The 45,237-nt window shown below is 64.7% G+C and carries 48 protein-coding genes and 1 tRNA gene (1 of these 49 cut by a window edge); 29 read left to right on the top strand and 20 right to left on the bottom strand.

The window, feature by feature from the left end; translation table 11 throughout:
• Positions 1-127: 127 nt before the first annotated feature.
• The 11 genes from JL811_RS17250 to JL811_RS17200 all read left to right on the top strand — a co-directional run bounded on the left by JL811_RS17250 (position 128) and on the right by JL811_RS17200 (position 7,496).
• Entirely contained in the window at positions 128-301 is a 174-nt protein-coding gene (locus JL811_RS17250; RefSeq protein WP_237685028.1) for a hypothetical protein, read from the top strand.
• Between the two features lie 24 nt (positions 302-325).
• Positions 326-661, top strand: coding sequence for a head-tail connector protein (locus tag JL811_RS17245; RefSeq protein WP_202689952.1), 336 nt, complete (start codon positions 326-328; stop codon positions 659-661).
• Positions 661-1,071, top strand: coding sequence for an HK97-gp10 family putative phage morphogenesis protein (locus JL811_RS17240; RefSeq protein ID WP_202689951.1), 411 nt, complete (start codon positions 661-663; stop codon positions 1,069-1,071). The genes JL811_RS17245 and JL811_RS17240 overlap by 1 nt, the downstream gene beginning before the upstream one ends.
• Positions 1,068-1,484: a DUF3168 domain-containing protein gene (locus tag JL811_RS17235; RefSeq protein ID WP_202689950.1), complete on the top strand. Its 417-nt coding sequence runs from the start codon at positions 1,068-1,070 to the stop codon at positions 1,482-1,484. The genes JL811_RS17240 and JL811_RS17235 overlap by 4 nt, the downstream gene beginning before the upstream one ends.
• The gene (locus JL811_RS17230; protein WP_202689949.1) at positions 1,481-1,804 is read left to right on the top strand and encodes a phage head closure protein; all 324 of its coding nucleotides are present in this window, start codon (positions 1,481-1,483) and stop codon (positions 1,802-1,804) included. The genes JL811_RS17235 and JL811_RS17230 overlap by 4 nt, the downstream gene beginning before the upstream one ends.
• A gap of 10 nt (positions 1,805-1,814) precedes the next feature.
• Positions 1,815-2,240, top strand: coding sequence for a phage terminase small subunit P27 family (locus tag JL811_RS17225; protein WP_337924764.1), 426 nt, complete (start codon positions 1,815-1,817; stop codon positions 2,238-2,240).
• Positions 2,240-3,844: a terminase large subunit gene (locus tag JL811_RS17220; RefSeq protein WP_202689947.1), complete on the top strand. Its 1,605-nt coding sequence runs from the start codon at positions 2,240-2,242 to the stop codon at positions 3,842-3,844. Before JL811_RS17225 ends, JL811_RS17220 begins: the two co-directional genes overlap by 1 nt.
• Positions 3,845-3,854: 10 nt before the next feature.
• Positions 3,855-6,023, top strand: coding sequence for a phage tail tape measure protein (locus tag JL811_RS17215; RefSeq protein WP_202689946.1), 2,169 nt, complete (start codon positions 3,855-3,857; stop codon positions 6,021-6,023).
• On the top strand, positions 6,023-6,652 hold the full coding sequence (locus JL811_RS17210) for a hypothetical protein (protein ID WP_202689945.1): 630 nt from the start codon (positions 6,023-6,025) through the stop codon (positions 6,650-6,652). Before JL811_RS17215 ends, JL811_RS17210 begins: the two co-directional genes overlap by 1 nt.
• 2 nt (positions 6,653-6,654) lie before the next feature.
• Positions 6,655-7,008 carry a phage tail assembly chaperone gene (locus JL811_RS17205; RefSeq protein ID WP_202689944.1) on the top strand — a complete coding sequence of 118 codons (354 nt, stop codon included), beginning with the start codon at positions 6,655-6,657 and terminating at the stop codon, positions 7,006-7,008.
• A 113-nt stretch (positions 7,009-7,121) separates the two neighbouring features.
• Positions 7,122-7,496, top strand: coding sequence for a hypothetical protein (locus JL811_RS17200; protein WP_202689943.1), 375 nt, complete (start codon positions 7,122-7,124; stop codon positions 7,494-7,496).
• 521 nt (positions 7,497-8,017) lie between these two features.
• Here the strand turns inward: JL811_RS17200 and JL811_RS17195 are convergent.
• Positions 8,018-8,093, bottom strand: a tRNA-Lys gene (locus JL811_RS17195).
• 103 nt (positions 8,094-8,196) lie between these two features.
• Between JL811_RS17195 and dapF the strand changes: the two genes are divergently transcribed.
• The 3 genes from dapF (at position 8,197) to JL811_RS17180 (ending at position 11,490) form a co-directional block, all read left to right on the top strand.
• Complete coding sequence (gene dapF / locus JL811_RS17190; protein WP_420496789.1) at positions 8,197-9,036, top strand: diaminopimelate epimerase; 840 nt, start codon at positions 8,197-8,199, stop codon at positions 9,034-9,036.
• A complete protein-coding gene (gene mtaB / locus JL811_RS17185) occupies positions 9,033-10,295 on the top strand; it encodes a tRNA (N(6)-L-threonylcarbamoyladenosine(37)-C(2))-methylthiotransferase MtaB (protein WP_202689941.1) in 1,263 nt (420 codons plus the stop codon). Before dapF ends, mtaB begins: the two co-directional genes overlap by 4 nt.
• A gap of 154 nt (positions 10,296-10,449) precedes the next feature.
• Complete coding sequence (locus JL811_RS17180) at positions 10,450-11,490, top strand: tartrate dehydrogenase (protein WP_202689940.1); 1,041 nt, start codon at positions 10,450-10,452, stop codon at positions 11,488-11,490.
• 123 nt (positions 11,491-11,613) lie between these two features.
• Here JL811_RS17180 and JL811_RS17175 read toward each other — a convergent pair whose 3' ends face one another.
• The 4 genes from JL811_RS17175 to JL811_RS17160 form a co-directional block, all read right to left on the bottom strand.
• Positions 11,614-11,919, bottom strand: coding sequence for a GNAT family N-acetyltransferase (locus JL811_RS17175; RefSeq protein ID WP_202689939.1), 306 nt, complete (start codon positions 11,917-11,919; stop codon positions 11,614-11,616).
• Positions 11,912-12,556: a 3-oxoacid CoA-transferase subunit B gene (locus tag JL811_RS17170; protein WP_202689938.1), complete on the bottom strand. Its 645-nt coding sequence runs from the start codon at positions 12,554-12,556 to the stop codon at positions 11,912-11,914. Before JL811_RS17170 ends, JL811_RS17175 begins: the two co-directional genes overlap by 8 nt.
• Positions 12,556-13,260 carry a CoA transferase subunit A gene (locus tag JL811_RS17165; protein WP_202689937.1) on the bottom strand — a complete coding sequence of 235 codons (705 nt, stop codon included), beginning with the start codon at positions 13,258-13,260 and terminating at the stop codon, positions 12,556-12,558. The genes JL811_RS17170 and JL811_RS17165 overlap by 1 nt, the downstream gene beginning before the upstream one ends.
• Before the next feature lie 109 nt (positions 13,261-13,369).
• Positions 13,370-14,584, bottom strand: a complete 1,215-nt coding sequence (locus JL811_RS17160; RefSeq protein ID WP_202689936.1) for an META domain-containing protein — start codon at positions 14,582-14,584, stop codon at positions 13,370-13,372.
• A 642-nt stretch (positions 14,585-15,226) separates the two neighbouring features.
• Between JL811_RS17160 and JL811_RS17155 the strand changes: the two genes are divergently transcribed.
• From JL811_RS17155 to proB, 6 genes are all read left to right on the top strand, one after another.
• Positions 15,227-16,111, top strand: coding sequence for a DUF2059 domain-containing protein (locus JL811_RS17155; protein WP_202689935.1), 885 nt, complete (start codon positions 15,227-15,229; stop codon positions 16,109-16,111).
• Between the two features lie 221 nt (positions 16,112-16,332).
• Positions 16,333-16,788 carry a 50S ribosomal protein L21 gene (gene rplU / locus JL811_RS17150; protein WP_202689934.1) on the top strand — a complete coding sequence of 152 codons (456 nt, stop codon included), beginning with the start codon at positions 16,333-16,335 and terminating at the stop codon, positions 16,786-16,788.
• Positions 16,789-16,794: 6 nt separating this feature from the next.
• The gene (gene rpmA / locus JL811_RS17145) at positions 16,795-17,064 is read left to right on the top strand and encodes a 50S ribosomal protein L27 (protein WP_202689933.1); all 270 of its coding nucleotides are present in this window, start codon (positions 16,795-16,797) and stop codon (positions 17,062-17,064) included.
• A gap of 293 nt (positions 17,065-17,357) precedes the next feature.
• Positions 17,358-17,903 carry a GNAT family N-acetyltransferase gene (locus tag JL811_RS17140; protein ID WP_202689932.1) on the top strand — a complete coding sequence of 182 codons (546 nt, stop codon included), beginning with the start codon at positions 17,358-17,360 and terminating at the stop codon, positions 17,901-17,903.
• A 235-nt stretch (positions 17,904-18,138) separates the two neighbouring features.
• Positions 18,139-19,170, top strand: coding sequence for a GTPase ObgE (gene obgE / locus JL811_RS17135; RefSeq protein ID WP_202689931.1), 1,032 nt, complete (start codon positions 18,139-18,141; stop codon positions 19,168-19,170).
• On the top strand, positions 19,158-20,285 hold the full coding sequence (gene proB, locus JL811_RS17130) for a glutamate 5-kinase (RefSeq protein WP_202689930.1): 1,128 nt from the start codon (positions 19,158-19,160) through the stop codon (positions 20,283-20,285). Before obgE ends, proB begins: the two co-directional genes overlap by 13 nt.
• Here proB and JL811_RS17125 read toward each other — a convergent pair whose 3' ends face one another.
• The 13 genes from JL811_RS17125 to gloB form a co-directional block, all read right to left on the bottom strand.
• Positions 20,286-21,581, bottom strand: coding sequence for a sigma-54-dependent transcriptional regulator (locus JL811_RS17125; RefSeq protein WP_202689929.1), 1,296 nt, complete (start codon positions 21,579-21,581; stop codon positions 20,286-20,288).
• Positions 21,578-23,380 (bottom strand): sensor histidine kinase, encoded by a 1,803-nt coding sequence (locus tag JL811_RS17120; RefSeq protein ID WP_202689928.1) that lies wholly within the window; start codon positions 23,378-23,380, stop codon positions 21,578-21,580. The genes JL811_RS17125 and JL811_RS17120 overlap by 4 nt, the downstream gene beginning before the upstream one ends.
• Positions 23,377-24,579, bottom strand: coding sequence for an L-2-hydroxyglutarate oxidase (gene lhgO, locus JL811_RS17115; RefSeq protein ID WP_202689927.1), 1,203 nt, complete (start codon positions 24,577-24,579; stop codon positions 23,377-23,379). The genes JL811_RS17120 and lhgO overlap by 4 nt, the downstream gene beginning before the upstream one ends.
• Positions 24,580-24,939, bottom strand: a complete 360-nt coding sequence (locus JL811_RS17110; protein WP_202689926.1) for a DUF1850 domain-containing protein — start codon at positions 24,937-24,939, stop codon at positions 24,580-24,582.
• Complete coding sequence (locus JL811_RS17105) at positions 24,936-27,059, bottom strand: TRAP transporter permease (RefSeq protein ID WP_202689925.1); 2,124 nt, start codon at positions 27,057-27,059, stop codon at positions 24,936-24,938. Before JL811_RS17105 ends, JL811_RS17110 begins: the two co-directional genes overlap by 4 nt.
• A gap of 109 nt (positions 27,060-27,168) precedes the next feature.
• Entirely contained in the window at positions 27,169-28,125 is a 957-nt protein-coding gene (locus tag JL811_RS17100; protein ID WP_202689924.1) for a TAXI family TRAP transporter solute-binding subunit, read from the bottom strand.
• Positions 28,126-28,341: 216 nt separating this feature from the next.
• A complete protein-coding gene (locus JL811_RS17095; RefSeq protein ID WP_202689923.1) occupies positions 28,342-28,797 on the bottom strand; it encodes a universal stress protein in 456 nt (151 codons plus the stop codon).
• Positions 28,798-28,872: 75 nt separating this feature from the next.
• Positions 28,873-29,922, bottom strand: coding sequence for a hypothetical protein (locus tag JL811_RS17090; RefSeq protein ID WP_202689922.1), 1,050 nt, complete (start codon positions 29,920-29,922; stop codon positions 28,873-28,875).
• Positions 29,923-30,786, bottom strand: a complete 864-nt coding sequence (locus tag JL811_RS17085; RefSeq protein ID WP_202689921.1) for a branched-chain amino acid aminotransferase — start codon at positions 30,784-30,786, stop codon at positions 29,923-29,925. It abuts the gene before it with no gap.
• A gap of 83 nt (positions 30,787-30,869) precedes the next feature.
• Positions 30,870-31,352 (bottom strand): VOC family protein, encoded by a 483-nt coding sequence (locus JL811_RS17080; protein WP_202689920.1) that lies wholly within the window; start codon positions 31,350-31,352, stop codon positions 30,870-30,872.
• Between the two features lie 279 nt (positions 31,353-31,631).
• The gene (locus tag JL811_RS17075; RefSeq protein ID WP_202689919.1) at positions 31,632-32,609 is read right to left on the bottom strand and encodes a M23 family metallopeptidase; all 978 of its coding nucleotides are present in this window, start codon (positions 32,607-32,609) and stop codon (positions 31,632-31,634) included.
• Positions 32,606-34,924 (bottom strand): ATP-dependent Clp protease ATP-binding subunit ClpA, encoded by a 2,319-nt coding sequence (gene clpA / locus JL811_RS17070; RefSeq protein WP_202689918.1) that lies wholly within the window; start codon positions 34,922-34,924, stop codon positions 32,606-32,608. The genes JL811_RS17075 and clpA overlap by 4 nt, the downstream gene beginning before the upstream one ends.
• 169 nt (positions 34,925-35,093) lie before the next feature.
• Complete coding sequence (gene gloB / locus JL811_RS17065; RefSeq protein WP_202689917.1) at positions 35,094-35,879, bottom strand: hydroxyacylglutathione hydrolase; 786 nt, start codon at positions 35,877-35,879, stop codon at positions 35,094-35,096.
• 62 nt (positions 35,880-35,941) lie between these two features.
• Here gloB and JL811_RS17060 point away from each other — a divergent pair, with 62 nt between their 5' ends.
• From JL811_RS17060 to JL811_RS17030, 7 genes are all read left to right on the top strand, one after another.
• Entirely contained in the window at positions 35,942-36,796 is an 855-nt protein-coding gene (locus JL811_RS17060) for a class I SAM-dependent methyltransferase (protein ID WP_202689916.1), read from the top strand.
• 275 nt (positions 36,797-37,071) lie between these two features.
• Complete coding sequence (locus JL811_RS17055) at positions 37,072-37,632, top strand: F0F1 ATP synthase subunit delta (RefSeq protein ID WP_202689915.1); 561 nt, start codon at positions 37,072-37,074, stop codon at positions 37,630-37,632.
• Positions 37,632-39,170, top strand: coding sequence for a F0F1 ATP synthase subunit alpha (gene atpA / locus JL811_RS17050; RefSeq protein ID WP_202689914.1), 1,539 nt, complete (start codon positions 37,632-37,634; stop codon positions 39,168-39,170). Before JL811_RS17055 ends, atpA begins: the two co-directional genes overlap by 1 nt.
• A 22-nt stretch (positions 39,171-39,192) precedes the next feature.
• Entirely contained in the window at positions 39,193-40,065 is an 873-nt protein-coding gene (locus JL811_RS17045; RefSeq protein WP_202689913.1) for a F0F1 ATP synthase subunit gamma, read from the top strand.
• Positions 40,066-40,084: 19 nt separating this feature from the next.
• Positions 40,085-41,515, top strand: a complete 1,431-nt coding sequence (atpD, locus tag JL811_RS17040; RefSeq protein WP_202689912.1) for a F0F1 ATP synthase subunit beta — start codon at positions 40,085-40,087, stop codon at positions 41,513-41,515.
• 9 nt (positions 41,516-41,524) lie between these two features.
• Positions 41,525-41,923 carry a F0F1 ATP synthase subunit epsilon gene (locus tag JL811_RS17035; protein WP_202689911.1) on the top strand — a complete coding sequence of 133 codons (399 nt, stop codon included), beginning with the start codon at positions 41,525-41,527 and terminating at the stop codon, positions 41,921-41,923.
• 149 nt (positions 41,924-42,072) lie between these two features.
• The gene (locus JL811_RS17030) at positions 42,073-42,423 is read left to right on the top strand and encodes an H-type lectin domain-containing protein (RefSeq protein ID WP_202689910.1); all 351 of its coding nucleotides are present in this window, start codon (positions 42,073-42,075) and stop codon (positions 42,421-42,423) included.
• A gap of 73 nt (positions 42,424-42,496) precedes the next feature.
• Here the strand turns inward: JL811_RS17030 and JL811_RS17025 are convergent, their stop codons facing one another.
• Positions 42,497-43,516, bottom strand: a complete 1,020-nt coding sequence (locus tag JL811_RS17025) for a ribose-phosphate pyrophosphokinase (protein WP_202689909.1) — start codon at positions 43,514-43,516, stop codon at positions 42,497-42,499.
• A 101-nt stretch (positions 43,517-43,617) separates the two neighbouring features.
• On the opposite strand from JL811_RS17025, the gene JL811_RS17020 reads away from it, so the two are divergent.
• Together JL811_RS17020 and JL811_RS17015 are read left to right on the top strand one after the other, a co-directional pair.
• The gene (locus JL811_RS17020; protein ID WP_202689908.1) at positions 43,618-44,226 is read left to right on the top strand and encodes a 2-hydroxychromene-2-carboxylate isomerase; all 609 of its coding nucleotides are present in this window, start codon (positions 43,618-43,620) and stop codon (positions 44,224-44,226) included.
• Entirely contained in the window at positions 44,223-45,023 is an 801-nt protein-coding gene (locus JL811_RS17015; RefSeq protein ID WP_202689907.1) for an alpha/beta fold hydrolase, read from the top strand. Before JL811_RS17020 ends, JL811_RS17015 begins: the two co-directional genes overlap by 4 nt.
• 46 nt (positions 45,024-45,069) lie before the next feature.
• Here the strand turns inward: JL811_RS17015 and JL811_RS17010 are convergent, their stop codons facing one another.
• Positions 45,070-45,237, bottom strand: partial view of a threonine aldolase family protein gene (locus JL811_RS17010; RefSeq protein WP_202689906.1) — the 3' end only. It continues 864 nt past the right edge of the window; the window shows 168 of its 1,032 coding nt (coding positions 865-1,032); its start codon lies off the right edge, out of view; the stop codon is at positions 45,070-45,072.

Raw genomic sequence — 45,237 nt, 5'->3', positions numbered from 1 at the left:
CGCATCCGCAGCAAAGAAAAAGAAGGAGACAACACAGATCTTGACCCCTGCCTGACCCGAAATCCATACTCAAAGCCGGGTCAATTCTCGATGAAAAACCCGGGTCAGTTCTGGGTGAAAATCAACAATGGTGCTGAATGATGCTCCTCCCGGTGGAACGCCCTCGGAGCGCTATTTCGTTGCTGTCGTCGGTTCTGCCTCCGAAGCGTATGATACGGCGAACAACGTGATCAAGCTGAATGCCTCTCTCTGGGTCAACAGCAACGTGGTCCGTGTGAACGCTGCCGAGGATCCGGGTTGATCCAGCGCAGCGAGGACCCCTGACATGGCCTATGTCACCTCCGAACAGGCCTTCGCGCATCTGTCCCTGACCGAGGACATGGCCGCGCTTGATGCCGCGATGATCGGGCGCAAGCTTGCGGCGGCGCAGAACCATGTCGAACGACTGCTCGGCTACAGGCTGGCCGCGCGGTTCCTCGATCCTGATGAGGAACCGGGGGATGAGGACACGCGCGAGGAATTCCCGGCCTCGCTGGCCGAGGGGATCCTTCAGCTGATGGCCTGGTGGTTCGAGAACCGCGAAGCGGCTGGCCCGGCAGCGCGGGAAGTGCCGTTCGGGGTGCGCGAGATCCTGAACGAATATCGGGATTGGAGCTTCTGATGGCGGATGATGGCGGTCTGTCCAGTTTTCAGCGCCGCATGAAGGCTGTGCCGCTGGCGGCACGGCAATCGATTCAGCCCGTTCTCATGCGGCAGGCCGAGGCCATGGCGGCAACCATGCGCCAGCTTGCCCCGAAGGATGACGGTGATCTGGCCGAAAGCATCGCGGTCACCGGCCCCGGCCAGTCCACCCCGCCTTATTCCCAGCCCGGCGGGGCGAAGGTGGTGCCGGAAAACGCCGTCGCGATCACGGCGGGCAATTCCGATGTTCGATATCCGCACCTTCAGGAGCACGGGACCACGTTCCACGATCCGCAGCCCTTCTTCTGGCCCGCCTTCCGATTGCACCGGAAACGGGCGCTGGCCGCGATCAAGCGCGGCATCGGCAAGGCGATCAAGGAGGCGAAATGAGCGCGGAACTGTCGGTTCAGGAGGCGCTGCGTGCGCGGCTGGTGGCCAGTCCCGGAGTGACGGGACTTGTTTCGGCCAGCGCGATCCTTGACGCAAACCAGCGCCCGGCACCTTCCCCCTCGATCATGCTGGGCGAAAGTCAGGCGGTGGACGAGGGCGACAGCCTGCGCCGCGACCGGCAGCGGGTCTGGCACACGCTGCATGTCTGGGAACGCGCGCCCTCGCTCGAGGGTGTCAAGCGGATCTGCGGTGCGATCCGGGCGGCGGTGCAATCCGGTCGGCTCGACCTCGGGCCGGGCTTTCATTGCGCCGACTGGCGGGTTTCCAGCATGCGGCAGATGCGCGACCGCGATGGCGAAACCTCGCATGGCGTGGTGACGGTCGAGGTCCTGGTGCAGGAGGTCGCGCCATGACGGCCGGTCGCCGCAAATATCCGATCACGGTGCAGGAGGCCACGGAAAGCCTGAGCGCGGCGGGCAGTCCGGTGTTCACCTGGACCGACAAGGCGCAGCTGCGCGCCGAGATTGTCCAGCAAGGCACCACTGAATTCCTGCGCGATTTCGGGGCCAGCGATGAGACGGTGATCGTCTTCCGCACGATCTGGGCGGGGGAGATCACCACGGCAGACCGGGTGCGCCATGCCGGGCGCAGCTTCAACATTCGCGAGGTTGTGCCGCTCGGCCGCCGCTTCGGTATCGAGCTGCGCTGCATCGCCTTGAGCGGGGTTAACTGACATGCGCGGGATGAAGCCACAGGTCCAGGTCGAACGGGATCCTATCGAGGATATGCCGCCGCCCGAATGGCTGTCGGACGATGCCAAGACAGAGTGGCGGCGGATCGTGCCCATCCTCGGGAAGCGCAAGATTCTGACCAGCGCGGATCTCGGCAGCGTCGAGAATTACTGCATGGCGATCGGTATGGCGCGGGAAATGGAGCGTGAGATCCAGCGCCTCGGGGCAGTGCAGAAGGTCTATGCCATCGACAAGGATGGTGTGTCTCGACTTGTGCGCATGGCGAAGAACCCCGCGGTATCGATCCAGTCGGACGCGATGACCCGGGCACGGCTTCTGGCGGCCGAACTCGGCTGCACCCCGGTTTCCCGGTCGCGCCCGACCATCGAGGACGAAGACGATGACGATGGCCTCTGGGGCTGGCCGGGGGCGCGCTGATGTTGCGGCCTTCCTGGATCGACAATGAGGACGAGATACCCGACCCGATGGGGCGCGGGGAAATGGCCGTGACCTGGTTGCGGCAGCTGCGTCACCCGAAAAGCCGTCTGCCGGGCCGGGCCTTCCAGCTTGACCCATGGGCGGAACGCACGATCCGGCGCATCTATGGGCCGCGCCATCCGGACGGCACAAGGATCGTGCGCCGCGTGGTGCTGCTGTTGCCGAGGGGCAATAGAAAAACCAGCTTGTGCGCCGCGATCACGCTTCTGCACCTGATGGGGCCGGAAATGGAAACCGGCGGGCTGACGATCTCGGCCGCCTCGGCCCATGAACAGGCGATGGAACTCTTCAATGAGGCGGCGCTGATCATCCGAAATGACCGGCGGCTGGAAAAGCACCTGAACATCCGTGAATATGTCTCGCGCATCTCCTGCCAGAGGGCGCAGACCCGTTATGTCGCGATTGCCTCCGATGGCAAGGTGCAGCACGGCAAGACCCCGAATGTCGTCATTGCCGACGAGCTTCATGCTTGGGAGGGACGGCCCGGCCTGAAGCAATGGGAAGCGCTCGATTCTGCGCTGGTGAAGGTGCCGGGGACGCTGATGGTCGTGGCTTCGACCTCGGGACGGGGGCAGGAGAACCTTGCCTGGAAGACCGTAGAATATGCCATCAAGGTCCAGAAGGGTGAGATCGAGGATCCGGCAACCCTGCCGGTGATCTTCATGGCTGAACCCGAAGATGACTGGCAGGATGAAGCCCTGTGGTTTGCGGTGAACCCCGGCCTTGCGCATGGCTATCCGGATCTGGACGCCTATCGCGACAAGGCGGCAAAGGCCGTTCACTCACCCTTTGACCGCGACAGCTTCCTTCAGTTCAACCTCAACCGCTGGCTGGACCAGTCCACATCGCCCTTTGTGGAAATGCATGTCTATGACCGGGGGCGCGGCGCGGTCGATCTCGAGGCGATGGAATCGGCGCAAGCGCCCTGCTGGCTTGGCGTCGATCTGTCGAAGAACGAGGATCTGACCGTTGTCGTCGCGGCCTGGCGCGATGGTGACGGCTTTGCAGTTCATCCGTGGTTCTTCTGCCCCGAGGACAATCTGCGCGCCCGGGGTGAACGGCACGGGGTCGATTACATCAGCTGGGCCGAGGATGGTCACATCATCCCGACCCCGGGCAACACGGTCGATCTGCGCGCGGTGGAGGATCATATCCGCGAGCTTTGCGCCCGCTTCAATGTCCAGGAGGCGGCATTCGATCCGACTTTCGGGCGGACGATGATGGCGGCCCTGAATGAGGACGGAATACCGGCGGTGGAGTTCCGGCAAGGCTGGGTCAGCATGGCGCCTGCGGTGAAGGAACTGGAACGCGCGATCCTGTCCGGATCGCTGCGCCATGGCGGGCACCCGGTGCTGCGCTGGAACTTCGAGAACATTCAGGTGGAAACCGACAAGGCCGGGAACCGCATGTTCCACAAGGGCAAGAGCGGCAACAAGATCGACGGTGCGGTTGCAACGGCAATGGCCGTGGCGCGCGCCGCCGCAAGCGAAGGGCAGTTCACCACCTCGGCGGACTGGTTCACCGAAGATCTCTGGATGGCATGAGGGGGCGCAGATGAACGCGGCGGTTGGGGCGGATGAACGCCTGGTGGTGATGCTCGAGGCGCGGGTCTCGGAATTCGAGAAGCGCATGGCGCGGGCAGAGGGTCGCGGCACAAGGTCTTATCAGAACCTGCGGCGGGGTTCGCGCGGCGCGACCCAACAGATGGAACGGGATATGCTCCGCTCGACCAGCCGGATCAATCAGGCTCTGGCCACGACCAGCACGAAAATCGGAACCTTCTCCAAGACGTTCGCCAGCGGCTTTATCCGGGGCGGGATCCTCGGGGCCGTGGGCACGGTGACGGTCGGCGGACTGGCCCAGATGGTGCGGGGCATTGCGCAAGTCGGGGATGAAGCCAAGCGCGCCGGCGTCAGCCTTGAAGCCTTCCAGGAATGGAAGTTCGTGGCCGAACAGAACAGGATCGGCGTCGATCAGATGGTTGATGGTTTGAAGGAACTCAACCTGCGTGCCGACGAATTCGTGACCACCGGGAAAGGCTCAGCCGCCGAGGCCTTCCAGCGTCTGGGCTTTTCCTCGACCGAACTGGCCGAGGCGCTGAAAGACCCCTCAGAGCTTCTGTTGCAGATCATCGGTCGTTTGCAGGGCCTCGACCGCGCGGCCCAGATCCGGGTTGCCGATGAGATCTTCGGCGGCTCGGCTGGGGAACGGTTCGTGGAACTGATCGGCCAGGGCGAGGCCGGGCTGCGCCGCACCATCGACCGCGCGCATGAGGTTGGCGCCGTGATGGATTCCGAGATGGTTCAGCGGGCGGCGGAACTGGACCAGAAGTGGAATGAAGTCACGGCCCGCGTGGGTGGGTTCTTCAAAGCCCTTGTCGTCGGCGCTGCGGAAGCCACTGGCATCGTCTCAGATTTGAAGCGCCAGCTTGACGCCCTGCCGCTGAATTTCTCGGGCGCGGCCAATGATACGGTGAACAGCTTGCAGGCGATTGCGCAGGAACTTGACCGCCTTCGGGCCGGTGAAGTGGCGGCTGAGGTTCTCGACCTCGCCCGATCCATCCAACAGGCCCGCGACGATCTGGACTATGGCACGATCAGCCTGGAAGAGTTCGACGCCCGGCTTGAGGATGCCAAGGACGAAAGCGAGCGCCTGCGCGGCGAACTGGAATCTACCGGCCAAGCGGAGTTCTCGGGCGTGATTGCCCGCCTTGGGGCGCTTTGGGGCGCGGTGAACGCTGTTGCCGACGAGGCCGCCCGGCTTCGCAGCGAACTGCCGGTGGATTGGGAAATGGCTGGTAGCGACGGCTCGCAGATCGGCTGGAACGATGATCCGAACGCACCGCGCACCCGGCCCCAGAGGCCGGATGTGGACTCGCGTGGCGACTGGGAGAATGCGGGTCAGTCGGCATCGGGCGGGGGTGGCGGGCGCAAGACCGATGACTATGCCGCTGCCGTGGCCTCGATCCGCGAAGAGACGCGGGCGCTTGAGGCTCAATCGCTTGCCTTGATTGCGGTGGCCCAAGGCGGCCGCGACTATGGCGATGCTGTCGAATACGCCCGACGCCGTGCCGAGTTGATGCATGCGGCCATGAAACAGGGCAAGCAGATCACCCCCGAACTGACGGCCGAGATCGAGGCGCTGGCCATGGGCTATGACTCGGCGGCGATGGCCGCGCAGAATGCCGCCGAACAGATGCAGAAGGTTCAGGACAATGCCGAGCGCGGGGCGCAGGCCCTGAGCGACATCTTCATGTCCGTTCTCAATGGCAGCAAGAGCGCGGGACAGGCTTTGGCGGATCTGTTGATGCAGATGGCAAAGGTCCAGATGCAGAAGGGCATGATGGCGCTGGCCGATTCCGGGGGGGCAATCGGTGGCTTCTTCAAGACCATAGGCGGGCTGCTGGGTTTTGATGGAGGTGGCTATACCGGAAACGCACCAAGGAGCGGCGGCCTCGACGGCAAGGGCGGGTTTCTTGCGATGATGCATCCGCGTGAAACCGTCATTGACCATACGAAAAGGCAGAATGTTACCGGAGGCGCGTCGCAGCCGCTCGATGTTCAGGTGCATGTCACCGCTGCGTTCGATGAGAGCGGCAATCTCTACGTCAAGAATGTGGCCCGGCAGGAGGCTCAACAGGCATCGTCGCGCATGGGTGCCGAGATCGACAAGGCCTTGCCTGTGCGGGTCCAGCAGATCAACGGCAACCCGAGGATGCGCTGATGGCATTGACCTTTCCCTACCCACTTTCATTTCTCAGTCGCTGGCTAGAACCCTCGCAGGTTACTTTCGCACTCACCCGTAATGATGAAATGTCAGGCGGTGGCGATGGCCGTTACTGGGCTGCGCAGCTTGCCTCGCCCATATGGCGGGTCAACATGGTGCTAAGGGCACGTTATCCCGAAGAGGGATGGGCAATAGATGCCAAGATAGATGCGCTCAACGGATCGGCGCGGGCATTTCTGTTCTCGGACCCGTGCTATGCGCCGCCCGTTGATCCCGGCGGCTCGGTCGTGGTCGAAGCCATAGGTGAAGACAGGACAGCGCTGGCTTTTGCGGGGCTGCCTGCAGGATTTATGCTCCGGGTCGGTATGCGCCTCAGTATCGCCTGGGGCGCTGACCGCCAATACCTCGCCACGATCAGTGAGGAAGTGACCGCGAATAGCGAAGGGGTGACCGGGCTATGTTCGGTAATGCCCTATCTGCCTTTTGGTATCGGCGTCGGGGCGACCGTGGAAATGGTTGAACCCGTGCTGAAGGTGATCATCCCACCGGGTGGGCACAATCCGTTCACCTTCTACGCGGGAAATTACATGGCTGGGGGCACATTGTCTCTGATCCAGAAGGTTTGACCATGCAGCGCCTCACTCGCCAGCTTTGCGCCGCAGTCCGAGCTTCCATTGCAGGGAACCGGGTTCGCCCTCCGGAAGCCGGGCGACCGCTGTGGAACGCCTTCCAGAGGCTCAACGCAACGCGCACATATCACAGGGCTGGCCCGAACCCGATCCAGCCTTCCGAGGTTGAGGCCCTGTGCCGGATGATGTGCGTGCCGTTCGGCCCGCATCACATCGCAATCCTGCTGGCCATGGATCAGGTATGGCTCGATCAGGTTTATGCCCAGAAGGGCGCGCCGGAGGGCGTGAAAACCCTGCCGCCGATCTCGAAACAGCCGCTTACAGCGGCGCTGTTCGATTTGGTGGTTGGGTGACCCCGGAAGCCCGCAGGCGAAAGCAGGAACGCCTGGAGCGGGACGCCTCGAGGGGCAAGCTCGGACAGGGACGATATAAGGCGTTGGTCATAGAGCTGGCGGAGGTGATCCGGATGGCATTCGACGCCGGAGCCACCGCCAGCCTGTGGGGTTTGGAGGGGCCGCTGGTTCATGCGATCCGTTCGGATCTGTGCTTGCAGGGCTGGGGATGGGTGGGGGCCGATGCCATGGCGCGGGATGTGCTGGCGGATGTGTTTCGGAAGGTGAACGCGGTGCGGCCGACATGGAGGGAAGGGCAACCAGATTGGACAATTCCGACAAATATTCTGATCGAGCGGACCCGCTGCGCGCGCTGTCACGGGCCATTGCCAGAGGGAAGGCCGAAATTCTGCAGCGATCTGTGCAAGGCTTCGCACAGCAGCAGTCAGCACAGCGCGCGGGAGACCAAAGAGCGCGTTGCGACGGCGATGGCAGTCCAGTTGATCTGACAGCGCGATGCGAACATTGCGGGCAGCCATTGCCTGCGAGGACGGATACAGGCCGAAGGGTCCGCGCTGACCGAAAGTATTGTGGAAGCAAATGCCGGGATGCCAGTAGCAACGTCCTCGTGGCCGAGGATCGCTGTTCGGCGCGCCAACAGCGAAGGTGTGAAAGGTGTGGCAAGGATTTGTCCGGGCGGCACAGGGTGAGTGCGCGTTTCTGCACAGTGAGCTGCGGCAGGCGTCACCGATACGCGACGAATGCGGATTTCGGGCACAAGGAATGCAAGAATTGTGGCGCTAAGTTCCGTGCGAAGAAGGCAGATGCCAAGTTTTGTTCTTTGAAATGCTCTGGCCGGGCGCTGTTCGACGCCGGTGCGATCCGCCCTCCTGTGCGGAGACGGCGCCTAACTGCAGCACGATTCGATGCGTTTTGGCGGTGATCTAAGCCCGTTACCCCAAATGTTACCCCGGCAAATTCTGCAAATGAAAAGGGCTCGGGCAATTATGCCTAAGCCCTTGTTCTTAAATGGTGAGCCGGACAGGATTCGAACCTGTGACCCGCTGATTAAAAGTCAGCTGCTCTACCAACTGAGCTACCGGCCCCACTGGGGCGCTTCCTAGGAACTTCCCCGGCGGGGGTCAAGCGGGATTCGTCGCAAAAATGCATCCTCTGGCAAAAACCCCGCCGCAGGCGTAAAAGCGGCGCATGAATCGCATGGACGCCCCGGACGGCCTGCCCTTTTGCAAGATGCATGGGCTTGGCAATGACTTTGTCATCATCGACTCGCGCGGGCGCGGGGCGGTGGTCACGCCTGCGCTGGCGCGCGCGCTGGGGGATCGCAACCGGGGCGTCGGATTCGATCAGCTGGCGGAAATCCGTGATGCGCAGGATGCGGATTTCGCTCTGGATTTCTGGAACTCGGATGGCAGCCGCGCCGGGGCCTGCGGCAATGCCTCGCGCTGTGTTTCGGATCTGGTGATGCGGCAATCCGGGATGGAGGCGCTGCGCTTCGTGACGGCGCGGGGGGACCTTCAGGCGGTGCGCCGGGCGGATGGGCTGGTTTCGGTCAATATGGGCCCGCCGCAGCGCAACTGGCAGGAAATCCCGCTGGCCCGCGCTGTGGACCCGCTGCATCTGCCGCTGGCGGGGGATCCGGTGGCCGTTGGCATGGGCAATCCGCATTGCGTGTTTTTCGTGCCCGATGCCGGGGCAGTCGATGTCGCGGGGTTGGGCGCTGCGGTGGAAACCGACACGCTGTTTCCGGAACGCACCAATGTCGAATTTGCCAGCCTGACCGGCCCTGACCACCTGCGCATGCGGGTCTGGGAACGCGGCACCGGCATCACGCTGGCCTGCGGGTCGGGCGCCTGCGCCACCGCCGTGGCGGCGCATCTGCGGGGCCTGACGGGGCGGCGCGTGGTGATGGATGTCGATGGCGGGCGGCTGGAAATCGACTGGCGCGAGGATGGCGTCTGGATGACCGGCCCCGTGGCCCATGTGTTCGAAGGGCGGCTGTCGCCTGAATTCCTGCAGGCGCTGGCATGAAGCCCCCGGTCTTCTCGACGCTGGGGTGCAGGCTCAATGCCTATGAGACCGAGGCGATGAAAGAGCTCGCCGCCGCCGCAGGTGTCGGGGGGGCGGTCGTCGTCAATACCTGCGCCGTCACCGCCGAGGCGGTGCGCAAGGCCAAGCAGGAAATCCGCCGTCTTGCCCGCGAAAATCCCGGCGCGCCGGTGATCGTGACGGGATGCGCCGCGCAGACCGAGCCCGAGACCTTCGCCGCCATGCCCGAAGTGACCCGCGTCATCGGCAACCACGAAAAGATGCAGGCCAGCACATGGGAAGGGTTGCGGACCGCCGATTTCATCGGGCAGACGGAAAAGGTGCAGGTCGATGACATCATGTCGGTGCGCGAAACCGCCGGGCATCTGATCGACGGATTCGGCCGCCACCGCGCCTATGTGCAGGTGCAGAATGGCTGCGACCATCGCTGCACCTTCTGCATCATCCCTTTTGGCCGGGGCAATTCACGCTCGGTTCCCGCCGGGGTCGTGGTCGAACAGATCCGGCGGCTGGTGGATCGCGGCTTTGCCGAGGTGGTGCTGACCGGGGTGGACCTGACAAGCTGGGGGGCCGATCTGCCCGCAACCCCGCGTCTGGGCGATCTGGTCCGCCGCATCCTGCGGCTGGTGCCCGACCTTCCGCGCCTCAGGATCAGTTCCATCGACAGTATCGAGGCCGATCCCGCGCTGATGGAGGCGATTGCCACCGAACCGCGCCTGATGCCGCATCTGCATCTGAGCCTTCAGGCCGGCGATGACATGATCTTGAAGCGGATGAAGCGCCGCCATCTGCGCGATGATGCGATCCGTTTCTGCGAGGAGGCGCGCCGCTTGCGGCCCGATATGGTGTTCGGGGCCGATATCATCGCAGGCTTTCCGACCGAGACCGAGGCGATGTTCGAAAACTCGCTGGCACTGGTGCGGGATTGCGATCTGACCTTCCTGCATGTCTTTCCCTTTAGCCCCCGCAAGGGCACGCCTGCCGCCCGGATGCCGCAACTGCGCGGCCCCGAGATCCGCGACCGGGCCGCAAGGCTGCGCGCGGCGGGCGATGCGGCACTTGGCCGGCATCTGCAGGGTCAACTGGGCCTCACCCATCGCGTGCTGACCGAAGGCGCACGGACCGGGAGGACCGAACAATTCACCGAGGTTGCCTTTGACAGCGATCAGCCCGAGGGCCGGATTGTCGAGGCGCAGGTTTCGGGGCAGGCGGGCGGGCGGCTTCTGGCCAGCGCCTGCTGACCGGTCTGCCGCAACGGGCAGCCCCCCGGCATTCCCTCCGGTATCGAAATCACCATCCCCCGCGCCGTGGTCGCTTGACATCCGGCGCCTCGCCCCGCAGCAACCGGTATGACAGCTTGACCGGATTGCCGGGCGTTTCAGGAGGGGAACACGCATGACAACTTATCGCATCGCCTTGATTCCGGGGGATGGCATTGGCGGCCCGGTGACCGACGCCGCCTTTGCCGTTGCGCAAAAGGCACTGGGGAACGTGAGCCTTGAGGGCGTGACCTTCCCCTGGTCCTGCGAATATTATCTGGAGCATGGCCGCATGATGCCCGATGACGGGATCGAAACGCTGCGCGGCTTTGACGCGATCTTTCTGGGCGCGGTGGGCTGGCCTGCGAAAGTGCCGGATTCGGTGTCGCTGCACGGTCTGTTGCTGCCGATCCGCAAGGCCTTCGTGCAATATGCCAATATCCGCCCGCATCGGCTGTTGCCCGGGGTCGAAGGGCCGCTGAAAACCCGCGATTTCGACATCCTGTGTATCCGCGAGAATACCGAGGGCGAATATTCCGGGGCGGGCGGGCGCGTCCATGTCGGCACGCCGGATGAGGTGGCGGTGGAAACCTCGGTCTTCACCCGCACCGGGGTTGAACGGATCCTGCGCTTCGGTTTTGAACAGGCGATGAAGCGGCGCAAGAAACTCGCCTCGGTCACCAAATCCAATGCGCAGAAATATTCGATGGTCTTCTGGGATGAGGTCACCGACCAGCTGGCGCGGGACTATCCCGAGGTAGAGGTGACGCATTATCATATCGACGCGATGTGCGCGCGGATGGTGATGGCACCCGAAAGCCTTGATGTCGTGGTCGCCTCGAACCTGTTCGGCGATATCCTGACCGATCTGGGCGCGGCCATTCAGGGCGGGCTGGGCTTTGCCGCTTCGGCCAATATCAATCCCGACCGCTCGGCCCCTTCGATGTTTGAACCGGTGCATGGATCTGCCCCCGATATCGCGCATCTGGGCATTGCCAATCCGATGGCGGCGATCTGGTCTGCGTCGCAGATGCTGGAGCATCTGGGAGAGGCAGGGGCCGCCACGCGCATCATGGAGGCCATGGCCGCCGTGACCGCGCAGGGCATCGGCACAGTTCCGGGCAAGGACCGGACGGAGACAATCACCAAGGCGGTTCTGGCCGCGCTGGAAGGCTGAGACAACGCGAACGCGCGTCCTGCCGGTAGGGCAGGGCGCGCGTTTTGCAGCAGGATGCGCGCGTGCGGCGTTCTGCGCGGTCCGGGAAATGCGGAACGGATAACGGCCAGCCCTTCACACGGATCAGACCGCGAAAGCGTCGGCCCATTCAGGATGGCGCTTTCGCATCGCGTTGACGAAGGGGCAAAGCGGCATGATCCGGAAGCCTGAGGCCCGCGCATCGGTAACCATATATTCGACCAGCCGCAGGCCCGCCCCGCTGCCGCGCAGTGCCTCGGGCACGCCGGTATGGTCGGCGATGATCAGCGTGGCAGAGGTGACCGAGAAGGTGATCTCGGCCTCCGCCCCGTTCTCGGTCAGCACATAGCGGCCCTTGGCACCGGACAGTTCCTTGCGGATCGCGGAATCGGCGTTTGCGGGATCAGTCAAGGATTGTCGCCTCGGTCGCGGCGCGCAATTCGGCCTCGGTCACGCCATCGGCACATTCCACGATGCGCAACCCGCCCTCGACCACATCCAGAACGCCCAGATTGGTGATGATGCGGTCGACGACGCCCTTGCCTGTCAGCGGCAGGGTGCAGTCGCGCAGAACCTTCGATTCGCCCGCCTTGTTGGTGTGGTCCATCACCACCACGACCCGGCCCACGCCCGCGACCAGATCCATCGCGCCGCCCATGCCCTTAACCAGCTTGCCGGGGATCATCCAGTTCGCCAGATCACCGTTTTCCGCCACTTCCATCGCGCCAAGGATCGCCATGGCGATCTTGCCGCCCCGGATCATCGCGAAACTTTGCGCACTGTCGAAAAAGGCGGTCTGCGGCAATTCGGTGATCGTCTGCTTGCCAGCATTGATCAGGTCGGCATCCTCTTCCCCCTCAAAGGGGAAAGGGCCCATGCCCAGCATGCCGTTTTCCGACTGCAGCGTGACATTCACGCCTTCGGGGATGTAGTTCGAGACCAGCGTCGGAATGCCGATCCCCAGATTGACATACCAGCCATCCTGCAATTCCTGCGCGGCACGCGCCGCCATCTGGTTGCGGTTCCAGCCTTTTTGTTCGACGGCCATCACACCCCCTCCCGCTTGCGCACGGTGCGCTGTTCGATGCGTTTCTCGTGCTGGCCCTGGATCAGGCGATGCACATAGATCCCCGGCAGATGGATCGTATCGGGGTCAAGGCTGCCCATCGGCACGATTTCCTCAACCTCGACGATGCAGGTCTTGCCGCAGGTCGCCGCGGGCGGGTTGAAATTGCGCGCGGTCTTGCGGAAGACAAGATTGCCGCTGGGATCGGCCTTCCACGCCTTGACGATGGACAGATCGGCAATGATCCCGGTTTCAAGGATGTATTCCCGGCCGTTGAAGGTTTTGACCTCCTTGCCCTCGGCAATCACCGTGCCGACGCCGGTTGCGGTGTAAAAGCCCGGGATCCCCGCGCCGCCCGCCCGCATCCGCTCGGCCAGCGTGCCCTGCGGGTTGAATTCCAGTTCCAGTTCGCCGGACAGATATTGCCGCATGAATTCGGCATTTTCCCCGACATAGGAGGAGATCATCTTGCGCACCTGCCGCGTCTCCAGCAGCAGGCCAAGGCCGAACCCGTCCACGCCCGCATTGTTCGAGGCAACGGTCAGATCCTTCGTGCCCGCATCGCGGATCGCCGCGATCAGCAATTCGGGAATGCCGCAAAGGCCGAAACCGCCCGCGGCAATCGTCATGCCGTCGAACAGCAGCCCGTCCAGCGCCGTCGCCGCATCCGGATAGATCTTCTTCATCACTGCCTCCCCTTCGGAACCGTCTGACTATTGGACGAGCGGCCCGAAGCTGTCAATCGCCGCGCCGCAGCGTGGCCATGGCTCCGGCCGTCCCGACTTTCCCCGGCGTTCAGCGCTCGGCCCGCAGCAGGTCGCGATCCGCCGCAATCAGGATCAGGCCCCCGTCCGGGCCGATATCAAACCGGTCGGTCGCGGTCAGCGCCGCAAGAAAGGCGGCTTCCAGCGCCATCTGGTCGGGCGGGCAGGCCATGCGCGTCACCGCCGCCGGACCGATGCGCAGGCTTTCGCCGTCCAGCACTGCCCTGGCGTTGAAGCGGTTGCAGCCCGAGAAACCGGAAACCGCATCGCCCGTGACGGTGAAGTCCGGCGCCTCGGACCCTTCGGCAAGGTCATGGCCTTCGATCTGCATCACCCGCCAGTCGCCCTGCAACAGCAGCAGCGGATCGCCCGCACAGCCCGTCAGGTCCAGCCCCTCACCCTGAACCCCGGCGGCAAAGGGATAGGGCATGCCCGACATGCTGTCGGCGCAGGGGCCCGCCGTCACCGTGAACTCAAGCCCCGGAAAGCTCCAGCGCAGATGGTCCGGCCCCGCATCGGGTTCGGGCAGGGGCGACAGTGCTGCGGTAAGCCCGCCCTCGGTCGAAAGCGCCGCGCCGTCTGCATTCAGGGTCAGCACCCAGCCCGGTTCATTTCCCCGCGCGGTCAGCGCCGTTTCGGGGGGCAGCGCAAGAGAGTTGCATGCCGGCATCTCATCGCCCTGCCAGCGGATGATGGCGCCGTCCTCCTTGATCCAGACCGCGTGCGGCCCGTCATCGGCAAAGCGCGCGCCCGAGTTGGCCGGCGCGAGAAGGGCGGGCAGGCGGCGGCTGTCTTGGCCAAGGCTCAGCACCGCGTCCTCACCCGCAAAACCCAGCCCGAAAATCCGCTCCCCGCATAATAGCCATCCGCGTGGCCGCTGGGTGATATGGCCGTGAAGCGACAGCGGCCCAAGGTCTGCATCTGACGCTCCCGCCGGGATCGGGACGGATCCGGACCGCCATGCCAGGCGATCCTGCACAAGGATCGTGGCGCGCAGGACCAGCGGGCCTTCGGGCAGCTCAAGATTGAAATCGAACGGCACCTGACGGCCCCGGGCCGGTTCCGAACGTGTCACGACCTGTCCGTCCGGTGCTGCAATCTCGACTTGCCATTCCGCGTCGTCGGGCAGGGCGATCCTTTCGCGATAGGTCAGGCTGCCGGAAATCATGCGCGTCTCGGCCATGGACAAGGCGGGGCCAAGAATGCCGCAAAGCAGGGCGGGAACAGCGAGGACGGTGCGGCGCATGGGGGGTGCCTTTCGGTGGGAACGGGAGTGCCATGATCGGATGCCACGGTCTGTGGATCAAGGGGCGAGGCGGATCAGGCGGTGGAGTGGTTTTCACCCTCGCGCTCGGCCCGGTGATATGGCAAGAACGCCCCCGTGCGGACGTGGCGAAATCGGTAGACGCAGCAGACTTTGACAATTGGAGTGCCCGTCGGGAAACCTTCGGTGCAGAACCGCTCAAATTCGGGGAAAGCTCTGGGTCGCAAGGCCCGTGCCGATCCCGAGCCAAGCCCGCCCGAAAGGGCCGGGAAGGTGTAGAGACTAGACGGGCGGCGCCTAAAACCATGTCTTCAGGGCTGGTCAGGGCGAAGGGATAGTCCAGACCACGAACGCCCCTGCCGGTTCGGCTTGGGGGGCGGCGGCGAAAGCCGAAGTGGTATGAAAATCTGTTTTCCTTCGGGAAGTGCGGGTTCAAGTCCCGCCGTCCGCACCAGCCCCGACAAACAGTCCCGACAGGCAGCCATCCGGGCCTGCCCGGGATCAGGCCTGCTGGGCCGTTTCCCGCCCAGATCGGCCCTGATCTGCGGGCCTTATCGTCGCTGCGCCTTGGCAATCGGCCCCGCAACCCCTAGTTTCAGGACAGGATCTTGAAATGTGGTGTCCATGGTTTTTCTGAAGTCCCTTAGCCTTTCTGCCCTGCTGCTGGCCGGGTTCGCCGCCGGAATTCCGGTCGGTTCCGCTTTGGCGCAATCCAGCCCTTCCGTGCAGTCCGGCGAGGCAGGGGCCGTCACGCCCGCACGCCTTTCCGACCTTCTGAAGATCGGCGAGGTGATCGAGGTCATGCGTCTGGAAGGGCTGGATTATGGCCGCCAGATGGAGGGGGAGCTGTTCCCCGGTCAGGGCGGCGCCGACTGGCGCCGGATCGTGGCGCTGATCTATGACGCGCCGACCATGCGCAAGCGCTTCGATACGGTTCTGGACACCGAACTGGAAGGCGAGGCCGAAACACTGGCCGCTGCCGCTGCGTTCTTTGACAGCGATGCCGGACGGCGGATCCTGTTGCTGGAAGTGGAGGCGCGCCGCTCGCTTCTGGATCCGGCGGTCGAGGAGGCCGCAAAGCTGCGCGCCGAAGAGATGGAGGCCAAGGGAGATGCGCGGTATGACCTTCTGCAGCGCTTTGCCGAGGCCAATGACCTGATCGAAAGCAATGTTCTGGGTGCGCTGAATGCCAATCTGGCGTTTTTTCAGGGCATGGCCGAGGTGGGCGGTGTCGGCGATGAACTGACCGAAGATCAGATGCTGGCCGATGTCTGGGCGCAGGAAGCCGATATCCGGCAGGAAACTGTCGAATGGCTTTATCCCTATCTCGCGCTGTCCTATGGCTCGGTGCCCGATGACGAGATGGAGGCCTATCTTGCCTTCAGCCAGAGCGATGAGGGCCAGCGCCTGAACCGCGCACTTTTTGCCGCCTTCGACGCGGTCTTTACCGCGATTTCGCGCGATCTGGGCCGGGCCGCTGCGCGGCAGATGATGGGCATGGATATCTGAGCGGAAAAGCCGCTTTTGCTGCTGATTTCGGCCCGATTGCCGCGCGCCATGGCTTGACAGCACAGGGCGCATCCGCGATAAGCGCGCTTCCTGGCGGCCCTTGGGGTGGCCTGGTGTCATATTGATCTCGTCCCGAAAAGGGGCGCGCTGTCCGAGGCGGGCTTGACCCGGCAACACCGCAAGGGGCCACAGGACGCGGGTAACGCAAGAAGGAAAGACCCATGTTCGCGGTCCTCAAGACAGGCGGCAAGCAATACAAGGTGCAGGCGGGTGACGTGCTGCGCGTGGAAAAGCTTGCGGCCGAAGCTGGTGAAAAAGTCCAGTTCAACGACATCCTGATGGTGGGCGGTGAAACGCTGACCGTCGGTGCGCCGCTGGTGGCCGGTGCCGCCGTGCAGGCCGAGGTGATCGCCCAGATCAAGGGCGAGAAAGTCATCCATTACGTCAAGCGCCGCCGCAAGCACAGCTCGCAGCGCACCAAGGGCCATCGTCAGCACCTGACGCTGCTGCGCGTCACGGATGTTCTGGCCACGGGCGCCGACAAATCGGGCGTTGCCGCTGCGACCGGAACCGCCGATGCGCGCCGTTCGGCGCATGAAACCGGGGCCGCACCGAAAGCGGATGAGGCCCCCGCGAAACCCAAGCGTGCCGCCAAGGCCGCGGCGTCCAAGGAGTAATCCCCCATGGCACACAAGAAAGCAGGCGGTTCGTCCCGCAACGGCCGCGACTCGGCCGGTCGTCGCCTTGGCGTGAAGCTTTATGGCGGTCAGGCCGCGATCCCGGGCAATATCATCGTGCGCCAGCGCGGCACGAAGATGTTTCCGGGCGAAGGCGTCGGCATGGGCCGTGACCATACGATCTTTGCCACGGTCGAGGGCCGCGTGACCTTCAAGTCGGGCCTCAAGGGCCGCACCTTCATTTCGGTCCTCCCCGCCGCGGAGGCAGCCGAGTAAGCCGAACCGTTACAGTCCGTATGTAACAGGGGGATCGGCCGGAAGGCCGGTCCCTTTCCCGTTTCAGGAGCCTTCGGGGTCTGGAAACAGGGAATCGCCAGCGCTGCGCCCTGTCGGCGCGCAGTTCAGGGCGGACAAGATGATTTGCCCGGGGGCCAGAGGCGACGGGCAGGCGCAAGACCGGGCAGGGCGCGTATCGCGTTTTGCCCGGCAAGGCCCGTCCGGTGGGTATATCCCGCCGGATCCGGGCGATTCACCCGGGGCAACCCGGCATGTGCTTCGGAGGAGGGGCCATGACGCTTGACATGATCGACCAGAAGGCCGTCATCCCGGCGGGCAGATTGCTGCTGCGGCCGGTGCGGAAATCGGATGCGGGGCTGTTTGCGCTTTACGCGGGCGATGCGCGGGTGGCCAAGGCCACACGATCCATTCCCCATCCGCTGCCACCCGGTGCCGCCGAGGCTTTCGTCTCCCGCAGCATGGCTGCGGGCGGGGTTGAGCAGGTCTGGGTCATGGATGGCAGCGCCAATGCCCTGCCGGAAGTGCTGGGGGTGATCTCGCTCAAGGCGATGGACCGGGGGCAGTCAGAAATCGGCTATTGGGTGGCACCGGCCTTCTGGAATACAGGCTATGCCTCCGAGGCGCTGCGTGCGCTGCTGGAGGCCAATCCGATGGGCAATTGCGCAATCTTTGCCGAGGTGTTTCAGGACAATCCGGGATCGGCGCGGGTGCTGACGAATTGTGGCTTCGACTATCTGGGCGATGCCGAGACCTTCAGTGTGGCGCGCAATGCTCGGGTGCCGACCTGGACCTATATCCGCAAGCTGTCCAACGCCTGATCCAGCTGCCCGGCAGTTCCCCCGTCGGTCACGGGGGGCTGTCTGCCCCCCGCCGGCCCGGCCCCTACGGGCCGGACCTTCCCCCCGAAGGTATTTTTGCCAGGATGAATGGGGCCGGGGCGGGGCTTCGGTCCGTTTTGCGCATTGAGCGCGACCTGCCGCATAGGGTATGAGGCAGGCGACAGGAGGCGGGCGGCCGATGCCGCCGCCCGACCCGTGAAAGGAAGCCGTTGCCATGAAATTCCTCGACCTCGCGAAAGTCTATATCCGTTCGGGCGGGGGCGGATCGGGCTGTGTGTCCTTCCGGCGCGAAAAATTCATTGAATTCGGCGGCCCGGATGGCGGCGATGGCGGCAATGGCGGCTCGGTCTGGGTTGTGGCCGTCGAGGGGCTGAATACCCTCATTGATTTCCGCTATCAGCAGCATTTCTTCGCGAAATCCGGCCAGCCCGGAATGGGCAATCAGCGCACCGGCAAGACCGGCGATGATATCGTGCTGCGCGTGCCCGTGGGCACCGAAATTCTGGACGAGGATGAAGAGACCGTCATCGCCGATCTGGTTGCGGTGGGGGACCGGGTGCAACTGGCCAAGGGCGGCAATGGCGGCTGGGGCAATCTGCGCTTCAAATCCTCGACCAACCGCGCCCCGGCCCGGGCCAATCCGGGGCAGGAAGGGGTGGAACGCACGATCTGGCTGCGGCTGAAGCTGATTGCCGATGCGGGGCTGGTGGGGCTGCCCAATGCCGGGAAATCGACCTTCCTTGCCGCCGTGTCCAATGCAAGGCCGAAGATTGCAGATTATCCGTTCACGACGCTGGTGCCCAATCTGGGTGTTGTCGGCATCGATGAGCAGGAATTCGTGATGGCCGATATTCCGGGCCTGATCGAAGGCGCATCCGAGGGGCGGGGGCTTGGCACGCAGTTTCTGGCCCATGTCGAACGCTGTTCGGTGCTCCTGCATCTGGTGGATGGCACTTCGTCAACCATCACCAAGGATTACCGCACCATCGTGGCCGAGCTTGAGGCCTATGCCGACACGCTGGGCGACAAACCCCGCATCACGGCGCTGACCAAGGCGGACGCGCTGGACACCAAGACGCTGTCGACCCGTCGGCGCGCGCTGGAAAAGGCCGTGGGCGGGCCGGTTCATGTGATTTCTGGCGTCGCCCAGCAGGGACTGGCCGATGTGCTGCGCGCACTGCATGCCGAGATCATTGCCGACCGCCTTGCCGGTCAGCAGGAGGAGACCGGACCGTGGCAGCCCTGACCCCGGTGGCCGCCCCCGATATCCGGGCGGCGAAACGGCTGGTTGTCAAGATCGGCTCGGCCCTGCTGGTGGACCGTGAAACCGGGTTGCGCAGCGGCTGGCTGGCCGGGCTGGCGCAGGATGTGGCGGAGGCCAAGGCGCGCGGCGCGGATGTGGTGCTGGTGTCTTCGGGATCCATCGCGCTGGGGCGCAAGGTACTGGGTCTGCCTGCCGGGGCATTGCCGCTGGAACAAAGTCAGGCAGCGGCGGCGGTGGGCCAGATCCGTCTGGCCCGCGCCTATGAGGAGGTGCTGGCCCCGCATGGCCTGACCACCGCGCAGGTGCTGGTGACGCTGGAAGATACCGATGACCGGCGCCGTTACCTCAATTCCCGCGCGACGATGGAAACCCTGCTGGGGCTGGGCGTCGTGCCCATCGTGAATGAAAACGATACGGTGGCGACGGATGAGATCCGCTTTGGTGACAACGACCGGCTGGCAGCACAGATCGCGGTGACGGTCGGGGCGGATCAGCTGATCCTGCTGTCGGATGTGGACGGGTTCTATTCCGCTAATCCAAAGGAAGACCCTGGCGCGACCAGATTTGACCTTGTGACCGCAATCACGCCCGAGATTGAGGCGATGGCCGGGGATCCGGTTTCGGGCCTGTCAAAGGGCGGGATGAAGACCAAGATCATGGCCGCGCGCACCGCAATGGCCGGGGGCTGCGCCATGGCGGTGATGGAGGGATCGGTCGACCGGCCGCTGGCCGCCCTTGCGGCCGGTGCGGCGCGCACCTGGTTCGTGCCGCAGGCCGATCCGCAGCTTGCGCGCAAACGCTGGATCAATGCGATGAAGCCGCGCGGTGAGGTGCGCCTTGATGCCGGCGCCGTCCGGGCGCTGGGGCAAGGGAAATCGCTGCTGCCCGCCGGGGTGACCGGGGTTGCGGGCACTTTCGGGCGGGGGGAGCCGGTGACGATCCTTGGCCCCGACGGCGCGGCGCTTGGCAAGGGTCTGATGCGCTATACCAGCGTTGAAGCGCGGGCCATTGCCGGGCATCGCTCGGGGGAAATCGAGGCGATTCTGGGCTATGTCGGCCGCGCGGCGCTGATCCATCGCGACGATATGGTGCTGTAATCAGGGCCTGATCCCGTAGCGCGCCATCTTGTCGGCCAGTGTCCGGCGCGGCAGGCCCAGATCCTGCGCCGCGCGTTCGGTCTGACCCCGCACGCGGTCCAGTGCTGCACGGATCTCGCGTGCCTCATACTCGGCCACGCGGTCGGCAAGGGTCGGGGCCTCGGGCAAAGGCAGCGTGACCTCAAGCCCCAGCGCATGGCGTTCGGCGGCAAGGCGCAATTCGCGGACATTACCGGGCCAGTCATGGCGCATCAGATCGCGGCGCAGGGCAAAATCAGGCTCGGGCAGCGCGCGGCCATAGCGCCGCGCGGCCAAGGTGGCGTAATGGGCAAAGATCAGCGCGATATCCGGGCCAAGACCGCGCAGTGGCGGCAGGGTGATTTCGGCCCCGGTCAGCCGGTAATACAGGTCGGCACGGAAACTACCCCCGGCAATGCGCTGGCGCAGATCGGCCTTGGCGGTGGCGATGATGCGCAGATCCAGGGGCCGCAGGCGGTTTTCGCCCAGCCGTTCGATCTGGCGTTCCTGCAGCGCGCGCAGCAGTTTGGCCTGCAAGGGCAGGGCCATCGCCTCGACCTCATCCAGCATCAGCGTGCCGCCTGCGGCGGTTTCCAGCTTGCCCGCCCGGTCCTGCGCGCCGGGAAAGGCGCCTGCGGCATGGCCGAACATCTCGGACTCGAACAGATGCTCGGGCAGGGCCGCGCAATTCAGCGCGACAAAAGGCCCGCGCCCGCGCGGCCCGGCGCCATGCAGCGCGCGGGCGGCAAGTTCCTTGCCGGTGCCGGTTTCCCCGGTCAGCAGCACATCGACATCCAAAGGCGCAAGGGCCGTGATCCGGTCACGCAGCGCGGCCATGGCGGGGCTGTCGCCCAGAAGTGCCGCCGGGGCAGCAAGCTGTTCGGATTGCAGGCGCGCCAGTTCCGTGCGGGTGGCGCGCGCCCGCAGAACGCGCGCAAGAACGCCCAGCAAATGCCCGGCATCATAGGGTTTTTCCAGAAAATCCTCGGCCCCTGACTGGATCGCCCGCACCGCATGGGCAATATCGCCATGGCCGGTGATCAGGATCACCGGAATGTCCTGCCCGGTCGCGCCGATGGCGTCGAGCAGGGCGAAACCGTCCATTTCCGGCATGCGCAGATCGGTGATCAGCGCCTCGGGCGGGTCGCTATCCAGTGCCGCCAGCGCCTCGGCACCGCGCAGGAAGCCGCGCGCCGAATGGCCGCCCGCCCCGACCAGATCGGCAAGGGCGGCCAGATGATCGGCATCGTCATCGACCAGAAAGACGCGGGACGTCATTCGGCGGCCTCGGTGCCGGTTGCGATGTCGTCCATGACGGCGGGCAAGGTCACGGTGACCGTGGTGCCGGTGCCGGGGGCTGAGGCAATGTCCAGCCGACCGCCGAATTCGGCAACCAGCGCCTGCGAGATGGCAAGCCCCAGACCCAGCCCCTCGGCCCCGGTTTTGGTTGAGAAAAACGGTTCGGTGACGCGGGGCAGATCGGCGGGGGCGATGCCGGGGCCGTTATCGGTGACCCGCAGATGCAGGTCGGTGCTGTCGGTCTGCGCGTCTGTCCCGGCGCTGACCCGGACCTGACCGCCCGCACGCCCCTCGACCGCGTCCAGTGCATTCAGGATGAGGTTGACCAGAACCTGTTCCATCCGCACCGCGCCCGCCCGCGCGATCAGCGGGTCGGGCATCGGTCCGGTTTCAGGCATGACACCCACGGCGCGGGCGCGCGGTTCGGTCAGTTCCAGCGCGTTCTGCACGACGGAACGCAGGTCGATCAGCGACAATTGCCCCTGTTCGCGGCGGCTGAAGGATTTCAGATGCTTGACCGTGCGCTGCATCCGTCGCACCAGACCGCGCACCGTGGCGATCCGGGCACGGCTGCGATCCTCGCCTGCGGGCAGGGTCAGTTCGGCAGCCCCCAGCGTGGCCTCCATCGCGGCAAGGGGCTGGCTGATCTCATGCACGATGGCAGCAGACATGCGGCCAAGGGCGGCCATTTTCTCGGAATGGATCAGCCCTTCCTGTGCGGCGCGCAGATCGGCCTCGGTCTGGCGGCGGGCCTGCACCTCGCGCGCAAGCTCGGCGGTGCGTTCGCGCACGCGCGCCTCAAGCTGGGCCGATTGGGCAAGACGGATCTGCAGGATCTGGCGGCGTTGCTGGGCCAGTTTGAACAGCCCCGTGGCAAACAGCGCGACAAGGGCTGCGGCAAGGGCTGCTGCGGCGGCTGTCGCGGTGATCGGGGCCAGGGGGGCCGCGGCAATCAGGGTCCAACCCTCAGCGACAAGCGGTTTCTGCCTTGCGATCAGGGCATCGCCTGCAATGGTCGTGCCATCGGGCATCAGCGGATCACTGGCCGCCGGGTTCAGCCCGTCATAGGTGCGTTCTTGCGCGATCCGCGCCTGCGCAGCCGGCCCCAACGGGGCAAGGGGGCGGTAAAGCCAGCGCGGATCGCCGGACAGGAACACCACCCCGTCACCATCGGCCAGCGCGATGGGCTGGCCTGCGCTGGCCCATGTCGCGCGCAGCGGATCAAGGTCGATCTTCACGACGACAACACCGCGCGCACCGCCGGTTTCAACCCGCGAGGACAGGAAATAACCCGGTTTGCCCGTCGTCACCCCGATTGCATAGAACCGCCCCGTCCCGTCCGCCATGGCATCGCGGAAATAGGGGCGGAAATTGTAGTCATGCCCCATGAAACTGCCGGGCTGGTCGTGGTTTGAGGCGGCAATGGTCACGCCCCGGTCATTCAGCAGATAAAGCTGATCGGCCCGGGTCATGCCTGCGATGCGCGCCAGATAGTCATTGGCGGTGGCGATGCGCGCGGGGTTCGCCGGGTCAAGGATCGCGGCCCGGATGCGCGCATCCTCGGCCGCGACGCCGGGCAGGGCGCGGAAGCGTTCGATCTCGGCCTCCACCGCGCGGGAGGTCAGGATCAGGGACTGGTCCAGCCGGGTGCGGCTTTCCGACAAGGCCAGACCGCGCGCAAGGGCAAAGGCCGCCCCCGCCGCCAGAACCGCCAGCAGTGCCGCCGCCAGCAGCCAGCGCCGCCCGGCCGTGGCGGGGGGGCGGGCGGCGGGCGTCATGGGGCGGTTCCGCCGGTCAGCACATCGGCGATATGTGCCGCAATCGGAATGGCCGAGGTCGCGGCGGGGGAAGGCGCGTTGCAGACATGCAGGCTGTGCCGCGTCGGCACGAACAGGAAATCGTCGATCAGCCGGCCTTCGCGGCTGACCGCCTGCGCGCGGATGCCTGACCGGTAGGGTTTGAGGTCGCCCAGCCCGATCTGCGGGCAATAGCGCTGCACCTTGCGCAGATAAAGACGGCGGATCGCGGCGGCAGACAGTTCATCCAGCGCAGGCCCGGCATTGCGCGCCAGCACCCGCCAGAAGCCGGGCCATGTCAGGCTGTCGGCCAGATCGCGGGGCGAAAGCGACGCCTTGCCATAGGCTTCGCGCGCAAAGGCCAGCACTGCCGAAGGGCCGACGGTGAAAGCCCCGTTCAGCTTGCGCGTCAGATGCACACCCAGAAAGGGGCGTTCAGGATCGGGGATCGGATAGATCAGCCGCGAGACCAGATCGGCAGGCTGGTTCTCGATGCGGAAATAATCGCCCCGGAACGGGATGATGCGGAAATCCACCTCGGCCCCGAAGGCGCGGGCCAGCCGGTCCGATTGCAACCCTGCGCAGAACACTGCCTTGCCAGTGCCGATATCGCCCCGGTCGGTGGTCAGCAGGAGGCCGCTTTCGCATTCCTGCCCGCCGGCGACGCGTATGCCCAGCCGGATTTCACCGCCGCGCGCGCGGAAGATCTCGGCCATCTTCAGGGCGACCGCTCCGAAATCGACGATCCCGGTGGCAGGCGACAGCAAGGCGCCGACCGAGGCGATGGCGGGTTCCAGCGCGCGCGCCTGCGCCCCCGTCAACCGCTCGATCTCGATCCCGTTCGCGCGGGCGCGGGTTTCCAGCGCCTCCATGCGCGGCAGTTCCGCCGCGTCCGTTGCCACGATCAGCTTGCCGCAGGTTTCCATCGGCAGGTCGTGTGCGGTGCAAAATTCGCGCGTGGCCGCGACGCCCGCCGCGCAGAACCGCGCCTTGTGGCTGCCGGGCGCGTAATAGACGCCCGCATGGATCACGCCGGAATTGCGCCCGGTCTGGTGCAGCGCCAGTGCATTTTCCTTTTCCAGCAACAGGATACGGGCGGCAGGATGCAACTCTTGCAGGCGCAGCGCCGTGGCAAGCCCGACGATGCCGCCGCCGACAAGGGTAAAATCCGCCGTTTCCATCTATCCTCCGCAGGGGGCAAGGCGGATTGCATCACCCGCCGCCGCGCCGATTTCATGGCATTTTGCGCCGCTGCACAAGGTCCAGCCTGCCCCCGTCGCCCCCGAGGCGGCAAGGGTCAGGTCGGGAAGGTGGGTTTCGGGGTTCCAGACCCACCAGCCCGCCTCCAGCCTTGCGTCCGGTCCCGGCTCCATTCCGGCCCCCGACCCCTTGATTGCTACGCGCGTCAGGGTCAGGGCATCCACGCCGATGCGCCAGTCCTCGCGCCATTCGACCCGCTCCACCGAATGGGTCCAGTGCAGGGTGAATTCCGGGGCGGCCAGCGTCATGGCCACCGCCCCGGCCATCAGGCAGGCGCTCATGCCGTCTGGCGCATGCTGCGGGTCCGCATCCACCAGCTTGCCGCGAAGAGCGCGACAAGGGCAAAACCGATCTCATCCGTGATCGGCATGGCCGCGACCAGCGTTGCCGCCGCGACAATCGCCAGCACGCGCTGCCACCATGTCAGCGGCACGGTCAGCCAGCCGATCACCGCCGCACCCCACAGCCCGATCGCGATCAGGGTTTTCGCGACGATATAGATCACCGCCGGAATGAAACCGATGGTCTCGGCCAGCGCGCCGCCGGGTTGCAGCATCAGGGCCGGGGTATAGACCGCCATGAAGGGGATGATGAACCCCGCCGCCGCGATCTTTATCGCCTGAACCGAGATGCGCAGCCCGCTGTCGCGCGCGATGGGGGCGGCGGCAAAACAGGCCAGCGCCACCGGTGGCGTCAGATCGGCAAGGATGCCGAAATAGAAGACGAACATATGGCTGACGATCAGCGGCACGCCCAGTTCCAGCAGCGCAGGGCCGGCGATGGTCGAGGTGATGATGTAATTGGGGATGGTGGGAATGCCCATGCCCAGCACGATACAGGTCAGCATGGTCAGGATCAGCGACAGGATCAGACTTTCGCGCCCGACGCTGACGATGAAACTGCCGAAGGTGTTGGCCGCCCCGGTCAGGGTCATCGTGCCGATGATGACGCCGACCAGCGCGCAGGCGATGCCCACCGGCAGCGCGGTCTTGGCCCCGTCGGCCAGCGCATCGCGGCAGATCGCCAGCGTTTGCCGCCCGCCTTTGGTCAGTGCATTCAGCACGATCAGCGCCAGCACCGATGCCGCGATGATCCAGATGCCGAACTGGAAGAAGGCCGCCGCGATCAGCCCCAGCCCGATCCAGAAAATCCCCCGGATCACCCCTTCAGGCAGGTTCAGTGCCGCCGCCGCGCCAAGGATCAGCAGCACCGTCAGCGCCAGCCCCACCGTGCCCGCGAAAAGCGGCGTGTAGCCCGAGAACAAAAGGTAGACCAGCACCGCCAGCGGCAGGATCAGATGCCAGCCCTCGCGGATCGCGCGGCGGGGCGAGGGCAGGCTGGCCTTGTCCATGCCGACCAGATTGGCGCGGCCCGCCTCAAGATGCACCATCCAGAAGGCCCCGGCGAAATACAGAAGTGCGGGGATGATCGCGGCCTTGACCACCTCGATATAGGCGACGCCCAGCGTCTCGGCCATGATGAAGGCCACTGCGCCCATGACCGGCGGCATGATCTGCCCGCCCATCGAGGCCGTCGCCTCGACCCCGCCCGCGAAGGCCGGGCGATAGCCGAAGCTTTTCATCAGCGGGATGGTGAACTGTCCGGTGGTGACGACATTGGCGACGCCCGAACCCGAGATCGTGCCCATCAGCCCCGAGGACAGGACCGACACTTTGGCAGGTCCGCCCTGCTTGTGTCCGACCAGTCCCAGACTGACATCGGTGAACAACCGGATCATCCCCGCCTTTTCAAGGAAAGCGCCGAACAGGATGAAAAGAAAGATGTAAGTTGAGGAAACATAGGTTGGAATCCCGTATATCCCCTCGGTCCCGAAGGCCATGTGGTCGATGACCTGACTGAAATCATAGCCGCGATGGTTGAAGGGGCGCGGCAGATGCTGGCCGAACAGGCAATAGGCCAGAAACCCGCCCGCGATGATCGGCAGGGCCGGGCCCATCAGCGCCCAGGCTGCGGCAAAGACGGTGAAGAGCGCGATGGTGCCCACGACGATGTCGCGCGGCAAAGGATCGCCCGCGCGCAGGAGAAGCGGCACATAGTCCCACCACTGATACAAGGCGACGGCAACGCCCAGGCCCGCCATCAGCCAGCCCGCCGCGCGCAGAAGGGGCGTGCGCCCCCGGATCGCGGCCAGCAGGGGAAAGCCCAGCAGTGCCAGAAATCCGACATGGAAGGCCCGGGTGATCTGGCTGGCAAAATCAATCAGATGGGCGGCGGTTGCGATCTGGAACGCGGAAAAGGCCACGGCGATCCAGAACAGGATCCGCCCTTCCAGCCCCGGCGGAAAGCCGCCATGCAGCGGATCGACAACTTCGGCCTCGGCGCCTGCTACGGCCGTTGCGGCCTTGTCCGGCGTAGCGCCGGATGTGGGTTCTGTCTGCATGATCGGCGTCCTCCCTCAGGGGTATCAAAGGCCCTGAACGCTGGTTACGATAATGGCCCCGCCCTTCGCCCGGGCGGGGCCATCCTGTCCGGCCCCGTCGGTGGCGGGGTTACTGCATCAGGCCCGCTTCGCGGTAATACCGTTCGGCACCCGGATGCAGCGGAACGGGCATCCCGTTCAGCGCATTGTCGAGCGAGATCGACCGCGCCGCCGCATGGGCGGCCACCAGCGTCGGCAGGTTCTCGAACATCAGCTTGGTCATCTGATAGGCGGTTTCCTCGGGCACATCTTCATGCGTCACGAAGAAGTTCATCACGGCGACGGTCGGCACATCTTCGGTCTGTCCTTCATAGGTGCCGGCCGGGATCACGCCTGCGACATAGGGCGCGCCCAGCGCTTCCGCGACGTCGGCGGGAATCGCGACGATGGTTGTCGGCATCGAGGTTGCCAGATCCTTGATCGAGGCGACCCCGATCCCGGCCGATTGCAGCGTTGCATCCAGCTGGCGGTTCTTCTGCAGTTCGACCGATTCCGCGAAGGGCAGATATTCGACCTTGCCCAGATTGTCATAGCTCATGCCCGCGGCGCCCAGAATAGCGCGGGTGTTCAGTTCGGTGCCCGATTTCGGGGCGCCGACCGACAGGCTTTTATCGGCCAGTTCGGCCAGTGTCGTGATGCCGCTTTCGGCCGAGGCCGCAATCTGGATGAAGTTCGGATAGGCCGCCGCGATGCCGCGCAGCTTGGTCAAGGGCGCGGGAAAGCCCGCCTCTTCATTGCCTTCCCAGGCAAAAAGCACCGAATCGCCCAAGGCCAGCGCCAGTTCGCCACGCCCCTGCTGCAGCAGGTTCAGGTTCTCGACCGAGGCTTTGGTGGATTGCACCTGTGCCTGCACGCCTTCGATCTTCTCACCGTAAAGCGTCGAGAGTGCTGCGCCGATCGGGTAATAGACCCCCGAGGTGCCGCCGGTCAGCACATTGATGAATTCCTGGGCCGAAGCGGCCACCGGGGCAGCGGCGATGGTGGCGCCGGCCAGAAGTGTCCGCAGGGATGCGGTGAATTTTGTCATGGGTTCCTCCTCACAAGGTCGATGTCACGCCATTGGCTGCGTGATCGGTTGGCAATTCTGGGGCGGGTCCGGCGCAAGAACAATGATTTTCCGCAAAACCAGCGCGAAATGGTCTGCAAGGCATTGCCAGAGGGCTGGCGGGATTTCGCCACGCCCCGCCCTGTGCCGCGCGGAGCGCCGCAGACATCAGGTATGCGGCGCGGTGCGCAGCAGTCATCAGGTGATGCGTTCCAGCCGTTCCTTGGACATGTCGCCCGGCACGATGGTCACCGGTACCGGCAGGCTGCCCGATCCACGGCTGAGCTGCGTGACCAGGGGCCCCGGCCCCGCATTGTCGGTGCCTGCGCCCAGCACCAGCACGCCGATTTCGGTATCCTCGCGCACCTGGGCAAGGATTTCCGTCACCGGATCGCCCTCACGGATCACGAGTTCGGGGTTCACGCCCTGCCTGTCCCGCATCCATTTCGCAAAAACCTCGAAATGCGCCTCGATCCGTTCCCGCGTCTCGGCGCGCATCAGATCGGCCACGCCCATCCAGTGCTGAAATTCCTCGGGCGGAATAATCGACAGAACCGTGACGCCACCGCCGGTATGGGCTGCGCGCAGCGCCGCATAGCGCATCGCATTGAGACATTCGCGGCTGTCATCCAGAACGACCATGAACTTACGCATACTTATCCTCCCGCATCGCCCGGATCATGGCGGAACTGCGCAGGGCTGGCAACTGCCCTGCGCAGTTCGGGGGGATCAGGGGCGCTGGGCAGGCCGCAGAGCGCGAAGGGCGATCCGGCCGAATTGCCCTGCCAGCAGCAGCGCCAGCTGCAATGCGAAAAAATAAAGCAGCGCCAGTGTCGTCAGCGCCAGATCTGACAGCCGGACAAGCGCCCGGAAGGCGCGGGATTTTCCCAGAACCTCCAGAACTTTGCGCGAATCCGTGCCCGCCACCCCGGTCAGGCGGGCCAGCCGCGCCGCATCATCCGCATTCTCGACATGGCGCAGCAAAAGCAGCGCTTCGCTGGGCGATGTGCGGTCGGCAATCCGGCCCAGATCGCCGGCGACCGCCCCAAGGCGCGCCAGTCGGGCCCGATCCGTCACCTGATCGAAGGCCCCCCGACGCAGCGCGGCCCAGTTGATCGGCAGATCGGCGACTGCATCGCGCAGGCTGCGGCTGAAACCGGCGCTCAGCGTTCCCAGACGCTGCGCAATCCGCAGCATCGTCGCCCCTGCCTTCACCGGAACGGTGGTGCCGCCACTGGGAATCGCCGCGCCGGTCGCGACCAGCCCGACAAGTGCAAGACCGACCTCCAGCCGGTCGGTGGGTTTGCCTGCCAGTGCCGCAAGGCCGTTGCGGCGCAGCGCGTTGGCATCGCCCACAGGCGTCATCTCAACCGGCAAGGCGCAGACCGCAAGCTGTGACAGGGTCGGACAGGCAAGTATGTTCAGTGCGCAGGACCCGCAATCACGGGCAGTCTGCAGCCAGCCCCCCTGACGCTCGCGCAAGGCAGCGAGCGCCTCGCTTTGGCGGGGGAGAAGGGCGATTGCGTGATCCCCGGCCAGTTCGGCCATCAGGTTGGCCTGATCGAGATCTTCCCGGAGCAGCGCATCGTCCATGCGCGGCCCGATCCAGTCCGGATGCACCGTCCTCGCCATGGCGCGGTCAAGCGCGCGTTTTGCCTCTGCCTCACTGCGCGCGACGAGTGGCGCGGCAAATGGCGATTGGCGAAGCGTGGCAAGACTGCCCGCCGCTGTTGCAAGGATCAGCGCAGCCGTGACCAGCCGATGCAGCCAGCGCAGCATTCACCCCCCGCTATGCGCCCAGTCCCAGTAAAGATCCCGGGCCCGGCGGGTCATCTTGCCGGGGCGGTAATGGGTGTCGTCGAAGCGCGAAACCGGGGTGACCTTGGCGAAATTTCCCGAGAGGAACACCTCATCTGCGGCTTCGAAATCGGCAAAGCCCAGCACGGTTTCCACCACCTCCACCCCGTCGGCACGCAGATTGGCGATATGGCGGGCGCGGGTGATGCCCGCAAGGAAGGTGCCATTGGCAATCGTGGTGAACACAACGCCGTCGCGCACCATGAACACATTGGCCGTGGCCGATTCGGCGACATTGCCCATGGCATCGGCCACCAGCGCATTGCCGAAACCCTTGGATTTCGCCTCTACCAGCATCCGCGCATTGTTGGGATAAAGACAGCCCGCCTTGGCATCGCAGACGGCATCCTCCAGCACCGGGCGGCGGAACCGCGTGCGCGTCAGGGTCGTGGCAAAGCCCGGATCGGGCATGGCGACCTCTTCAAGGCAGATCGCGGTGCCGGTCGGTCCGATCTTGGGGGCGACCCCCAGTTCTGACCCTTCCAGCGCCCAATACATCGGGCGGATATAAACCGCCTGACCCGGACCATAGGCGCGCAGACCATCGCGGATGATGTCCTGCATATCCCCGGCATCCATCGCGGGTTCGATCATCAGCGCCCGGGCCGAACGGTTGACCCGCGCGCAATGCGCGGCCAGATCGGGGGTGACGCCGTCGAAATAGCGTGCGCCGTCGAAAACCGAGGAGCCCTGCCACAGGCCATGATCGGCGGCTTTCATCACCGCGATATCGCCCTCATGCCAGCGCCCCTCGAACCAGGTGCGGATATTCGTACCGAATGCCATGAATTAACCTTCCCTTGCCTGCGCGCAGTTAAGCACCGGGCGCGGCTGGCGTCCAGCCGGGCAGGCGCGCGGCACAGGCGTGGTCAGTCCGCTTCGGCCAGCAGGGCGGGCAGGTCCAGCCGGGCATTGGACATTGCCAGATTGCCCGTCTCATCGCGGGGCCAGTCGCCGGGCGCGCGGTCGCGATACAGCTCAACCCCGTTGCCATCGGGGTCCCGCAGATAGATCGCCTCGGACACGCCGTGATCGGCGGCGCCTTCAAGGTCGATCCCTGCCTCCAGCACGCGTTTCATCGCCTTGGCAAGGCTGCGCCGGTCGGGAAACAGGATCGCGGTATGGTAAAGCCCGGTATGGCCGGGCGGCGGCGGCGTGGCCCCGCGGCTTTCCCATGTATTCAGGCCGATATGGTGGTGATACCCGTCGGCACCCAGAAAGGCGGCCTGTGTTCCGTATTTCTGCTGCAGCTCAAACCCCAGCACATCACGGTAAAAGGCAATGGCGCGGTCAAGATTGGCGACTTTCAGATGAACATGGCCGATACGGGTTCCGGGGGGCAGCACAGACATGGAAAACTCCTCTAATGACCATTGCATACAAAAAATTCACAAAATCGAATATAGCGCAGGATGCACAGCCTCCGTGCGCCTGTGAGAGGGCAGGTATTCTGACGGCGCATTCCGCAGGCGATCTGGCCGCTTTGTGTGGGAAAGGATGCGCCCCCGCCAAGGGGAGGGCGGGGACGCGAAGGCCGGACCGTTCACGAGGGGGACAGGTGGGCCCGGTGCGGCGCAGGGCCGACCGGAAAGCCATAGCGCGTGAATGAAACCGCGATGTGACAGGCAGGATCAATCACGCAGGGTGAAGAAAAGGCTGTCATGCTCTTTGATCATGCCTGAGCGCATAACGGTTAGCCGCGCCTCATAGTCGCCGGCGGGCCAGCCGCCCGGGGGCATCCGCCGCCCCACCGCGCGCATCGCCCGGGCCTGTGTGCGGTCCAGACCAACGGTTTCCGACAGAATGCCGCCGCCCGGCCCGGTCAGGCTGAAGGTCAGACTATCCCCTGCCTTTGTGCCGTAAAGATGCGCCCAGATCACCAATGCGGGCAGGTCGCGGGTCAGCCGGGGAAGGGCAGGCAGGCCCGCCTTCACCGCCTCGAATTCCGGCACGGCGCTGGCGATGCCAAGCGCGATCAGCCCGCCCGGACCGTAGGGCACGGGCTGCGACCACAGCGCGGGTCCGGTTTCGGCCGCGCCGCAGCCTTCGCCCGGCCGGGGCGCGAAGGGATCGACCACAGCACCATCGCGGCGCAGGCCCAGATGCAGATGGGGAAATTCGGTCTGCCCCGAAAGGCCGATCTGCCCCAGAACTGTGCCTGCCGCCACCTCTTGCCCCTGCTGCACCGCCACCGATCCCTGCCGCATATGGCAATAAAGCGTCTGCCAGCCGCCGGAATGGTCAAGCACCACCGCATTGCCGCATTCGTTGCGATCCAGAACCGGCGCCCCCGGCGCGCCAAGGGCGATGTCGGGCATGCCGTCGCGCAGCACTTGCACCCGTCCCGGCGCGGCCGCGCGAACATCGACACCCCGCGCCATCGCGGCCAGATCTGGCAGGGCGATATCGGTGCCGCTATGGCCGTCATAGCTCAGCGGCCCGCAGGTGAAATCCACCGCCCCCGGCCCGGGGTCATGATCCGGATATTGCTGGATGAAACAGTCCTGACCAAGACTGCAAGCCACAGGCCATTGCAAGGAAAAGGCCCCCGCATGCGCGGGGGCCAAAGACAGGGCAAGCAGCGCTGCCCGGATGATCGTGGCGATCATTCCGCCGTCAGAAGCGGCGGTTTCTGCCCGGTCAGGCGGGGTTTCTGCGGTTCTTCGACAATCAGATGGATCTGATCGTCCTTCACCGTGACCTTGACGACGCCTCCTTTCACCAGCTTGCCGAACAACAACTCCTCGGCCAGCGGCTTCTTGATATGTTCCTGGATCACCCGGCCCAGCGGGCGGGCGCCCATCTTGTCGTCATAGCCCTTTTCCCCCAGCCAGGCTGCGGCCTCGGGCGTCAGTTCGATATGGACATTGCGGTCCATCAGCTGCGCCTCAAGCTGCAGCACGAACTTTTCGACCACCTGATTGATCGTCTCCCGCGCCAGCGGCGCGAAGGAGATCACCGCATCCAGACGGTTGCGGAATTCCGGCGTGAAGGTGCGTTCGATCGCCGCCGTATCCTCACCCGTCCGGCGCTCCCGGCCAAAGCCGAAGGCGGCCTTGGCCATATCGGCGGCCCCGGCATTGGAGGTCATGATCAGGATGACATTGCGGAAATCCACCTGCCGACCGTTATGATCGGTCAGTTTGCCATGATCCATGACCTGCAGCAGGATGTTGTAGACATCCGGATGCGCCTTCTCGATCTCGTCCAGCAGCAGCACGCAATGCGGATGCTGGTCGACACCATCGGTCAGCATGCCCCCCTGATCGAAGCCGACATAGCCCGGAGGCGCGCCGATCAGCCGCGAAACGGCATGTTTTTCCATGTATTCCGACATGTCGAAGCGCAGCAGTTCCACCCCAAGGCTTGAGGCGAGTTGCTTGGCCACCTCGGTCTTGCCCACCCCGGTCGGCCCGGCGAACAGATAGTTGCCGATGGGCTTTTCGGGTTCGCGCAGACCGGCCCGCGCCAGTTTGATGGCCGAGCAGAGCGAATCCACCGCCTTGTCCTGCCCGAAGACCACCCGCTTGAGCGTCTTTTCCAGATCCCGCAGGGTTTCCGCGTCATCCTTCGAGACATTCTTGGGCGGGATGCGGGCGATTTTCGCCACGACGCCCTCAATCTCCTTGGTGCCGATTGTCTTGCGGCGCTTGGATTCGGACACAAGATGCTGCGCCGCCCCCGCCTCGTCGATCACGTCGATGGCGCTGTCAGGCAGCTTGCGGTCATTGATATAGCGCGCCGCCAGTTCCACCGCCGACTTGATCGCGTCATTGGTGTAGCGCAGATCGTGATGCGCCTCGAAATGCGGCTTCAGCCCCATCAGGATCTTGATCGCGTCGGGCACCGAGGGCTCGTTCACGTCGATTTTCTGGAACCGGCGCGACAGGGCACGGTCCTTCTCGAAATGCTGGCGGAACTCCTTGTAGGTGGTCGATCCCATCGTGCGCAGCTTGCCGCCCTGCAACGCGGGCTTCAGCAGGTTCGAGGCATCCATTGCCCCGCCCGATGTGGCACCCGCGCCGATCACGGTATGGATCTCGTCGATGAAGAGAATCGCGTCCGGATGGTCCTCCATCTCCTTGACGACCTGTTTCAGCCGCTCCTCGAAATCGCCGCGATAGCGGGTTCCGGCCAGCAATGCGCCCATGTCGAGGCTGTAGATCGTGGTCCGGGACAGAACGTCCGGCACTTCCTTGTTCACGATCTTCCACGCCAGACCTTCGGCGATGGCCGTCTTGCCGACGCCCGGATCGCCAACCAGCAGCGGGTTGTTCTTGCGCCGGCGGCACAGAACCTGAATCGCCCGCTCCACCTCGGCCTCGCGGCCGATCAGGGGGTCGACCTCGCCCTTGCGGGATTTCACGTTCAGATCGACGCAGAATTTCGACAGCGCCGATTCCTTGGCCTCCCCGGCCTCGGCCTTGGGGGTTTCCTGCGCTTCCTCGGCGCCGGTCACGGGGCGATTTTCACCGTAAGCCGGATCCTTGGCCACGCCATGGGCTATGAAATTCACCGCGTCATAGCGGGTCATGTCCTGTTCCTGCAGGAAATAGGCGGCATTGCTTTCGCGCTCGGCAAAGATCGCGACCAGAACATTGGCGCCCGTGACCTCGGTCCGGCCCGAGCTTTGTACATGGATCGCAGCGCGCTGGATCACGCGCTGGAAGGCCGCCGTCGGCACCGCCTCGGACCCTTCGACATCGGTGACAAGGGTGGACAGGTCGTCATCGACGAAATCCATCAGCGTCTTGCGCAAGTCGTCCAGATCGACCGAACAGGCCTTCATCACGCGGGATGCATCCGGTTCGTCGATCAGCGCCAGAAGCAGGTGTTCCAGCGTTGCAAGCTCATGGCGACGGGCATTTGCAAGCGCCAGAGCGCCATGAATGGCCTGTTCGAGTGTTGTGGAGAAAGATGGCACGTTCCGGTGCTCCTGTTCCTGCTGGTGCGGCGGGCGGGGTCCACGCGCCGACCATGGCCTCATAGGATTAAACTTCGGTTTTCTCTGCCCGTCTTCAAGTGTTTTTTCCGAAGTTCCGGCCTTTCTTTCGGCAATGTCCGAAAATGTGATCGAACAAGCCTCGGATGGGTCAGAAACGATCCTTTCGGCCACGGATCTCGGCGAAAACCTGTTCCGGGGCCGCATCGGGCATGCCGATGGCGGATTTCAGGGCAGGGTCTGCGGCGCGCAGAAAGGGGTTCGTCCGCCGTTCCAGCGCCAGGGTTGAGGGCACGGTCGGCAGTCCCGCCTCGCGCGCCCGTTCGATCTCTTCCTCCCGGAAGATAAGCGCCTCGTTCTGCGGTTCAAGAGCGCGCGCGAAACGCATGTTCGAGGTGGTGTATTCATGTCCCGAACAGATCAGCGTTTCCTCGGGGAGGGCAGAAAATTTCTCCAGGCTGCGCCACATCTGCGCGGGCGTGCCCTCAAAAAGGCGTCCGCAGCCCATGGCCATCAGGCTGTCACCGGTGAAGGCAAGCCCCGCGCCGGGGATGTGAAAGGCGACATGGCCGACCGTATGGCCCGACACATCCATCACCCGCACCTTCTGATTGCCGAACATGTGGGTCTGACCTTCGGCCACGGCCAGCGCAAGCGGCGGCAGGCGGTGGCTGTCGGCCTCGGCCCCCCAGACCGCGACATCGACCGCGACATCCTCGGGAAGGCCCGCCAGCAGATCCTTCAGCCCGTCGACATGATCACTGTGATGATGGGTCAGCAGCACATCGGTCAGCCGCCAGCCGCGCTCGGACAGCACCGCCAGAAGTGGTGCCGCCTCGGGGACATCGACAATTCCGGTGGCCCCCGTCTCGGCATCGTGGATGACGAAAGCATAGTTGTCGGTAAGGCAGGGGACGGTCACGAGATCGAGCGGCATGGTCTTTCCTCCGTCTTTCGTTATTCTGGCCCCCACTCTTGCCCGGATAAGGCCCCGCCGCAATGCATCTGGATGTGCTGGACCTGCGCAACTTCTATTACCGGACCAAGCTGGGGCGCATCGCCCAGCGGGCCATCCGTGACCGGCTGGTGGATCTGTGGCCCGATGTGAAGGGCCAGACGGTGGTGGGATTCGGCTTTGCCGCGCCGCTTTTGCGGCCCTTCCTGCCCGAAGCGCGCCGGGTTATCGCGTTGATGCCCGCGCAGCAGGGGGTGATGCCCTGGCCTGCGGGCATGCCGAATGTTTCGGTGCTGTGCGAGGAAACGCAATGGCCGCTGGATACCGGAAGCGTTGACCGGCTGGTGCTGCTGCACGGGTTCGAAACCTCGGAACAGCCTTCGGCACTGCTGGAGGAAACCGCCCGCGTGCTGGGGCCCGGAGGGCGGGCGCTGTTCATCGTGCCCTCGCGTTCGGGGCTTTGGGCGCGGCGGGACGGCACGCCCTTCGGATACGGGCGCCCCTATACGCTGGGCCAGCTAGAAGCCCAGTTGCGCCGGCATGAGTTTCAGCCCGAGCGCAGCATGGCCGCGCTGTTCTCGCCGCCGTCGGGGCGGCAGTTCTGGCTGCGCACGGCCGATTTTCTGGAAAAGAAAGGCCGCCGCTTTGCGCCATGGCTGGCGGGTGGGGTCTTGATGGTCGAGGTGTCCAAGCAGATGCATTCGCCGCGCCGGGGCGGGCTGGGGGCGGCGGTGACGCGGCCCTTGCGGGTGCTGGAAGGCGTGGGGCAGGCGATCCCGACCCCCAGTGCCGGGCCGGGAGGCGGGACGACGGCGGCACAGCCCATTCGCCTTGCGCAGGCCGCGACCCCGGGCACTTCACCGCACGGGCGACCGGGATGCGGCAGGGCAAAGGGGTGATTCACCGGTCCCTGCCGGTTGCGCCCTTTTGCCGCCTTCGTGCATCCGGACGCGCCCCGCCGATGCTGCGCTGCGGCTTCAAATGGTCGCAGGCGCCGAAAAGCCGCGCTTCAAGGGCTGTTCGGGATCACTGCGGCGTGACTTGAGTGGTTGCGGGGGGGCAGGTCCTCTGCTACATCGACCGCGAAATTGAGACGCATGCAGCCAGTATGCGCCATGGGATGCCCTTGTGTCTTGCAACCGCGGGACGGGGCCCAGATATCGGAAGGGTAGACGTGTCAGAATCCGCATCGATCTCCTCTGGCATTGCCGCGCGATACGCCACCGCCGTTTTCGAACTGGCGAAGGATGAAAAGGCCCTGAACGTGCTGGAGGGGGATGTTGATGCCCTTGACGCGGCACTGTCCGGTTCGGCCGATCTGCGCGACCTGATTTCCTCGCCGGTCTATACGCGGGATGATCAGGGCAAGGCCATTGCCGCCATTGCGAAAAAGATGGGGCTATCGCCGCTCTTTGCCAATACACTCGCCCTGATGGCCTCGAAGCGCCGTCTGTTCGTGCTGCCGCAGATGGTCGCCCTGCTGCGCGATCTCATCAGCGCCGAAAAGGGCGAAGTGATGGCCGAGGTGACCTCGGCCGTGAAGCTCTCGGCCGCGCAGGCCAAGGAACTCGCCGCGACGCTCAAGGCGCGTGTCGGCAAGGATGTGAAACTGAAAACCGCCGTCGATGAAAGCCTCATCGGCGGTCTTGTCGTCAAGCTGGGCTCGACCATGATCGACACGTCGGTCAAGGCAAAGCTCGCGGCCCTCCAGAATGCAATGAAAGAGGTCGGATAATGGGTATCCAAGCAGCTGAGATTTCTGCGATCCTCAAGGAGCAGATCAAGAACTTCGGGACCGAGGCGGAAGTGGCCGAGGTTGGCCGCGTTCTCAGCGTCGGCGACGGGATCGCCCGCGTCCACGGGCTGGACAATATCCAGGCCGGTGAGATGGTGGAATTCCCCGGCGGCATCCGCGGGATGGCGCTGAACCTCGAAGTCGACAATGTCGGTATCGTGATCTTCGGCGACGACCGCGCCATCAAGGAAGGCGATGTCGTCAAGCGCACCAAGTCCATCGTGGACGTGCCTGCCGGTGACGCGCTTCTGGGCCGCGTTGTGGACGGTCTGGGCAACCCGATCGACGGCAAGGGCCCGATCGAGGCGACCGAGCGCCGCGTGGCCGACGTCAAGGCCCCCGGCATCATTCCGCGCCAGTCGGTGCATGAGCCGATGGCGACCGGCCTGAAATCGGTTGACGCGATGATCCCCGTTGGCCGTGGCCAGCGCGAATTGATCATCGGTGACCGCCAGACCGGCAAGACCGCGATTGCGCTGGACACGATCCTGAACCAGAAAAGCTATAACGAGGCCGCCGGCGACGACGAGTCGAAGAAGCTTTACTGTATCTACGTCGCAATCGGACAAAAGCGCTCGACCGTGGCACAGCTGGTGAAGAAGCTGGAAGAAACCGGCGCCATCGACTACACGATCGTCGTGGCCGCCACCGCATCCGACCCCGCGCCGATGCAGTTTCTGGCGCCCTATTCGGCGACCGCGATTGCGGAATATTTCCGCGACAATGGCCGTCATGCGCTGATCATCTATGATGACCTGTCCAAACAGGCCGTTGCTTACCGTCAGATGTCGCTTCTGCTGCGCCGTCCGCCGGGGCGTGAAGCCTATCCGGGCGACGTGTTCTACCTGCACTCCCGTCTGCTGGAGCGTTCGGCCAAGCTGAACGCCGATCATGGCTCGGGTTCGCTGACCGCGCTGCCGATCATCGAAACGCAGGGCGGCGACGTGTCGGCCTTCATTCCGACCAACGTGATCTCGATCACCGACGGGCAGATCTTCCTTGAAACCGAACTCTTCTATCAGGGCATCCGCCCGGCCGTGAACACCGGTCTTTCGGTGTCGCGTGTGGGTTCCTCGGCCCAGACCAATGCGATGAAGTCGGTTGCTGGTCCGGTGAAACTGGAACTGGCGCAGTATCGCGAAATGGCGGCCTTTGCGCAGTTCGGTTCGGATCTGGACGCCTCGACGCAGGCGCTGCTCAACCGGGGCGCACGTCTGACGGAGCTGATGAAGCAGCCGCAATATGCGCCGCTGACCAATGCCGAGATCGTCTGTGTTATCTTCGCGGGCACCAAGGGCTATCTCGACAAGGTCGGTGTCAAGGATGTGGGCCGCTATGAGGCCGGTTTGCTGAAGCATCTGCGCGCCAACCATGCCGACCTTCTGGCCGACATCACCAACAATGACCGCAAGGTGAAGGGCGAGCTTGAAGACAAGATCAAGGCCGCACTCGACGCTTTTGCAAAAGACTTCGCCTGAGGGCGGGGCAGGGGGTAGGTAGATGCCGAACCTTAAGGATCTGAAAAACCGGATCGGAAGCGTCAAGTCGACGCGGAAGATCACGAAGGCCATGCAGATGGTCGCGGCGGCCAAGCTTCGCCGTGCACAGGATGCGGCCGAGGCGGGGCGGCCCTATGCCGAGCGGATGACCTCCGTGATGGCGGGGCTGGCCGCATCGGTGGGCAATGCCGAAGGCGCACCGCGCCTTCTGGCGGGAACCGGCAGCGACAAGGTGCACCTTCTGGTCGTGATGACGGCCGAGAGGGGGCTTTGCGGTGCCTTCAACTCTTCCATCGCGCGTCTGGCGCGGCTGCGCGCGCAGGAATTGCTGGCGCAGGGCAAGACGGTCAAGATCCTGACCGTCGGCAAGAAGGGGCGCGAACAGCTGCGCCGTGACATGTCCGCCTATATGATCGGGCATGTCGATCTGTCCGATGTGAAGCGGATCGGCTATGCACAGGCGCAGATGATTGCCAAGGACGTGCTTGCGCGTTTCGCAGCGGGTGAGTTCGACGTTGCAACGCTGTTCTTCAACCGCTTCCAGTCGGTCATCAGCCAGATCCCGACCGCGCAGCAGGTGATCCCGGCGCGCTTTGACGATGCCCCGGCCACTGCATCGGCGCTGTATGACTACGAGCCTTCGGAAGAGGGAATCCTTGCGGATCTGTTGCCGCGCGGTGTCGCGACGCAGGTCTTCACGGCACTTCTTGAGAACGGAGCCTCTGAACAGGGGGCACGGATGTCGGCCATGGACAACGCCACGCGCAATGCGGGCGACATGATCAACAAGCTGACCATCCAGTACAACCGCTCGCGTCAGGCTGCGATCACCAAGGAACTGATTGAAATCATCTCGGGCGCCGAGGCGCTCTGACCCGCACGGAGAAAAAGACATGGCAAAGGCGAAAGCAACCGGCAAGATCACTCAGGTGATCGGCGCTGTGGTGGACGTGCAGTTCGAGGGTGACCTTCCGGCCATTCTGAACGCACTCGAAACGAGCAATAACGGCAAGCGTCTTGTGCTGGAAGTGGCGCAGCATCTGGGCGAGAACACCGTCCGCACGGTTGCCATGGACGCGACCGAGGGACTTGTGCGCGGTGAGGCGGTTTCTGATACCGGCCTGCCGATCGCCGTTCCAGTGGGTGAGGCAACACTGGGCCGCATCCTGAACGTCATCGGGGAACCCGTTGATGAAAAGGGCCCGGTTTCCAGCAAATCCACCCGCTCCATCCATGGCGCGGCGCCCAGCTTTGCGGAACAGTCGACCGAGACCGAGATTCTGGTCACCGGTATCAAGGTTATCGACCTTCTGGCCCCCTATACCAAGGGCGGCAAGATCGGCCTGTTCGGCGGCGCCGGCGTTGGCAAGACGGTTCTGATCATGGAACTGATCAACAACATCGCCAAGGTGCACTCGGGTGTGTCGGTTTTCGCGGGTGTCGGTGAACGGACCCGTGAGGGCAACGACCTTTACCACGAGATGATCGAATCCGGCGTTATCGTGCCCGATGATCTGGGCAAGTCCAAGATCGCGCTGGTCTATGGTCAGATGAACGAGCCTCCGGGCGCGCGGATGCGTGTGGCGCTGTCGGGCCTGACGCTGGCCGAACAGTTCCGCGATGATACCGGATCGGACGTGCTGTTCTTCGTGGACAACATCTTCCGCTTCACGCAGGCAGGGTCGGAAGTGTCGGCACTGCTGGGCCGTATCCCCTCCGCCGTGGGTTATCAGCCGACGCTGGCGACCGATATGGGTGCGATGCAGGAACGCATCACCTCGACCAAGAACGGCTCCATCACCTCGGTGCAGGCAGTCTATGTTCCGGCCGATGACTTGACCGACCCCGCACCTGCAACTTCGTTCGCGCACCTTGACGCGACGACGGTTCTGGACCGCGCGATCTCGGAAAAGGGGATCTATCCGGCTGTGGACCCGCTTGGCTCGACCTCGCGCCTGCTGGACCCGCTGATCATCGGGGAAGAGCATTACAAGGTCGCGACCGATGTGCAGCAGGTGCTGCAACGCTACAAGTCCTTGCAGGACATCATCGCCATTCTGGGGATGGACGAACTGTCGGAAGATGACAAGCTGACCGTGACGCGCGCGCGTAAACTGGAACGCTTCCTGTCGCAGCCTTTCGACGTTGCAAAGGTCTTCACCGGTTCGGACGGTGTGCAGGTGCCGCTGGAAAAAACCATCGCGTCCTTCAAGGCCGTGGTTGCGGGTGAATATGACCACCTTCCGGAAGCCGCGTTCTACATGGTCGGCGATATCGACGACGTGATCGCCAAGGCGCAGCGTCTGGCTGCGGCTGCGGCATAAGGGGGCATCATGGCAGGAGCACTGCAATTCGACCTCGTGAGCCCGGAGCGCCGCCTTGCGTCGCTTCAGGTGGTCGAGGTGCAGATCCCCGGGGCGGATGGCGATCTGACGGCGATGGAGGGGCATGCCCCCGTCATCACCACGCTGCGCCCCGGTGTCCTGAAAGTGGTTTCGGCGGAAGCGACGCGGTCCTTTGCGGTGACGGGCGGCTTTGCCGAGATCACCGCATCGGGTGTGTCGGTTCTGGCCGAACGCGCCGTTCCGCTGGAAGAGGCGACCGGCGCGCTGATCGACAGCTATGTGGCCGAGGCCCGTGAACAGGCGGCCCTTGCGGCTGCGGATGATCGCGATTCGATGGAGAAGTTCATTCAGGATCTGATCAATCTTCGGTCGGTCATCGCGGCCTGAAACCCGCCTGACATCGGCCCCGTGCCGGTGCAAAAGCATTCGAGAAAGGTCCCGGAAACGGGGCCTTTTTTTCATGGCGCGCCTTGCACAGGACCTCGAATTGCCGCTTTCTGGTCGGCAAGCTGCGGGCAGGGCGGCACAGGGATCACATGCGACGTTTCAGAACAAACAGTTTCGGAATCGAACAGGGCAGCCGGGTGCTGTTTTCCGATTTCATTGATGACGGGGTGATGTGGACCGGACAGGGCCCCCGCGAGTCCCGCCATATCGTGCAGTTCCGGGAGGCGTTCATCGACGTTCCCGCCGTGCATGTTTCGATTGCGATGTGGGATATGGACAGCGGCGCCAATGGCCGCGCGGATATCGCAGCCGACAAGGTGACGGCCAAAGGCTTCCATCTGGTGTTCAAGACCTGGGGCGATACGCGCGTGGCCCGGATCCGCGCCGATTGGATGGCCATCGGCCCCCTGCGCGATACGGATGAATGGGAAGTTGACTGAAGGCTGCGGCCCGCGCTGCAGCGCGCTCCGCGCAGGCCATGCAGAACGAGGGTGGGTCAGGACGGGGCGGGCGTCACCCCCGGCTATACATTCCCTCATAGATCGGGGCGAGGGTTTCGGTTTCGAACAGGGACGACACGCTGGTGCCGTTCCAGATGTTCAGGATCGCCTGCGCAAAGATCGGTGCGGTCGGCACGATGCGGATATTCGGGGCTGACCGCACGGCCTCGGACGGTTCGATGCTGTCCGTGATGACAAGGCTTTTCATCACCGATTTCGTGATTCGCTCCACCGCTGGCCCCGACAGCACGCCATGGGTGATATAGCTGTGCACCTCGGTCGCGCCATTTTCGACCAGAACTTCGGCCGCCTTGCACAGCGTGCCGGCCGTATCGCAGATGTCATCGACAATGATGCAGGTCTTGCCGGTGACATTGCCGATCACGGTCATTTCGGCCACTTCGCCCGCCTTTTCGCGGCGCTTGTCGACGATGGCCAGCGGTGCGCCGATGCGTTTGGCGATCTCACGCGCCCGGCCGACGCCGCCCACATCCGGTGAGATGATCATTACATCCTGCAGGCGGTTGCGGAACGAGTGTTCGATATCCAGTGCAAAGACCGGCGCGGAATAGAGGTTGTCCACCGGAATGTCGAAGAAACCCTGAATCTGGGCGGCGTGCAGATCCAGTGTCAGCACCCGGTCAATCCCTGCTTCGGCAATCAGATTGGCAACCAGCTTGGCCGAGATCGGCGTGCGGGCCTTGGCGCGGCGGTCCTGCCTTGCATAGCCGAAATAGGGGATCACGGCGGTGATCCGGTCCGCCGAGGACCGCCGCAGCGCATCGGCGATGATCAGAAGCTCCATCAGATTGTCATTGGCAGGGTTCGAGGTCGGCTGAATGATATACATGTCCTCGCCGCGCACATTCTCATAGACCTCGACGAAGATCTCCTGATCGTTGAAGCGCTCGACCCTGGCATCGACCAGCCCGACGGACATGCCGCGATGCATGGACATGCGGCGCGCGATGGCGCGGGCCAGCGGCATATTGGCATTGCCGGAAATAAGCTTCGGTTCGGTGATGGCGGGCATGGCTGACCTCGGATCAGGGATTCGCAACGCGCGGGCGGCGTTGACACCGCTTATCACCGGGGTAGGGTCTTGCAAACCAATGGCTGGAAGGATGTGTGCAAATGGCCCGGATCGACTACTATTTCACAGTGCTTTCGCCCTATGTCTATCTTGCGGGCACCCGGCCCGCCGAAATTGCGGCGCGCAACGGGGCAGAGCTGCGCTATTTTCCGCTGGACGCCAATGCGCTTTTTGCCCGCACCGGGGGGCTGGCGCTGAAAGACCGGCATGAAAGCCGCCGCGCCTACCGGTTGCAGGAATTGCGCCGCCAGTCGAAAAAGGCGGGGCTGGTCCTGAATCCCGCGCCCGCGCGTTGGCCGACCAATCCGGCCCCGGCCTCTTATGCGCTGATCGGGGCGCAGGCGGCGAAGGACAAGGGGGCGACGGGCGATCTGGCCACGCTGCTGCACGGCTTCGGGCGCGCGGCATGGGCCGAGGATCGCGACATTGCCGAGGACAGCGTGATCCGCGACTGCCTGACGGCAGCGGGCTTCGATCCGGGCATTGTGGATAGCAGCCTTTTGCTGGGGGCGGAAACCTATGCCGCCAATCTGGAGGAGGCGACCGCGCGTGGTGTGTTCGGCGCGCCCTTCTTTGTGGTGGGGGAGGAAATGTTCTGGGGGCAGGACCGGCTGGACGATCTGGATCTGCATCTGTCGGGGGCGCTGTGACGCTTCCGCTGCGGGTTTTCGGCGCGGGGCGTCCCGCCCTGGCGCTGCATTGCTCGCTTGCCCATGGCGGGGCCTTCGCGGGCCTTGCCGCCGCGCTGCCGGACTGGCAGATCACCGCGCCCGACCTGCCCGGCCATGGCCGGGCGCCGGAATGGCCGCTGGCCCGCATGGCGCAATCGGACATCCATGCCGAGGCCACTCGGGAGGCCCTGACCATCCTTCGCAGCATGGATGCGCCGGTTCCGGTGATCGGCCACAGTTTCGGGGCGACTGTGGCGTTGCGTCTGGCGCTGGAAGAACCCGATCTGGTGGAACGGCTGGTGCTGTTCGAACCGGTTCTGTTTGCGGCCGCGCGGGCGGCAGGCGGGCCGGAATTTCCTGACCATCTGCGGGCGCATCAGGGTTTTGATGCGGCGCTGCGGGCAGGTGACATGCGCGCCGCCGCCACGGCGTTTCAGGCGATCTGGGGCACCGGGCAGGGTTTCGGGTCGCTGACTCTGGCGCAGCAGGATTACATCGCGGCGCGGATCCATCTGATCGCGGCGCAGAATGCGGTGCTGGTCGAGGACAGCGCGGGATTGCTGGATCATGGCAGGCTGGAATCGCTGGGCCTGCCGGTGCTGCTGGTCGAGGGGGCGCTGTCGCCGCCGGTCATCGCGGCAATCCAGACCGAGCTGGCGCGCCGCCTGCCGCAGGTGGCACGCGGACAGATCGCAGGGGCGGGGCATATGCTGCCGATAACCCATTCCGCCGATTGCGCGGCCCTGTTGCGGAACTTTTTGGGCGCGTCGGCATAGGGGCAAGGCCCGGCCAATCGGGGCATCGCCAGTCAGGCCCGACCGGTCACACCCCCCGCGCCGCCGGCCCCAGAAAGGCCGCCAGCAGCGCGTCGATATCGGCCTCGGGCGTGTCCCAGCCGGTCACAAGCCGGCACAGCTGCGCGTCCATCCGGTAATAGACCGCCCCCGCCCCGGTTGCGCGGCTATGGGCGCTGGCTGGCAGGCGGGCAAA

Origin of the sequence: Szabonella alba (genome assembly GCF_016765775.1) — a bacterium.
Classification (GTDB): domain Bacteria; phylum Pseudomonadota; class Alphaproteobacteria; order Rhodobacterales; family Rhodobacteraceae; genus Szabonella; species Szabonella alba.
The sequence above is the reverse complement of the archived record's forward strand: the minus strand, read 5'-3'. Positions and strand labels throughout refer to the sequence as shown.

Coding starts and splice junctions, on each gene's coding strand:
- JL811_RS17240 (WP_202689951.1), top strand. CDS start 661: ATGGCGGATGATGGCGGTCTGTCCAGTTTTCAGCGCCGCATGAAGGCT.
- JL811_RS17105 (WP_202689925.1), bottom strand. CDS start 27,059: ATGCAGACAGAACCCACATCCGGCGCTACGCCGGACAAGGCCGCAACG.
- JL811_RS17210 (WP_202689945.1), top strand. CDS start 6,023: ATGGCATTGACCTTTCCCTACCCACTTTCATTTCTCAGTCGCTGGCTA.
- JL811_RS17075 (WP_202689919.1), bottom strand. CDS start 32,609: ATGATCGCCACGATCATCCGGGCAGCGCTGCTTGCCCTGTCTTTGGCC.
- rplU (WP_202689934.1), top strand. CDS start 16,333: ATGTTCGCGGTCCTCAAGACAGGCGGCAAGCAATACAAGGTGCAGGCG.
- JL811_RS17200 (WP_202689943.1), top strand. CDS start 7,122: ATGGCATTCGACGCCGGAGCCACCGCCAGCCTGTGGGGTTTGGAGGGG.
- JL811_RS17085 (WP_202689921.1), bottom strand. CDS start 30,786: ATGGCATTCGGTACGAATATCCGCACCTGGTTCGAGGGGCGCTGGCAT.
- JL811_RS17180 (WP_202689940.1), top strand. CDS start 10,450: ATGACAACTTATCGCATCGCCTTGATTCCGGGGGATGGCATTGGCGGC.
- JL811_RS17245 (WP_202689952.1), top strand. CDS start 326: ATGGCCTATGTCACCTCCGAACAGGCCTTCGCGCATCTGTCCCTGACC.
- obgE (WP_202689931.1), top strand. CDS start 18,139: ATGAAATTCCTCGACCTCGCGAAAGTCTATATCCGTTCGGGCGGGGGC.
- JL811_RS17020 (WP_202689908.1), top strand. CDS start 43,618: ATGGCCCGGATCGACTACTATTTCACAGTGCTTTCGCCCTATGTCTAT.
- rpmA (WP_202689933.1), top strand. CDS start 16,795: ATGGCACACAAGAAAGCAGGCGGTTCGTCCCGCAACGGCCGCGACTCG.
- JL811_RS17170 (WP_202689938.1), bottom strand. CDS start 12,556: ATGGCCGTCGAACAAAAAGGCTGGAACCGCAACCAGATGGCGGCGCGT.
- atpA (WP_202689914.1), top strand. CDS start 37,632: ATGGGTATCCAAGCAGCTGAGATTTCTGCGATCCTCAAGGAGCAGATC.
- JL811_RS17080 (WP_202689920.1), bottom strand. CDS start 31,352: ATGTCTGTGCTGCCCCCCGGAACCCGTATCGGCCATGTTCATCTGAAA.
- atpD (WP_202689912.1), top strand. CDS start 40,085: ATGGCAAAGGCGAAAGCAACCGGCAAGATCACTCAGGTGATCGGCGCT.
- JL811_RS17140 (WP_202689932.1), top strand. CDS start 17,358: ATGACGCTTGACATGATCGACCAGAAGGCCGTCATCCCGGCGGGCAGA.
- JL811_RS17165 (WP_202689937.1), bottom strand. CDS start 13,260: ATGAAGAAGATCTATCCGGATGCGGCGACGGCGCTGGACGGGCTGCTG.
- JL811_RS17045 (WP_202689913.1), top strand. CDS start 39,193: ATGCCGAACCTTAAGGATCTGAAAAACCGGATCGGAAGCGTCAAGTCG.
- JL811_RS17205 (WP_202689944.1), top strand. CDS start 6,655: ATGCAGCGCCTCACTCGCCAGCTTTGCGCCGCAGTCCGAGCTTCCATT.
- JL811_RS17250 (WP_237685028.1), top strand. CDS start 128: ATGGTGCTGAATGATGCTCCTCCCGGTGGAACGCCCTCGGAGCGCTAT.
- JL811_RS17120 (WP_202689928.1), bottom strand. CDS start 23,380: ATGACGCCCGCCGCCCGCCCCCCCGCCACGGCCGGGCGGCGCTGGCTG.
- gloB (WP_202689917.1), bottom strand. CDS start 35,879: ATGCCGCTCGATCTCGTGACCGTCCCCTGCCTTACCGACAACTATGCT.
- mtaB (WP_202689941.1), top strand. CDS start 9,033: ATGAAGCCCCCGGTCTTCTCGACGCTGGGGTGCAGGCTCAATGCCTAT.
- JL811_RS17155 (WP_202689935.1), top strand. CDS start 15,227: ATGGTTTTTCTGAAGTCCCTTAGCCTTTCTGCCCTGCTGCTGGCCGGG.
- JL811_RS17125 (WP_202689929.1), bottom strand. CDS start 21,581: ATGACGTCCCGCGTCTTTCTGGTCGATGACGATGCCGATCATCTGGCC.
- lhgO (WP_202689927.1), bottom strand. CDS start 24,579: ATGGAAACGGCGGATTTTACCCTTGTCGGCGGCGGCATCGTCGGGCTT.
- dapF (WP_420496789.1), top strand. CDS start 8,197: ATGAATCGCATGGACGCCCCGGACGGCCTGCCCTTTTGCAAGATGCAT.
- JL811_RS17095 (WP_202689923.1), bottom strand. CDS start 28,797: ATGCGTAAGTTCATGGTCGTTCTGGATGACAGCCGCGAATGTCTCAAT.
- JL811_RS17030 (WP_202689910.1), top strand. CDS start 42,073: ATGCGACGTTTCAGAACAAACAGTTTCGGAATCGAACAGGGCAGCCGG.
- JL811_RS17220 (WP_202689947.1), top strand. CDS start 2,240: ATGTTGCGGCCTTCCTGGATCGACAATGAGGACGAGATACCCGACCCG.
- JL811_RS17230 (WP_202689949.1), top strand. CDS start 1,481: ATGACGGCCGGTCGCCGCAAATATCCGATCACGGTGCAGGAGGCCACG.
- JL811_RS17090 (WP_202689922.1), bottom strand. CDS start 29,922: ATGCTGCGCTGGCTGCATCGGCTGGTCACGGCTGCGCTGATCCTTGCA.
- JL811_RS17100 (WP_202689924.1), bottom strand. CDS start 28,125: ATGACAAAATTCACCGCATCCCTGCGGACACTTCTGGCCGGCGCCACC.
- JL811_RS17235 (WP_202689950.1), top strand. CDS start 1,068: ATGAGCGCGGAACTGTCGGTTCAGGAGGCGCTGCGTGCGCGGCTGGTG.
- JL811_RS17110 (WP_202689926.1), bottom strand. CDS start 24,939: ATGAGCGCCTGCCTGATGGCCGGGGCGGTGGCCATGACGCTGGCCGCC.
- JL811_RS17160 (WP_202689936.1), bottom strand. CDS start 14,584: ATGCGCCGCACCGTCCTCGCTGTTCCCGCCCTGCTTTGCGGCATTCTT.
- JL811_RS17225 (WP_337924764.1), top strand. CDS start 1,815: ATGAAGCCACAGGTCCAGGTCGAACGGGATCCTATCGAGGATATGCCG.
- JL811_RS17035 (WP_202689911.1), top strand. CDS start 41,525: ATGGCAGGAGCACTGCAATTCGACCTCGTGAGCCCGGAGCGCCGCCTT.
- JL811_RS17025 (WP_202689909.1), bottom strand. CDS start 43,516: ATGCCCGCCATCACCGAACCGAAGCTTATTTCCGGCAATGCCAATATG.
- JL811_RS17215 (WP_202689946.1), top strand. CDS start 3,855: ATGAACGCGGCGGTTGGGGCGGATGAACGCCTGGTGGTGATGCTCGAG.
- JL811_RS17060 (WP_202689916.1), top strand. CDS start 35,942: ATGCATCTGGATGTGCTGGACCTGCGCAACTTCTATTACCGGACCAAG.